This is a genomic window from Streptomyces europaeiscabiei (genome assembly GCF_036346855.1).
GTDB lineage: Bacteria > Actinomycetota > Actinomycetes > Streptomycetales > Streptomycetaceae > Streptomyces > Streptomyces europaeiscabiei.
Genome location: NZ_CP107841.1, coordinates 571,042 through 628,712 on the forward strand (window position 1 = coordinate 571,042; position 57,671 = coordinate 628,712).

General features: G+C 72.4%; 37 protein-coding genes and 2 pseudogenes (2 of these 39 only partly in view). 15 read left to right on the top strand and 24 right to left on the bottom strand.

The genetic code is table 11. The features are described 5' to 3' along the window. Nucleotides 1–644: the 3' portion of a methionyl-tRNA formyltransferase gene (locus OG858_RS02730; RefSeq protein WP_086747878.1), read on the top strand. Its footprint begins 304 nt before the window's first position; only the last 644 of its 948 coding nucleotides appear in the window; its start codon lies off the left edge, out of view; the stop codon is at nucleotides 642–644. 135 nt (nucleotides 645–779) lie between these two features. On the opposite strand, the gene OG858_RS02735 is transcribed toward OG858_RS02730, so the two are convergent. The 3 genes from OG858_RS02735 to OG858_RS02745 all read right to left on the bottom strand — a co-directional run bounded on the left by OG858_RS02735 (nucleotide 780) and on the right by OG858_RS02745 (nucleotide 4,569). Continuing rightward, complete coding sequence (locus OG858_RS02735) at nucleotides 780–1,592, bottom strand: ABC transporter ATP-binding protein (protein ID WP_086747882.1); 813 nt, start codon at nucleotides 1,590–1,592, stop codon at nucleotides 780–782. Between the two features lie 373 nt (nucleotides 1,593–1,965). Further along, nucleotides 1,966–3,075 carry a FecCD family ABC transporter permease gene (locus OG858_RS02740; RefSeq protein WP_086747879.1) on the bottom strand — a complete coding sequence of 370 codons (1,110 nt, stop codon included), beginning with the start codon at nucleotides 3,073–3,075 and terminating at the stop codon, nucleotides 1,966–1,968. A gap of 453 nt (nucleotides 3,076–3,528) precedes the next feature. Continuing rightward, nucleotides 3,529–4,569, bottom strand: coding sequence for a FecCD family ABC transporter permease (locus tag OG858_RS02745; protein ID WP_046703690.1), 1,041 nt, complete (start codon nucleotides 4,567–4,569; stop codon nucleotides 3,529–3,531). Nucleotides 4,570–4,766: 197 nt separating this feature from the next. On the opposite strand from OG858_RS02745, the gene OG858_RS02750 reads away from it, so the two are divergent. Both OG858_RS02750 and OG858_RS02755 read left to right on the top strand, forming a co-directional pair. Then, nucleotides 4,767–23,726 carry a non-ribosomal peptide synthetase gene (locus OG858_RS02750; RefSeq protein WP_328545171.1) on the top strand — a complete coding sequence of 6,320 codons (18,960 nt, stop codon included), beginning with the start codon at nucleotides 4,767–4,769 and terminating at the stop codon, nucleotides 23,724–23,726. A gap of 29 nt (nucleotides 23,727–23,755) precedes the next feature. Beyond that, nucleotides 23,756–23,965 carry an MbtH family protein gene (locus tag OG858_RS02755; protein ID WP_086749579.1) on the top strand — a complete coding sequence of 70 codons (210 nt, stop codon included), beginning with the start codon at nucleotides 23,756–23,758 and terminating at the stop codon, nucleotides 23,963–23,965. Between the two features lie 93 nt (nucleotides 23,966–24,058). Here the strand turns inward: OG858_RS02755 and OG858_RS02760 are convergent, their stop codons facing one another. The 3 genes from OG858_RS02760 to OG858_RS02770 are packed head-to-tail and all read right to left on the bottom strand — an operon-like array spanning nucleotide 24,059 to nucleotide 28,772. Continuing rightward, entirely contained in the window at nucleotides 24,059–25,126 is a 1,068-nt protein-coding gene (locus OG858_RS02760) for an iron-siderophore ABC transporter substrate-binding protein (RefSeq protein WP_086749580.1), read from the bottom strand. Further along, entirely contained in the window at nucleotides 25,126–26,994 is a 1,869-nt protein-coding gene (locus OG858_RS02765; RefSeq protein WP_086749588.1) for an ABC transporter ATP-binding protein, read from the bottom strand. Before OG858_RS02765 ends, OG858_RS02760 begins: the two co-directional genes overlap by 1 nt. A gap of 26 nt (nucleotides 26,995–27,020) precedes the next feature. Continuing rightward, nucleotides 27,021–28,772, bottom strand: coding sequence for an ABC transporter ATP-binding protein (locus tag OG858_RS02770; protein ID WP_319265272.1), 1,752 nt, complete (start codon nucleotides 28,770–28,772; stop codon nucleotides 27,021–27,023). A 227-nt stretch (nucleotides 28,773–28,999) separates the two neighbouring features. Here OG858_RS02770 and OG858_RS02775 point away from each other — a divergent pair, with 227 nt between their 5' ends. After that, nucleotides 29,000–30,562 (top strand): amidohydrolase, encoded by a 1,563-nt coding sequence (locus OG858_RS02775; protein ID WP_327723229.1) that lies wholly within the window; start codon nucleotides 29,000–29,002, stop codon nucleotides 30,560–30,562. Nucleotides 30,563–30,606: 44 nt separating this feature from the next. On the opposite strand, the pseudogene OG858_RS02780 reads toward OG858_RS02775, so the two are convergent. Then, a pseudogene (locus tag OG858_RS02780) lies at nucleotides 30,607–31,559 on the bottom strand (Dyp-type peroxidase). Between the two features lie 312 nt (nucleotides 31,560–31,871). Between OG858_RS02780 and OG858_RS02785 the strand changes: the two are divergent. Further along, complete coding sequence (locus tag OG858_RS02785; protein WP_086749583.1) at nucleotides 31,872–32,552, top strand: hypothetical protein; 681 nt, start codon at nucleotides 31,872–31,874, stop codon at nucleotides 32,550–32,552. Nucleotides 32,553–32,933: 381 nt separating this feature from the next. Here OG858_RS02785 and OG858_RS02790 read toward each other — a convergent pair whose 3' ends face one another. Continuing rightward, nucleotides 32,934–34,397 carry an MFS transporter gene (locus OG858_RS02790; RefSeq protein ID WP_086749584.1) on the bottom strand — a complete coding sequence of 488 codons (1,464 nt, stop codon included), beginning with the start codon at nucleotides 34,395–34,397 and terminating at the stop codon, nucleotides 32,934–32,936. Nucleotides 34,398–34,590: 193 nt separating this feature from the next. On the opposite strand from OG858_RS02790, the gene OG858_RS02795 reads away from it, so the two are divergent. Together OG858_RS02795 and OG858_RS02800 are read left to right on the top strand one after the other, a co-directional pair. After that, nucleotides 34,591–35,046: a MarR family winged helix-turn-helix transcriptional regulator gene (locus tag OG858_RS02795; protein WP_086749585.1), complete on the top strand. Its 456-nt coding sequence runs from the start codon at nucleotides 34,591–34,593 to the stop codon at nucleotides 35,044–35,046. A gap of 31 nt (nucleotides 35,047–35,077) precedes the next feature. Next, the gene (locus OG858_RS02800; RefSeq protein ID WP_086749586.1) at nucleotides 35,078–35,542 is read left to right on the top strand and encodes an RpiB/LacA/LacB family sugar-phosphate isomerase; all 465 of its coding nucleotides are present in this window, start codon (nucleotides 35,078–35,080) and stop codon (nucleotides 35,540–35,542) included. Here the strand turns inward: OG858_RS02800 and OG858_RS02805 are convergent. The 4 genes from OG858_RS02805 to OG858_RS02820 form a co-directional block, all read right to left on the bottom strand. Continuing rightward, nucleotides 35,514–36,518 carry a serine/threonine-protein kinase gene (locus OG858_RS02805; protein WP_086749587.1) on the bottom strand — a complete coding sequence of 335 codons (1,005 nt, stop codon included), beginning with the start codon at nucleotides 36,516–36,518 and terminating at the stop codon, nucleotides 35,514–35,516. The genes OG858_RS02800 and OG858_RS02805 overlap by 29 nt on opposite strands. Continuing rightward, nucleotides 36,511–37,170, bottom strand: a complete 660-nt coding sequence (locus tag OG858_RS02810) for an SH3 domain-containing protein (protein WP_319066187.1) — start codon at nucleotides 37,168–37,170, stop codon at nucleotides 36,511–36,513. Before OG858_RS02810 ends, OG858_RS02805 begins: the two co-directional genes overlap by 8 nt. Nucleotides 37,171–37,175: 5 nt before the next feature. Then, nucleotides 37,176–39,500 (bottom strand): FHA domain-containing protein, encoded by a 2,325-nt coding sequence (locus OG858_RS02815; RefSeq protein WP_328545170.1) that lies wholly within the window; start codon nucleotides 39,498–39,500, stop codon nucleotides 37,176–37,178. Between the two features lie 86 nt (nucleotides 39,501–39,586). Continuing rightward, nucleotides 39,587–39,997 carry a hypothetical protein gene (locus OG858_RS02820; protein ID WP_086752688.1) on the bottom strand — a complete coding sequence of 137 codons (411 nt, stop codon included), beginning with the start codon at nucleotides 39,995–39,997 and terminating at the stop codon, nucleotides 39,587–39,589. A 426-nt stretch (nucleotides 39,998–40,423) separates the two neighbouring features. Here OG858_RS02820 and OG858_RS02825 point away from each other — a divergent pair, with 426 nt between their 5' ends. Together OG858_RS02825 and OG858_RS02830 are read left to right on the top strand one after the other, a co-directional pair. Next, nucleotides 40,424–40,819 (top strand): nuclear transport factor 2 family protein, encoded by a 396-nt coding sequence (locus OG858_RS02825; RefSeq protein ID WP_319265292.1) that lies wholly within the window; start codon nucleotides 40,424–40,426, stop codon nucleotides 40,817–40,819. A 96-nt stretch (nucleotides 40,820–40,915) separates the two neighbouring features. Then, the gene (locus OG858_RS02830; protein WP_086752690.1) at nucleotides 40,916–41,194 is read left to right on the top strand and encodes a DUF1905 domain-containing protein; all 279 of its coding nucleotides are present in this window, start codon (nucleotides 40,916–40,918) and stop codon (nucleotides 41,192–41,194) included. A 28-nt stretch (nucleotides 41,195–41,222) separates the two neighbouring features. Here the strand turns inward: OG858_RS02830 and mgrA are convergent, their stop codons facing one another. Further along, complete coding sequence (mgrA, locus tag OG858_RS02835; RefSeq protein WP_328545169.1) at nucleotides 41,223–42,221, bottom strand: L-glyceraldehyde 3-phosphate reductase; 999 nt, start codon at nucleotides 42,219–42,221, stop codon at nucleotides 41,223–41,225. 128 nt (nucleotides 42,222–42,349) lie between these two features. Between mgrA and OG858_RS02840 the strand changes: the two genes are divergently transcribed. Next, nucleotides 42,350–43,255, top strand: coding sequence for a LysR family transcriptional regulator (locus tag OG858_RS02840; RefSeq protein ID WP_086752694.1), 906 nt, complete (start codon nucleotides 42,350–42,352; stop codon nucleotides 43,253–43,255). Here OG858_RS02840 and OG858_RS02845 read toward each other — a convergent pair. Further along, nucleotides 43,245–44,696, bottom strand: coding sequence for a helix-turn-helix domain-containing protein (locus OG858_RS02845; protein WP_328545168.1), 1,452 nt, complete (start codon nucleotides 44,694–44,696; stop codon nucleotides 43,245–43,247). The two genes, OG858_RS02840 and OG858_RS02845, sit on opposite strands and share 11 nt — an antisense overlap. 245 nt (nucleotides 44,697–44,941) lie before the next feature. On the opposite strand from OG858_RS02845, the gene OG858_RS02850 reads away from it, so the two are divergent. The 3 genes from OG858_RS02850 to OG858_RS02860 all read left to right on the top strand — a co-directional run bounded on the left by OG858_RS02850 (nucleotide 44,942) and on the right by OG858_RS02860 (nucleotide 46,801). Beyond that, on the top strand, nucleotides 44,942–45,562 hold the full coding sequence (locus OG858_RS02850) for a hypothetical protein (protein WP_086753764.1): 621 nt from the start codon (nucleotides 44,942–44,944) through the stop codon (nucleotides 45,560–45,562). 154 nt (nucleotides 45,563–45,716) lie between these two features. Next, nucleotides 45,717–46,181: a hypothetical protein gene (locus OG858_RS02855; protein ID WP_319265300.1), complete on the top strand. Its 465-nt coding sequence runs from the start codon at nucleotides 45,717–45,719 to the stop codon at nucleotides 46,179–46,181. Between the two features lie 98 nt (nucleotides 46,182–46,279). Then, nucleotides 46,280–46,801 (top strand): mycothiol transferase, encoded by a 522-nt coding sequence (locus tag OG858_RS02860; protein WP_328545167.1) that lies wholly within the window; start codon nucleotides 46,280–46,282, stop codon nucleotides 46,799–46,801. On the opposite strand, the gene OG858_RS02865 is transcribed toward OG858_RS02860, so the two are convergent. The 7 genes from OG858_RS02865 to OG858_RS02895 all read right to left on the bottom strand — a co-directional run bounded on the left by OG858_RS02865 (nucleotide 46,777) and on the right by OG858_RS02895 (nucleotide 53,561). Then, a complete protein-coding gene (locus tag OG858_RS02865) occupies nucleotides 46,777–47,853 on the bottom strand; it encodes an adenosine deaminase (protein ID WP_086753758.1) in 1,077 nt (358 codons plus the stop codon). The genes OG858_RS02860 and OG858_RS02865 overlap by 25 nt on opposite strands. Nucleotides 47,854–47,947: 94 nt before the next feature. Further along, nucleotides 47,948–48,343 (bottom strand): VOC family protein, encoded by a 396-nt coding sequence (locus tag OG858_RS02870; RefSeq protein WP_037692139.1) that lies wholly within the window; start codon nucleotides 48,341–48,343, stop codon nucleotides 47,948–47,950. A gap of 251 nt (nucleotides 48,344–48,594) precedes the next feature. Next, nucleotides 48,595–49,938: a hypothetical protein gene (locus tag OG858_RS02875; protein WP_319265310.1), complete on the bottom strand. Its 1,344-nt coding sequence runs from the start codon at nucleotides 49,936–49,938 to the stop codon at nucleotides 48,595–48,597. A 48-nt stretch (nucleotides 49,939–49,986) separates the two neighbouring features. Next, nucleotides 49,987–50,928, bottom strand: a complete 942-nt coding sequence (locus tag OG858_RS02880; RefSeq protein ID WP_179201449.1) for an aldo/keto reductase — start codon at nucleotides 50,926–50,928, stop codon at nucleotides 49,987–49,989. Nucleotides 50,929–51,319: 391 nt separating this feature from the next. After that, nucleotides 51,320–52,039 carry a response regulator transcription factor gene (locus OG858_RS02885; RefSeq protein WP_086753752.1) on the bottom strand — a complete coding sequence of 240 codons (720 nt, stop codon included), beginning with the start codon at nucleotides 52,037–52,039 and terminating at the stop codon, nucleotides 51,320–51,322. 52 nt (nucleotides 52,040–52,091) lie between these two features. Next, entirely contained in the window at nucleotides 52,092–52,595 is a 504-nt protein-coding gene (locus OG858_RS02890) for a MarR family winged helix-turn-helix transcriptional regulator (protein WP_328545166.1), read from the bottom strand. Nucleotides 52,596–52,679: 84 nt separating this feature from the next. Next, a complete protein-coding gene (locus OG858_RS02895; RefSeq protein WP_319265317.1) occupies nucleotides 52,680–53,561 on the bottom strand; it encodes a hypothetical protein in 882 nt (293 codons plus the stop codon). A 238-nt stretch (nucleotides 53,562–53,799) separates the two neighbouring features. Here OG858_RS02895 and OG858_RS02900 point away from each other — a divergent pair, with 238 nt between their 5' ends. Continuing rightward, nucleotides 53,800–54,843, top strand: coding sequence for an acyl-CoA dehydrogenase family protein (locus OG858_RS02900; protein WP_319320355.1), 1,044 nt, complete (start codon nucleotides 53,800–53,802; stop codon nucleotides 54,841–54,843). A 68-nt stretch (nucleotides 54,844–54,911) separates the two neighbouring features. Then, nucleotides 54,912–55,412 carry a GNAT family N-acetyltransferase gene (locus OG858_RS02905; RefSeq protein WP_319066181.1) on the top strand — a complete coding sequence of 167 codons (501 nt, stop codon included), beginning with the start codon at nucleotides 54,912–54,914 and terminating at the stop codon, nucleotides 55,410–55,412. A gap of 52 nt (nucleotides 55,413–55,464) precedes the next feature. Here OG858_RS02905 and OG858_RS02910 read toward each other — a convergent pair whose 3' ends face one another. From OG858_RS02910 to ssuE, 3 genes and pseudogenes are all read right to left on the bottom strand, one after another. Further along, nucleotides 55,465–56,616, bottom strand: a complete 1,152-nt coding sequence (locus OG858_RS02910; RefSeq protein ID WP_319265322.1) for an LLM class flavin-dependent oxidoreductase — start codon at nucleotides 56,614–56,616, stop codon at nucleotides 55,465–55,467. Between the two features lie 180 nt (nucleotides 56,617–56,796). Continuing rightward, nucleotides 56,797–57,173 (bottom strand): annotated as a pseudogene (locus OG858_RS02915) (acyl-CoA dehydrogenase family protein); the annotation flags it as partial. 4 nt (nucleotides 57,174–57,177) lie between these two features. After that, on the bottom strand, nucleotides 57,178–57,671 hold the 3' portion of the coding sequence (ssuE, locus tag OG858_RS02920; RefSeq protein ID WP_319265326.1) for an NADPH-dependent FMN reductase. It continues 61 nt past the right edge of the window; only the last 494 of its 555 coding nucleotides appear in the window; the start codon falls outside the window, past its right edge; its stop codon occupies nucleotides 57,178–57,180.

The following is a 57,671-nucleotide window of genomic DNA, read 5'->3' on the forward strand; positions in this document are numbered from 1 at the left end:
CGCTCAACATCCATGACTCGCTGCTCCCCACGTACGCGGGGTTCTCCCCGCTCATCTGGGCGCTCATCAACGGCGAGAAGGAGGTCGGTGTCACGGCCCACCGCATGGACGCCGAACTCGACATGGGTGACGTGCTGTTGCAGCGTTCGGTGCAGGTCGGGCCGCACGACACGGCGACGGACCTGTTCCACCGCACGGTCGACCTGATCGGCCCGCTCGTCACCGACTCGCTCGAACTCATAGCCTCGGGCAAGGCCGTGTGGACACCCCAGGACCGCTCGCGGTCGAGCTTCTTCCACAAGCGGTCCCCCGAGGACAGCCGGATCGACTGGACCTGGCCCGCCGAGGACCTGGAACGGTTCGTACGGGCCCAGTCCGACCCGTATCCCAACGCGTTCACCCACCACCGCGGCGAACGGATCCGGATCGTCTCGGCCGCCGTGTCCGAGGGACGTTACGGCGGCACGCCTGGGCGGATCTTCATCCGGGAGGGCGACGGGATCGTCATCGTGGCCGGCGCCGAGGCCCGTTCCGGACGACTGCCGGGGCTGGTGGTCAAGCGGGTTCGGACGGAGGACGGCACGGAGTACGCGGCGACGGACTACTTCCGCACGATGGGCGGTTACCTGACGGCCCGCCCGTGAACTCGCAGGGGTGACGGGGGCCCGTACAGGACCCTTCACGGGTGACTGCCCGCCTCTCGACCCCTCACGAGCCCGTTGCCGCCCCGGACCCGTGAGCCCGAGGGCACCGTCGGCCGCACGTCGGCCGGCGGTGCCCTACACGGGCACCGGGTCCGAGTCCGCGTCCGTTCCCTCGTGGTGGCGGCCCATCGGGATGACCATGGGGGTACTGCTGACAGGGTCCTCGCCGACGACGCAGCGCAGTCCGAAGACGTCCTCGACCATCGTGGCGGTGATGACGTCGGCGGGGGCGCCCTCGCCCGCGACACGCCCGTTCTTCATGGCGATGATGTGGTCGGCGTACCGACAGGCCTGGTTGAGGTCGTGCAGAACCATGACGACGGTGCGGCCCTGGTGCCGGTTGAGGTCGGTGACCAGGTCGAGGACGTCGATCTGGTGGGCGAGGTCGAGGTAGGTCGTCGGCTCGTCCAGCAGCATCACCGGGGTGCCCTGGGCGACGGCCATGGCGATCCAGGCGCGTTGCCGCTGTCCGCCGGAGAGTTCGTCGACGGGCCGGTGGGCGAGGTCGGTCATGGCGGTGGCCCGCAGCGCCTCGTGCACGGCCTCCTCGTCGCCCTGCGACCACTGCCGCCACCATGTCTGGTGCGGTGAACGCCCGCGCCCCACCAGGTCGATGACCGTCAGCCCCTCGGGGGCGACGGGGGTCTGCGGGAGGATCCCGAGTTGCTGGGCGAGGGTGCGGGTCGGGATGGAGTGCACCGAGCGGCCGTCGAGGTGGACGGCGCCGGCCTTGGGCGTCAGCAGCCGGGCCAGGGCACGCAACAGGGTGGACTTGCCGCAGGCGTTGGCGCCGACGATCGCGGTGACGCGGCCGGTCGGGATCACCAGATCGAGATCCTCTACGACGATCCGGTCGTCGTAGGCCAGGCGAAGACCCTCGGCGCGCAGCTCGGGGCCGTCGGCACGGGAGCCGGCGCGGGGATCCGGACGCGGATCGGGGCGGGAACCCGTGGGGGAATCGGTGGGAGTGCCGGCACGGGAATCGGCCGGGACCTCGGCACGGGAATCGGCCGGGTCGTCTTCATGGGCGCCGACCGGGACTTCGGTACGGGAATCGGCCGAGGCGCCCGCACGGGAGCCGGCCGAGGGCTCGTCAGGGGAGTCGGTGGGAACGTCGGCGCGGGACCCGGCCGCCGTGTCCGCACGGGAGTCGGGCGAGGCTTCGGCACGGGAATCGGACGGGGTGCCCGCACGGGAGTCGGACGAGGCTTCGGCACGGGCGTCGTCCTTCGTTACCGGTTCGAACTTCGATGACACGTCTTCAGCCTCCTGAACCGGCGCGGTTGGCGCGGATGAGCAGCCACAGCAGTACGGGTGCGCCGAGTACCCCGGTGACGATCCCGACCGGCAGTTCGGTGTCGGGAATGACCTTCCGGGCGGCGAGGTCGGACACGAGCACCATCACGGCACCGGTGAGCCCCGCCGCGACGGGTGGCGGGAACGGGGTGCCGGCCAGGCGCTGGGCGACCTGGGGTGCGGCGAGCGCCACGAAGGCGACGGGTCCGGCGGTCGCCGTGCCGAAGGCGACGAGCCCGACCGAGATGAGCAGGACGGCCACCCGGACGATGTGGACCCGGGTACCCAGGCCCTTGGCGACGTCGTCCCCGAGTTGCAGGACGCGGATCTGGCGGCCGAGCAGGATCGCCGGGGGCACGAGCACGGCCATGGTGATCGCGAGCGGGCCGATCTGTTCCCAGGTACGGCCGTTGAGGTTTCCGACGAGCCAGCCGAGGGCGGCCTGCGCCTGGAAGCGCTGGCCGCGGGCCAGGAGGTAGTCGGTGATGCTGGTGCAGATCCAGGCGATACCGATGCCGACGAGGACGATGCGGTAGCCGGTGGTGCCGCGTTTCCAGGCCAGGACGTACACCAGCAGCCCGGCGGTCAAGGCGCCCAGCAGACCCAGGGCCTGGGTGCTGAGGCCGCCGTCCCAGCCGAGGACGATCCCGGCGACGACCACCGCGCCGGCGCCCTGGGTGATGCCCATCATGTCGGGGCTGGCCAGCGGGTTGAGCGTCACGGTCTGCAGAAGGGCCCCGGAGATGCCGAACGCGATGCCGACGAGCAGCCCGGCCAGGGCGCGCGGCAGCCGCAGTTCGTGCACGATCAGTTCGGTGCCGGGGTCGCCCGTGCCCACCAGGGCCTTCAGCACATCGGTGAGCGGGAGGTCGATGTCCCCGACGGAGGTCTCCACGGCGAACGCCAGGAACGCGGCGGCCGCGAGCAGCAGGGAGACGGCCAGCAGGCGGGGGCGTACGACACCGGAGACGGGCGGCGCCGGGAACCGGAAGGGGAGGCGGTCGGCCGTGCGGCGCCTGGGGGTCGGATCCGCGGCGCCCTTCGAGGGCGGCACGGGCGCGAGGTCGGTCGTCATCGGCTCACAGCTCCACTGATTCGGTCGTCATGGACCGCCGGCGGCACGGTCTCGAAGGCCACGGACCGCCGATGCCGTGGCCCGGTGGCGACGGGGCCGCATTCCGGCGGCGCGGTGGCCACGGTGCCGCCGGTCCGTGGTTCACCGAATCCCGCCCGCGACCCACTCGGCTCTGCGGCCACGGGACCGCCGCTCCGCGGCTCGCCGGACAACAGCCGGAAACGCCACGGCTCGGCCGCCACGGGACCGCCGTTCGACGACTCACCGAACAACACCCGCGATCCCCGGGGCTCGGCGGCCACCGGCCCCCTGTTCCGAAGCTCGCCGGACAACACCCGCGACCCGCACAACTCGGCGGTCACGGGCAGGGTGACCCGCAGTTCGGCGGTCACCGGCCACGTCCCCCACGACTCACCGGCCATGGGCCCGCGCCTCCCCGGTCGAGAAGTCATCTCACAGCTCCGCGAGGCGTCGGCGGCGGACCAGCGCGATGAAGAAGGGGCCGCCGATGAAGGCCACGAGGATGCCCGCCTGGATCTCGGTCGGGCGGGCGATCAGCCGGCCTGCGATGTCGGCGGCCAGCAGGAGGCAGGGGGCGAGGACGGCCGACAGGGGCAGCAGCCAGCGGTGGTCCGGGCCGACGCCGGCCAGTTGGGCGAGGACGCGGGCGATGTGCGGGACGACCAGGCCGACGAAGACGACGGGCCCGATGACGGCGACCGCTCCCCCGGTGAGCAGGGTGACGGCGATGACACCCTGGACGCGGACCAGGCCGAGCTTGAGGCCGAGCGACTTCGCCACGTCGTCGCCGAGGGCGAGGCTGTTGAGGGCCGGGGCGCAGGCGAGGGCGAGGATCGCGCCGACGGCCAGGAACGGCAGGACACGCAGGAGAACCCCCTCGTCCTGGTTGGCGAGCGAGCCCGCGCTCCAGAAACGGTAGCGGTTGAGGGCGTCCGGGTCGGTGAGGGCGATGGCGCTGGTCAGCGAGAACAGCAGGGAGGTCACGGCGACGCCGGCCAGGGCGAGTTTGACCGGTGTGGAGCCGGACCGGCCGAGCCCGCCGAGGAGGTACACCAGGACGCTGGCGACGAACGCGCCGCCGAAGGCGAACCAGATGTAGCCGTACACCGATGCGATTCCGAGCACACCGACCGACAGGACGACCGCGAAGGCCGCGCCCGCGCTGACACCGAGGATGCCGGGGTCGGCGAGCGGATTGCGGGTCAGCGCCTGCATCAGCGCGCCCGAGAGGCCGAGGGCGGCGCCGGTGGCCAGGCCGAGGGCGGTGCGTGGCACACGCACGGACCAGATGACACTGTCGATACGGGAGTTGGGGGCGTCGCCGAGCAGGGTGTGCCACACCTGGTCGAGGGGGACGCCGAGCGCGCCGAACGCCATCGACAGGGCGCACAGTGTGAGCAGGGCCACGCCCGAGAGCGTCAGCAGCAGTGCCGCGCGGGGGCCTTTCGCCGCCCGGACCGTAGAGGTCCCCACGTCTTCAACTTTCTTTGATGAGGCTTGCCTTAACTGTAGGGCGAGCGCGGGTTGAACTGTAGGTCCTCCGTGGATCGCCGTCCCGCCCTCGGGGCAACTCCCACTATGAGCACCCTGTGAATTAGGTAACCCTTACCTTAGTATGTCGGCGACCCGGCTCAGAACCGGACCCCGACCTGGTGGGAAGGCTCACTGCTGTGTGCGGTACCGAGGAAGTCCTGGCCTATTGGCGGCGGCTGCTGACATCGCTGCCGCTCGAGATCTCACTGCCCGCCGATCGGCCCCACCCGCCGCAGCCGCTTCTCGAACGGGACACGCGCGCTCTGGCGGATGTTCCGGATGCCCCCGACGCCGTACGACTCGCGGCGTTCGTCGCCCTGCTGCACCGCTACACCGGGGCGACGGACCTGACCGTGGGCCATGACGGGCTCCCGCTGCGGGTGTCCGTCGAGCACGAGCCGACGTTCGCCGAGTTGGTGCGTCGGGTGACGCAGGCGCACGAGGAGGCGGAGACCAACCGGGTGCCGGTCGGGCTCCTGGTCGAGGAACTGCGGCCCCGGCCCACGCGCGGTGGCGGCCTGTTCTTCAACACGGCGTTCGCCACGGCCGCGCGGCCCGCCGGTGAGCTGCCCGCCCCGGTCGACGTGCTGCTCGAGGTGGGCGACGGCTCGGCACGGGCCTCGTACCACCCCGGCATCTTCGACGGTACGACGATCGAGCGGTTCCTCGGCCACTACCGCACGCTCCTCGCCGACGCGCTGGCCCGGCCCGGGACGCCGGTCGCCCGGCTGGATCTGATGAGCCCCGAGGAGTACCGCCAGGTCGTCCTCGACTGGAACGACACCGCGCACACGGTGCCGGCGGACACCTGGCCCGCGATGTTCGCCGAGCAGGTGCGGCAGCGGCCGGACTCCGTGGCACTGATCTTCGAGGACGAGGAACTCACCTACGCCGAGCTGGACGAGCGCGCGAACCGCCTGGCGCACGCGCTGATCGCGCGGGGTGCGGGCCCCGAGCGGATCATCGCCCTGGCGCTGCCGCGCTCCGCCGAGCTGATCGTCGCGGAGGTCGCCGTCCTGAAGTCGGGCGCCGCCTATCTGCCGATCGACCACGACTACCCGGCGGACCGGATCGCGTACATGCTGGGCGACGCGCGGCCCGTCTGCATGGTGACCACCGGGGAGACCGCGCGGGACCTCCCCGACCCGGTCGAGGGCATGACCCTCCTGGAGCTGGACTCGCCCGCCACGGCGGCCGAGTTGGCCGGGCGGCCGGCCCACGACCCCGCCGAGGCGGACCGCGGGGCGCCGCTCACCGTGCTGAACGCCGCCTATGTGATCTACACCTCGGGCTCGACGGGCCGGCCCAAGGGTGTGGCCCTCTCGCACGGCGGTGTGGCGAAGCTGGTGGCCACGCAGAGCGAGCGGTTCGGCATCGGCCCGCACAGCCGGGTGCTGCAGTTCGCCTCGCCGAGCTTCGACGTCGCCTTCTGGGACCTGTGCCTCGGGCTGCTGTCCGGCGGCCGGCTCGTCGTCGTCCCGGCGGAGCTGCGGGTGCCCGGCGCGCCGCTCGCCGACTACGCGAACGCGCACGGCATCACCTTCATGATCCTGCCGCCCGCGCTGCTCGCCGCCATGCCCGACGACGTCCACCTCCCGCCGACCGCCACGCTGTTGGCGGGCACCGAGCGTGTCTCCCCCGAGCTGGTGGGGCGGTACGCGCGCGGGCGGATGATGTTCAACGCGTACGGCCCGACCGAGGCCACCACCAACTCCACGCTCGGGCTGTGCGATCCGGACATCCCGGCCGGGGCGATCGTCCCGATCGGCGTGCCCGACCCGGGGACCCGGGCGTACGTCCTGGACGCGTTCCTGCGGCCCGTTCCGGCCGGGGTCACCGGTGAGTTGTACCTGGGCGGCGCCGGCCTGGCCCGGGGCTATCTCGGGCGGCCGGACCTGACCGCCGAGCGGTTCGTCGCCGACCCGTTCGGGGAGCCCGGCGAGCGGCTCTACCGCACCGGTGACCTGGTCCGCTGGCGGGCCGACGGACGGCTGGAGTTCCTCGGGCGCGCCGACGCGCAGGTGAAGATCCGCGGCTTCCGTATCGAGCCGGGCGAGATCGAGTCGGTGCTGCGCGGCCACCCGGCCGTCGACCAGGTCACCGTGGTCGTCCGCGAGGACCGGCCCGGCGACCGCCGCCTCGCCGCCTATGTCGTCCCCGCCCTCGACGCACCGCGCGACGCGGATCCGGACGCGCGGGTCGAGGAGTGGAAGGAGCTGCACGAACTCCTCTACGGGGCGGCCGGTTCCGAGGACTCCACCGATTCCGCCGACACCCACGACGGATCCGGTCTCCGCGAGAACTACGCCGGCTGGAACAGCATGTACGACGGGACACCGATCCCCGTCGAGGAGATGCGCGAGTGGCGCGCCGCGACGGTCGAGCGTATCCGCGAACTCGGCACGAACCGAAGGGTGCTGGAGATCGGTGTCGGCAGCGGCCTGATCCTGTCCCGGATCGCGCCCGACTGCGAGGCCTACTGGGGCACCGACCTCTCGGCGGCGGCCGTCGCGGCGCTGCGCGCCCAGGTCGACAGCGATCCGGACCTCGCCGCGAAGGTCGAGCTGCGGGCCCGGCCCGCCCACGACACCGACGGGCTGCCGGCCGGGTACTTCGACACGGTCGTCATCAACTCGGTTGCCCAGTACTTCCCCGGCGGGGAGTACCTCGTCGACGTCCTGCGCCAGGTGTCGGGGCTGCTGGCCCCCGGCGGCCGGATCTTCGTCGGCGACGTCCGCAACCTGCGGCTGCTGCGTACGCTGCGCGCGGCCGTGGAGACCCGGCGGGCGACCGGTGACGCGGGGGACGCAGAGGACAAGAGCACGCTGCGCACGGCCGTCGAGCAGTCGGTGCGCTGGGAGGGCGAACTCCTTCTCGACCCCGACTTCTTCGCCGGCCTCGACGGCTTCGACGCGGAGATCCGGATCAAGCGGGCCACACACCACAACGAGCTGAGCCGGTACCGCTACGACGTCGTGCTGCGCCCGGGGGCTCCGGCGGCCCCCCGGGAGCTGCCGGAGGCCGACTGGGCGGCGGTCGGCGGCCTCGGCGGACTGACGGAGCTGCTGGCCGGGCGGCCGGACGGGCTCCGCGTCACCGGTGTGCCCAACGCACGCCTCGCGGACGACCTGGCGGACCTGCGGCGGCTGGACGGCAGCAGCCGGGAGGCGTCCTCTGGAGCCGATCCGGAGGACGTGCACGCGCTGGCGGCGGAGCACGGCTACCGGGCGGCGCTCACCTGGAACGGGAACGCCGACGACGGGGCGTTCGACGCCGTGCTCGTCCTCGACGGGCCCTTCGGCCCGCTGTACCGGACGGCCGACGCCCATCCGCGCGCCAACCGGCCCGCGCCCTTCCGTGACGTCGGCGCGCTGATGCGGACGTTGCGCGGGCACGCCGCCGAGTGGCTGCCCGACTACATGGTCCCCTCGGCGTTCGTCCCGTTGCACGCCCTGCCGGTCACGCCCAGCGGCAAGATCGACGCGAGAGCGCTGCCCGCCCCGGACTACGCGAGCATGAGCTCCGGCCGCGCCCCGCGCACCACCCGCGAGAAACTGCTGTGCGCCTTGTACGCCGAGGTGCTCGGGCTCGACACCGTGACGGCCGAGGACGACTTCCTCGCGCTCGGCGGCGACAGCATCAGCGCCATCCAGCTCCTCATCCGGGCACGGGAGTCGGGCCTCAGGCTCACCACGCGTGAGGTGTTCCGGCACCGCACGGTCGAGGCGCTGGCGAAGGCCGCCGTCGAGCGGGTCGCCGAGCACACCGCCGACGTCCCGCTCGTGGAGGTGGACGAGGCCGAACTCGCCGAGATCCAGGGCACGCGCCCGCTGCCGGTCGAGGAACTGCTGCCGCTCACCCCGCTCCAGCAGGGCTTCTTCTTCCACTCCCTCACCGGCGGCGCCGACGGGGACACGTATGTCGTCCAGCAGGTCCTGGACCTCACCGGACCCGTCGACGGCTCGGTGCTGCGCCGGGCCGCGCAAGGCCTCCTGGACCGGCACGCGCCGCTGCGGGCCGCCTTCCGCCAGCGCCCCGACGGCACCCCGGTGCAGATCGTCACGCGGGACGCAGAGCTGCCGTGGCGGGAGGTCGACCTGTCGTCGCAGGACGGGGAGGTCCGGGAGTCGCTGGGCGACGCGGTGGCCGCCGACGAGCGCGCCCGGGGCTTCGACCTGGCCGCGCCGCCCCTGTTGCGCTGCGCCCTGGTCCGGCTCGGCGAGGAGCGCAGCCGACTGATACTGACGTTCCATCACATCGTGGCGGACGGCTGGTCGTTGCCGGTACTGCACCGCGAACTGATGGCGTACTACGGCACCGACGCGCCCTCGCTTCCCGAAGTCGCCCCCTATCGCGGCTTCCTGCGCCGCCTGGCCGAGCAGGACCGCGACGCGGCCCGCGACGCCTGGCTCGACGCGCTCGCCGGACTGGACGAGCCGACGCGGCTCGTCGGCACTCCGGCCGACGCGGCTCCCGTACGGCCCGACCATGTGCGGGTGGAGCTGTCCGAGCGGACCACCGCGCGGCTCGCCGAGCGGGCCCGTGAGCACGGGGTCACCCTCGGAACGGTGGTGCAGGGCGCCTGGGGTCTGCTCCTCGGCAGGCTGACCGGCCGGGACGACGTGGTGTTCGGGACCACGGTCTCCGGGCGCGACGGCGAGGTCGAGGGCATCGCCTCGATGGTGGGCCTGTTCATCAACACCCTGCCGACCCGCTTCCGTTGGACCCCGCGCGAATCCCTCGGGGCGCTGCTCGTCCGGCTCCAGGAGGAGCAGGCCCGGCTGCTGGACCACCAGCACCTGGGCCTCGCCGAGATCCAGCGCCTCACCGGGCACGCGGGCTCCGGCGAACTCTTCGACACGCTCGTGGTGTTCGAGAACTACCCCGCCGAGACCGACCTCCGGGACGCCTCGGGCACCGTACGGATCACCGGCGACTGCTTCCACGACGCCGTGCACTATCCCCTCGCCCTGGTCGTCAAGCCCGGCCGACGGCTCGACCTGCGGCTCAAGCACCACGCGGAACGCCTCGACGGCGACACCGTCCGTGCGCTCGGCGACCGCCTGGCCCGCGTCCTGGAGGCCATCGCCGAGACACCGGACCGCACGGCCGGCGCCGTCGAACTGCTCTCACCCGACGAGGCGCTGCGTGCCCGTCCCGCCGGGGAGGAACGCCTCGTACCGGCGACCACCCTGGCCGAAGGGTTCGCGGCGCAGGTCGCCCGGACGCCGGACGCGACGGCCGTCGTCTTCGAGGGCAAGCGGCTGAGCTACGCCGAACTGGACGCCTGCGCCGAGGCGTTGGCCGTACGGCTGCGCGGCCGGGGTGCCGGGCCGGGAACGTTCGTGGCGGTCGCCGTGCCGCGGTCGGCGGAGCTGATGGTGGCGCTGCTGGGCGTACTGAAGTCGGGTGCCGCCTATCTGCCGGTGGACCTGGACTACCCGGCTGACCGGGTGACCCACATGCTGGCCGACTCGGGCGCCACGACGGTGGTCACGCTGTCGTCGACGGCCGACCGGCTGCCGCAGCCCCAGCCGTCGGAGCGGAACGTTCCTGCTACGCCTTCGGTGCTGCTGCTGGACGCCCCGGACGACGAGCCGGCAGCAAGCCCCGTCACCCTCGTCGCCGCCCGCCCCGACGACGCCGCCTACCTCATCTACACCTCCGGCTCCACCGGCCTCCCCAAGGGCGTCGTCGTCACCCACCGCGCCGTCGTGAACCGGCTCGCGTGGACGCAGGGCGAGTACGGGCTCGGCGCGGACGACCGGGTGCTGCAGAAGACGCCGTCCAGCTTCGACGTGTCCGTGTGGGAGTTCTTCTGGCCGCTCCTCGAAGGCGCGACCGTGGTGCTCGCCCGCCCGGACGGCCACCGCGACCCCGCCTACCTGGCCGGGCTCGTACGCGAACAGGCCGTCACGACCATGCACTTCGTGCCGTCGATGCTGGAGGCCTTCCTCCAGCACGACGAGGTCACCGGCGACCCCACGTGGTCGGCTTCGCTGCGCCGCGTGCTGAGCAGCGGTGAGGCGCTCCCGGTCGCCGCCGCGAGCCGCTGGCACGCGCTGACGGGCGTGCCGCTGCACAACCTGTACGGCCCGACCGAGGCGGCCGTCGACGTCACGTACCACCCGTACGCCTCCGACAAGGACCGGGGCGCGTCCGTGCCCATCGGGCGTCCCGTGTGGAACACCGGCCTGCGGGTCCTGGACGCCTGTCTGCGGTCCGTCCCCGACGGTGTCCCCGGCGAGCTGTACCTGACCGGTGTCCAGCTCGCCCGCGGCTACCACGCCCGCCCGGCGCTGACCGCCGAGCGCTTCACCGCCGACCCGTACGGGCCTCCCGGCAGCCGCATGTACCGCACCGGTGACCTGGTCCGGCGCCGCGCGGACGGGGTCATCGAGTACCTGGGCCGTACGGACCGGCAGGTCAAGCTGCGCGGCAACCGGATCGAACTGGGCGAGATCGAGGCCGCGCTCGTACGCCTTCCGGAGGTCGCGCAGGCCGCCGTGACGGTACGGGACGACGCGCTCGTCGCCTATGTCGTGCCCAGCGGCGACGCCGACGTGACCGGCCTCCGCGAGACTCTGACCGATTCCCTCCCCTCGCCCATAGTTCCGAGTGCGTGGGTGGCCCTCGACGCACTTCCGCTCACCCCCAGCGGCAAGCTGGACCGGGCCGCGCTGCCCGCCCCGCAGGTCGTACGCGGCACCGTCACCCGTGCCCCGGGAACCCCCCGGGAGCAGCTGCTCGTCGAGATCTTCGCGGCCGTGCTGAAGCTCGCGGAGGTCGGGGTCGACGACGACTTCTTCCTTCTCGGCGGGGACAGCATCAGCTCGATCGCCGTCTCCAGCCGGGCCCGCCGCGCGGGTCTGGCGATCGGCCCGCGCGACGTGTTCGAGCACCGCACCCCGGCGGCGCTCGCCGCGACGGCCGCCATCGAGGAGACGGCCACCGGGGACGCTCCTGTCGCGTCCGCGTTCGCGCTGACCGAGGAGGAGCGGGAGCGGGTCGAGCGGCTCGCCCCGGGCCGGATCGAGGACGTGTGGCCCCTCGCCCCGCTCCAGGAGGGCCTGTTCTTCCACTCGAACTTCGACGACAGCTCCCTGGACGTCTACACCGTCCACGAGTCCTTCGACTTCGCCGAACGCGTCGACGCCGAGCGGCTGTCGGCGGCCATGCGCACCCTGCTGGCCCGCAACCCCAGCCTGCGGGCCGGGTTCACGAGTGAAGGGCTGCGCCAGCCGGTGCAGTTCATCGTGCGGGACGCGGAGATCCCGCTGACCGAGGTGGATCTCGCGGGGCTCCCCGCGGCCGAACAGGACCGGCGGATGCGGGAGTTGCTCGACGACTCGCGGTCCCGCCGCTTCGACCTCACCCACCCCCTGCTCTTCCGGATGCTGCTCGTCCGGCTCGGCGAGGAGCGCGGCGACCGGCTGATCATCGGCCGGCATCTGATCCTGTGGGACGGCTGGTCGGCCTGGCTGTTCCTGGACCAGCTGTTCGCGCTGTACGAGAGCGGAGGCGATCCGGCGGGCCTCGCCCGTCCCGGCTCGTACCGCGACTACCTGACCTGGCTGGAGCGGCAGGACGACACCGAGGCCACCCGTGCGTGGCGTGCCGCCCTGTCCGGTTTCGAGGAGCCCACGCTGCTGGTGCCGGCCGCCTCCGACCGGGGGCAGGAGCCGGTGATCCCGGAGCAGCTGGACGCCGTGCTCGACGCGGCGGTGGCCGAGCGGCTGCGCGACATCGCGCGGAGCCACGGTCTGACGCTCAACACGGTGCTCAACGCAGCCTGGGGTCTGGTCCTGGCCGGTGCGACGGGCCGCAGCGACATCGCGTTCGGTACGACGGTCGCCGGACGGCCCAGCGAGGTGCCCGACGTCGAGAACGTCATCGGCATGTTCCTCAACACCGTCCCCGCGCGCATCGCCTTCGACCCGCGTGAGCCGGTGCTCGCCCTGCTGCGCCGGATCCAGGGCGAGCGGCTTGAGGTCATGCCGTTCGAACACCTGGGCCTGGGTGTGCTCCAGGCCGAGTCGGGTCACCGACGGCTGTTCGACACCCTGTTCGTGCTGCGCAACGCCGACACCGACGAGCGGCTGGCCGAGCTGCGCGAACGGCACGGCGCGACGGCCGTGGCCAACGTGGACGCCACGCACTACCCGGCGAACCTGGTGGTCACACCCGGCGAGAAGGTCAGGGCGACGCTCGCCTACCGGCCCGACGTGCTGGACGGCGCCTACGCGCAGCGCCTGTTGGACCGTTTCGTGCTGCTGGTGGGCCGGCTGGTGGCCGACCCGCACGCGCCCGTCGGCTCGCTGGACTCCCTGCTGCCCGCCGAGGCCGCCGCGCTCGCCCGTGAGGAGGCCGAGCGGCGGCAGCCCGTGCCGCACGAGACGGTCGCGGACATGCTGGCCGCGCAGGCCGCCCGCACCCCGGACGCGACCGCCCTGGTCTTCGGCGCGCAGACCCTGACGTACGCCGAACTCGACGCGCGCTGCGACCGCATGGCCCGGCTGCTGATCGGACGGGGCGCCGGACCCGAGAAGGTGATCGCGCTCGGGCTGCCGCGCTCGATCGACATGGTGGTGGCGCTGTTCGCGGTGCTGCGGACGGGTTCGGCTTATCTGCCGCTGGAGCTGGACCACCCGGCCGACCGGCTGTCGCTGATGCTGGCGGACGCCCGCCCGCTGCTCCTGCTGTCCACGGAGCGCGTGTCGGACACGCTGACGGGCGACACGCCCCGCGTGCTGCTCGACGACCCGGCGGTGGCGGCCGAACTGGCGGCCCTCCCGGCCGATCCGGTGTCGGTGACCTTCAGCCTGGACCACCCGGCGTACGTCATCTACACCTCGGGGTCGACGGGTCGTCCCAAGGGTGTCGTCACGCCGTACGTCGGTCTGACGAACATGCAGCTCAACCACCAGAAGGAGATCTTCGCCCCGGCGATCGCGTCGGCGGGCGGGCGGCGGCTGCGGATCGCGCACACCGTGTCGTTCGCGTTCGACATGTCGTGGGAGGAGCTGCTGTGGCTGGTCGAAGGGCATGAGGTCCATGTCTGCGACGAGGAGCTGCGGCGGGACGCGACCGCGCTGGTGGCGTACTGCGAGGAACACCGCGTCGACGTCGTCAACGTGACCCCGACCTACGCCCACCTCCTGCTGGAGGAGGGCCTGTTGGAGGGGCACCGGCCGCCGCTGGTGCTGCTCGGCGGCGAGGCCGTCACCGAGACGGTGTGGAACACGCTGCGGGACACGGAGGGGACGTACGGCTACAACCTGTACGGCCCGACCGAGTACACGATCAACACGCTCGGCGGTGGTACGGAGGACAGCGCCACCCCGACCGTGGGCAAGCCCATCCGCGCCACCCGGGCCCGTATCCTCGACACCTGGCTGCGGCCGGTGCCGGACGGTGTGGCGGGTGAGCTTTTCATCGCGGGTGTGGGTCTGGCGCGCGGTTACCTCGACCGGCCGGGCCTGACCGCCGAGCGGTTCGTGGCCGACCCGTACGGGCAGCCGGGCGAGCGCATGTACCGCACCGGTGACCTCGTACGACGCCGCCAGGACGGCAACCTGGACTTCCTCGGCCGTACCGACGACCAGGTCAAGATCCGCGGCTACCGCGTGGAGCTGGGCGAGATCGAGACGGCTCTCGTCCAGCACCCCGAGGTGTCCCGGGCCGCCGTCGTCGCCCGGGACGACACCAACGCCCCCGGCACCAAGCGCCTCGTCGGCTACGTCGTCCCCGCCGAACCCGACGCCGAGGCACGCGAGTCGGCCGAGCGGGAGCAGATCGGCGAGTGGCAGGAGATCTACTCCGCCGAGTACACCGAGATCGGCACCGCCCTCTTCACCGAGGACTTCGCCGGCTGGGACAGCTCCTACGACGGCACCCCCATCCCCGTGGAGCACATGCGCGAGTGGCGTGAGGCCACCGTGGAGCGCATCCGCGAGCTGAGGCCCCGCCGCATCCTGGAGATCGGTGTCGGCTCGGGCCTGCTGCTGTCGAAGCTCGCCCCGGACGCCGAGGCGTACTGGGCGACCGACTTCGCCGCGCCCGTGATCCGCAAGCTCACCGAGGGCGTCAGGAGCGACCCCGAGCTGGCCGGCAAGGTCGAACTGCGCTGCCAGGCCGCCGAGGTGACCGACGGCCTGCCCACCGGCTACTTCGACACGGTCGTCATCAACTCCGTCATCCAGTACTTCCCGAGCCTGGACCACCTCCACCAGGTGATCCGCGGCGCGCTCGGCCTGCTCGCGCCCGGCGGCGCCCTGTTCCTCGGTGACGTCCGTGACCTGCGCCAGGCCCGGGTGTTCCAGGCCGGCATCCAGGCCGCCCGCGCCGACGCGGACACCGGGCCCGACAGCCTGCGCCGGGCCGTGGAGCGCGGCCTCGCCCTGGAGAAGGAACTCCTGGTCGACCCGGACTGGTTCACCACCCTCGGCGTCGGCGTCGACCTGCGCACCAAGGCGGGACGCCACCACAACGAGCTGACCCGCTACCGGTACGACGTGGTGCTGTACGAGGGGGCTCCGGCGCTCTCCCTGGACGGTGTCCCGGCCGTCGACTGGACCGGACGGGCAGCGCTCCTCGCCCGTCTCGACGGTACCGGGCCGCTCCGGGTGCGGGGTGTCCCGGACGCCCGTACGGTCGGCGACCTCGCCGGTCTGCGCGCCCTGGACACCGGCCGGCCGACGGCCGTCGCCGCCACGGGCGTGGAACCGGAGGACCTGCGGGAGACGGCCGAGGCACACGGCTACCGGCTCCTCACCACCTGGTCCGGCGGACCCGGGCTCTACGACGCCGTGTTCGTCCCCGGCGCCGAGGCCGAGCGCACGGCCGGCCTGTACCGGCCGCGCGCCGACCGCGACGAAGACGCCCCGTACGCGAACACCCCGGCCGCCGGACGCGGCCACACCTCGCTCATCAGACGGCTCCGCGACGACCTCGGACAGCGGCTGCCCGGCTACATGGTGCCCGCCGCCTTCGTCGTCCTGCCCGGACTGCCGATGAACGACAACGGCAAGCTCGACGTCCGCGCCCTGCCGGACGCCGAGCCCGCGGTCGCCCTGTCGGCCGGGCGCGGCCCGCGCACCCCCGTCGAGGAGGTGCTGTGCCGCCTCTTCGCCGAGGTGCTCGGCCTGCCCCGCACGGGCGCGGAGGACAACTTCTTCGACCTGGGCGGCCACTCGCTCCTCGCGACGCGGCTGATCAGCCGCGCCCGCACCGAACTGGGCGCCGAGCTGGCGATCCGCGACCTGTTCGAGGCGCCCACCCCCGAGGCACTGGCGCTGCGGGCGGCCACCGGGCAGCCGGCCCGCCCGGTCCTCGAGCCCGCCGTCGAACGGCCCGCCCGTATCCCGCTGTCGGCCGCCCAGCGCCGGCTGTGGCTCGTGGAGCGGATCACCGGTGACGGTGTCGCGTACAACTTCCCGCTCGTGTTCCGCCTTCGCGGCGCCCTGGACGTCAACGCCCTGCGTGCCGCCCTCCGTGATGTGACGGACCGTCATGAAGCGCTGCGGACTCGATTCTTGGAGGCGGACGGGGAGCCGTACCAGTGGATCGCGGCGCCGGGTGAGGCCGAGCCGGAGTTCCGCCTCGCCGAGGGCGCCGAGACCGGACTCGCGGAGTGGATCGAGGGGGCACAGCGCCGCCCGTTCGACCTGAGCACCGAACTCCCGGTCCGCGCCGAGGTGCTGCGGTCGGCCGCCGACGACCATGTGGTGGCCGTCGTGCTGCACCACATCACCACCGACGAGTGGTCCGACCGTCCCTTCCTCGCCGACCTGCACCGGGCGTACACGGCCCGCGCCGACGGACGGGCGCCCGAGTGGGCTCCGCTGCCGGTGCAGTACGCCGACTACACCCTCTGGCAGGAGCGCCTGCTCGGCGAGGTGGAGGACAGGCAACTCGCCTACTGGACGGGGACTCTGACCGGGCTCCCGGAGGAGATCCCGCTGCCCCTGGACCGGCCGGGGGCGGCCCGCGCCACCGGACGCGGGGCCGTCGTCCGCGCCACGCTCCCCGGCTCCACCGGGGACGCGCTGCGCGACCTCGCCGGCACCCACCAGGTCAGCATGTTCATGCTGTTCCAGGCCGCCACCGCCGCGCTGCTGCACCGGCTGGGCGCCGGGGACGACATCCCGCTCGGCGCGCCCATCGCGGGCCGCACCGACAGCGCGGTGGACGACCTGGTCGGCTTCTTCGTCAACACGCTCGTCCTGCGCACCGATCTGTCCGGCACTCCGTCCTTCGAGGATCTCCTCGGCCGGGTGCGGGAGGCGGCCCTCGCCGCGTTCGAGCACCAGGACGTGCCGTTCGACCGGGTCGTCGAGGCCGTCAACCCGGTCCGGACCGCCGACCGCAACCCGCTCTTCCAGGTGATGCTCGGCTACCACCACCGGCCCGACGGCGACCCGGAGCTGTTCGGGATGCCCACCCAGTGGTTCGACATGGACAACGGCATGGCGAAGTTCGACCTGGACTTCACCTTCGTCGACCACGGCCCCGGCCAGGACATGGCCCTCCTGCTGGAGTACGCCACCGACCTCACCGACGAGGAGACCGCCGCCGGGCTCGCCGAGCGGCTGCTCGACCTGCTGGAGCGGGTCGTCGCGGAGCCGGCCCGTCCGCTGCGGTCCCTCGCCGTCCTCACCCAAGAGGAGGAGACGGCGGTCTGGAACGACACCACCCGGCCCGTGGAGACCCGGTCCGTCCCGGAGATCCTCGACGACGTCGTCCGCTCCCGGCCCGACGCGCCCGCTCTCACCACGGGGGCGTCCCGGCTCACCTTCCGGGACCTGGGCGAGCGGGTGGACGCCGTGGCCCGGCACCTGCTCCGCCGTGGCGCGGGCGCCGAGCGCGTGGTCGGACTCGCCCTGCCCCGGCACCTGATGGTCCCGGCGCTCCTCGGCGTACTGAAGTCCGGCGCCGCCTATCTGCCGCTCGACCCCGAATACCCGGCCGACCGGCTGGAGTTCATGCTCCGCGACGCGGACCCGCTGTGCGTCCTCACCACGGCGGAGCTGGCGGCGAAGCTGCCGGAGGGATGCCCGGTCGTCCTGATCGACTCGATCGACGAGTCGGACCCCGTGGGCGACAAGGCACCGGCCGCCGCGCCTCCCGCGCCCACCGGCACCGCGTACGTCATCTTCACCTCAGGTTCCACCGGCACCCCCAAGGGAGTCGTGGGCACCCATCGCGGTCTGAGCAACTTCTTCGCGGCCCACCGCGACGACTTGATCGAACCCGCGGAACGGTCCCTCGACCGCGACCGGCTGCGGGCCGTGCACGCGGCCTCGTTCAGCTTCGACGGCTCCTGGGAGCCGTTGATCTGGCTGCTCGCCGGGCACGAACTGCACGTCACCGACGAGGCCGTGATGGCCGACCCGGCCGCGCTGCTCGCGTACCTGGGCCGGGAGGACATCGACTTCCTCGACGTCACCCCGACCTACCTCCGCGAGCTGATCCACCACGGCTTCCTGGAGCCCGGCGCCCACCTCCCCGGTGTGATCGCCGTGGGCGGCGAGGCGACCCCGGCCCCGCTGTGGGAGCGGCTGTGCGCCCTGCCCGGCACCCAGGTCCACGACCTGTACGGGCCCACCGAGAGCGCGGTCGACGCCTACGGCTGGCACAGCGACAGCGCAGGCCGCTGGGCCGCGCCGCTGGACAACATCCGCGCCCACGTCCTGGACGAGCTGTTGCGGCCCGTCCCCGTGGGCGTCACCGGTGAGCTGTACCTCGCGGGCGAGGGCCTGGCGCGGGGTTACCTCAACCGTCCGGGGCTGACCGCCGAGCGGTTCACGGCCGACCCCTTCGGCGCGCCCGGCACCCGCATGTACCGCACCGGCGACCTCGTCCGGCGCCGCCGCGACGGCTCCCTGGAGTTCCTCGGACGCGCCGACGGACAGGTCAAGCTGCGCGGCTTCCGCATCGAACCCGGCGAGATCGAGGCACTGCTCGCCGACCACGCCGACGTGGCCACGGCCGCCGTCGTGGTCCGCGAGGACACGCCCGGGGTGCGCAGGCTCGTCGCGTACGTCCTGCCGGCCGCCGGCCGCACCCCGGACCCGGCGGAGCTGCGCGGTCACACGGCCGGGACCCTGCCCGCACACATGGTGCCGACCGCCTTCGTCACCGTGGCGGCCCTGCCGCGCACGGTCGCGGGCAAGCTCGACGAGAAGGCGCTCCCCGCACCCGACCTCGCCGCGCTCACCTCCGGCCGCAGGCCCCGCACCCCGCGCGAGGATCTGCTGTGCGAGGCGTTCGCCGCCGTCCTCGGCGTGCCCGAAGTGGGCATCGACGACGACTTCTTCGCGCTGGGCGGCCACTCGCTGCTCGCGATGCGCCTCACCGCGCGCATCCGGGCCGCCCTCGGCACCGAGCTGTCGCTCCGCACGGTCTTCGACGCCCCGACGGTCGCCCGGCTCGCCCGGCACCTCGCCGACACCGCCGACGCGACGGGCACGACCCGCCCGGCCCTGACGGTCCGGCCGCGCCCGGAGCGGCTGCCGCTGTCCTCCGCCCAGCAGCGCCTGTGGGTGCTGTACCAGGTGGAGGGCCCCAGCGCGACGTACAACATCCCCTCGGCCTGGCGGCTGACGGGCGCGCTGGACGTCGAGGCACTACGGGCCGCCGTGCACGATGTCGTCGTACGGCACGAGACGCTGCGCACGGTCTTCCCCGACGACGAGGGCCGTGCCCATCAGCTGGTGCTGGCGCCCGACGAGGTCCGCGTCCCCTTCGAGCTGACCGACACCGACGACGACCTGCTGCCGGAACTGCTGGCGGAGGCCGGCGCGTACGGCTTCGAGCTGGACCGTGAACTCCCGTTGCGCGTGCAGGTGTTCCGCACCGGCGAGGAGGAGTGGACCGTCCTGCTGCTCCTGCACCACATCGCCGGGGACGAGTGGTCGGAGGGCCCGCTCCATCGGGATCTCGCGCTCGCCTACGCCGCCCGTACGGCCGGGCACGCCCCCGAGTGGGAGCCGCTGCCCGTCCAGTACGCCGACTACACGCTGTGGCAGCGCGACGTCCTCGGCGACGAGAAGGACGAGGACAGCCTCGCGGCCCGCCAGCTCGCGTACTGGAAGCAGGCACTGGCCGGGCTGCCCGAGGAACTGGCGCTGCCCGTGGACCGGGCCCGGCCGCTGGAGGCGACCTACCGGGGCGGCTCCGCCGACCTGTCCCTCGACGCCGGACTCGCCGCCGCGCTGCACGGGCTGGCCCGCGACAACGGGGTCAGTGTGTTCATGGTGCTCCAGGCGGCCGTGGCGACCCTTCTGTCCCGGCTCGGCGCGGGGCACGACATCCCGATCGGCAGCCCGATCTCCGGACGCACCGACGCCGGTCTGGACGAACTGGTCGGGTTCTTCCTCAACACGCTGGTGCTGCGTACCGACACCTCCGGGGACCCCACGTTCCGGGAGCTGCTCGGCCGTGTCAGGGAGGCCGACCTGGCCGCGTTCGACCACCAGGACGTGCCCTTCGAGCGGCTGGTGGAGGTGCTGAACCCGGCCCGGTCCCTCGCCCGTCACCCCCTGTTCCAGGTGATGGTCGTGTACCTGGCGTCGGGCGGCGAGGACACCGGGCTGCTGGGACTGGACGCCCGCCGGGACGACGTGGCGCAGACGACCGCCAAGTTCGACCTGTCCTTCGACTTCGTCGAACGCGGCGACGGTACCGGTGTGGACGGCGTCCTGGAGTACAGCGCCGATCTGTTCGACCACGACACGGCCCAGTCGTTCGCGGACCGGCTGCTGCGTGTCCTGCGTGCCGTGACCGCCGACCCGGACACGGCACTCGGCCGCGTCGACATACTCGGCGCGGACGAGCGGGCCCGCCTCCTCGACGGCTGGCACAGCGGGCCTGCCGCGGGGGCACCGACCACCACTCCCGCCCTCTTCGAGGAGCAGGTGCGTCGCCACGGTGACCTCCCCGCCGCCGCGTCCGACGGCGTCGAGCTGACGTTCGCCGAACTCAACGCGGACGCCAACCGGTTGGCCCGGCTGCTCGTCGAGGCCGGTGCCGGACCCGAGCGGTTCGTCGCCCTCGCGCTGCCCCGCACCGCGCACTTCCTCACGGCCGTCCTCGCGGTCCACAAGGCGGGCGCCGGCTATCTGCCGCTCGACCCGGACGCCCCGGTGGAGCGCACGGCCGACGTCCTCGCCGATGCCCGGCCGGTCCTGACCCTGACCACCCGCGACCTGGCCGCCACCCTGCCGACCGGCACCGAACCCCTGGTGCTGGACGACCGGGACACCCAGGAGCGGCTCGCGTCCCAGGACCCCGCCGACCTCACCGACGCCGACCGCGTCGCCCCGCTGACGCCCCGGCACCCGGCGTACGTCATCTACACCTCGGGCTCCACCGGCCGCCCCAAGGGCGTCGTGATCACCCACGCGACCCTCGGCAACCTCTTCCACAGCCACCGCGAGACGCTCTACGCCCCCGCGATCGACGCGGCCGGGCGGCGCCATCTGCGGGTGGGCCACGCCTGGTCGTTCTTCTTCGACGCGTCCTGGCAGCCGCAGTTGTGGCTGCTGGACGGGCACTGCGTCCATGTGCTGTCGGAAGAGGTCCGGCGTGACCCCGAACTGGTCACCGAGGCCGTGCTCCGGCACCGCTTCGACTTCCTGGAGGTCACCCCGTCGTTCTTCACGCAGATGGCCGACAGCGGTCTGCTGCGGGGCGGCGACTGCCCGCTCGCGGTCGTCGGCGTGGGCGGCGAGGCCGTCCCCGTCGCCCTGTGGAAGCGGCTGTCCGAGCTGCCCGGCACCGAGGCGTTCAACCTGTACGGGCCGACCGAGTCGACCGTGGACGCCCTCGTGGGACGCGTCCGCGACAGCGAACGGCCTCTCGTGGGACGGCCGGTGGCCGGCACCCGGGCGTACGTCCTCGACGACCGCCTCCAGCCGCTGCCGCCCGGCGTCCCCGGTGAGCTGTACCTCGCGGGCGGCGGTCTCGCCCGCGGCTACCTCGGCAGCCCCGGTCTGACGGCCGAGCGGTTCGTGGCCGACCCGTTCGGACCGGCCGGATCAAGGCTGTACCGCACGGGCGACCTGGCCCGCTGGACCGCCGACGGACGGATCGACTACCTCGGCCGCGCCGACGACCAGGTCAAGATCCGCGGCTTCCGCATCGAGCCCGCCGAGATCGAGGCGGCGCTCACCACCCACCCCGAGGTCGGCCAGGCCCAGGTGACCGTCCACCAGGACGGCCCGCGCAAGCTGCTCGTGGCCTACGTGGTGCCGGTCCCGGACACCGCGCCCGACCCGGCGCTGCTGCGCGCCCATGTCGCCGGCCGGCTCCCGGACCACATGGTCCCGGCGGCCGTCGTCGCCCTGGAGCGGTTCCCGCAGCTGGCCAACGGCAAGCTGGACCGGTCCGCCCTGCCCGCGCCCGACTTCTCCGCACTGTCCTCCGGGCGGGCACCCGCGACGCCCGTGGAGGAGCTGCTCTGCACGGTCTTCGCGGAGGTGCTGGGGCTCGAACGGGTCGGTGTGGACGACGACTTCTTCGCCCTCGGCGGTGACAGCATCGTCGCCATGCAGCTCGTGGGCCGGGCCCGCGCGGCGGGCCTGCGGATCAGCCCGAGGCTGGTGTTCCGGCACCGCACGGTGGCCGCGCTGGGTACGGTCGCCGAGGCGGCCGACACCGCCGTGCCACGCCCGGTGGACGACGGCACCGGCACCGTGCCGCTCACCCCGGTCATGCACTGGCTGCGTGAACTGGGCGGCCCCTTCGCCACCTACCACCAGGCGGCCCTGGTCCGCACCCCGGCGGCCCTGGACCTGCCCGGTCTGACCACCGTGCTCCAGGCGCTCGCCGACCGGCACGACCTGCTCCGCGCCACCCTGGTCAGGCCCTCCCACGAGGACACCGGGGACTGGTCGCTGCACGTGCCGCCCGTCGGCACGGTCGACGCGGCCGACTGGATCGAGCGGGTCGACGTGTCGGGCCTGGACGCGACCGCGCTGGGCGAGACCGTACGCGAACACACCACCGCGGCACGGGCGCTGCTCGACCCGGACGCGGGCGTCGTGCTCCGGGCGGTGTGGTTCGACGCGGGCGACGCTCCGGGCCGGCTGCTGCTGATGGGCCACCATCTCGTCGTGGACGGTGTGTCCTGGCGGGTGCTGCTGCCGGACCTCGAAGCGGCCTGGCGGGACGTCCGTGCCGGACGGCCGGTCGGGCTGATGCCCGTCGAGACCTCCTTCGCCCGCTGGTCCAGGCTGCTCACCGAGCTGGCCCAAACGCCGGAGCGGGAGGCGGAACTCCCCGTGTGGGAGGCGATTCTCGACGGCGGCGCGGAATCCCTGCCGCTCACCCGGGAACGGGACCCGGACCGCGACACCACCGCCACCCAGCGCGAGGTCGTGCTGCGGCTGCCCGCCGAGCACACCGGACCGCTGCTGTCGGCCGTGCCGGCCGCGTTCGGCGCCGCCGTCAACGACGTGCTGCTGGCCGGACTCGGCCTGGCCTTCGCCGACTGGCGGCGGCGGAACGGCGGTTCGGACACCTCGGTCCTCGTCGACCTCGAGGGCCACGGCCGCGAGGAGGAGCTGGGCGGCGACGGGATCGATCTCTCCCGTACGGTCGGCTGGTTCACGAGTGTCTTCCCCGTCCGGCTCGATCCGGGACCGGTCGACACGGACGAGGCCTTCGCGGGTGGTCACGCGGCGGAGGAAGCCGTACGACGGGTGCGCGAACATCTGGGCGCGCTGCCCGCGAACGGTGTCGGGTACGGGTTGCTGCGGCACCTCAACCCCCGTACCCGCGAGGTGCTGGCGGCCCACGAGCCGCCGCGCGTCGAGTTCAACTACCTGGGCCGGTTCGGTATCCCGGAGGAGACGGACTGGTCGTACGCGCCCGAGGAGGACGCGGCGGACATCGGGTCGGAGGACTCGATGCGGGAGGGTCACGCGCTGGAGATCAACGTGGTGACCGAGGACCGGGCGGACGGGCCGGTGCTGGCCGCGCACTGGTCTTATCTGGAAGGACTGCTGCCGCGCGACACGGTCCAGGATCTCGCCGAGACCTGGTTCCGGGCCCTGCAGGGGCTCGTCGCGTGGGCGGAGCGGAACCCGAAGTGAGCAAGACCGAAGTGAGAAAGAGGAATGGAATGAGCAACCCGTTCGAGGACCCCGAGGGCACCTACCTGGTGCTGGTCAACGACGAGAACCAGCACAGCCTGTGGCCGGACTTCGTGGACGTGCCGGCCGGCTGGCGGGTGGTCCACGGACCCGACTCTCGGCAGTCCTGCCTCGACCACGTCGAGACCCACTGGAGCGACATGCGGCCGCGGAGTCTGGCCGAGTCGATGGACGGCTGACAGCCGGGGACGGCTGACAGCCGGGGACACTCGGAGACACGCGAGAGGGGGGCCGGTCGGTGACCGGCCCCCCTCCTCGTACCCCCGACCGCGTCAGGACGCGGGCTGCTCCACCTTGGTGTCGGTCTTGCCGTCGACGGCCGCCGCCAGCTGCGGGGCCAGCCGCTCGACCACGTACGGCAGGCTGAGGACGGAGACGAAGGACGTGGCGTTGCCGTAGTCGCCGGTCTCGTTCACGAAGACCTCGCGGCCCTCCTTCACGACCCCCAGGTCCTTGTACGAGGCGTCCTTGTGCAGCTTCGCGGCGTCCTTGACCGGGTCGCCGACGATCCACACGATGGCGTCCTGGTCCAGCAGGTCGGTGCGCTCCTTGCTGATGTTCGCGCCGAACTGGTCGCCGATCGCCTTGTCCAGGTCCGTCGGCAGCGAGAAGCCGAGGCCGGTCAGCAGACGCGAGCGGGCGTCCTGGCTGCCGAAGACGAACATGCCCTCGTACGGGGTGGCCATGACGGCCGTGGAGCCCTTGAACGCCGGGTACTTGTCGGCGGCGGCCTTGATCTTCGCCTCGGTGCCGGCGACCGCCTCGGTGGCCTCCTCGGACTTGCCGAGCGCCTTGCCGATCGTCTCGGTCTGCTCCTGCCACGGCACGCCGTAGTCGTTGTACGCCTTGGGCTGGGCGACCACGGGCGCGAACTTGGACAGCGACTCGTACTGTTCCTTGGTGAGTCCGCCGTACACCGCGAGGATCAGATCGGGCTTGAGCGCGGCGATCTTCTCCACCTGCGGGCCGGTGCCCGTGTCCTTGAGGACGGTCGGCGCCGCGGCGGAGCCGAGCTTGTCCTCGGCCCAGGGGCCGATGGCGCCCTTGTAGGCGCCGAGCCATTCGGTGGTGCCGACGGGGACCTTGCCGAGGGCGAGGACCGCGTCCTGGTCGGTGAGACCGACGGTGACGATCCGCTCGGGTTCGGCCTTGATGGTCGTGCTGCCGTACTTGTGGTCGATGGAGACCGGGAAGGCGGACTCGCCGGAGGAGGTGCTCGCCTTGGCGCCGGTGTCCGACGTGTCGGAGTCCGAATCGCCGCCACCGCACGCGGTGGCGAGGAGCAGGGTGGCGGAGGCGAGCACGACGGCGAGCCGCGGCGCTCTGCGGGAGCGGAACATCAGAGGTCCTTCGGTTCGGGTTCCTGTGGAGCGATACGTGTGGGGGTCTCGGGGTCCGGCCGGGGGCCGGTGTCGCGGGCGTCCGACCAGGCCGACCAGAGGGCGGCGTAGGGGCCCCGCGCGGACTGGAGTTCGTCGTGGGTGCCGCTCTCGACCACACGGCCGGCTTCCATGACGACGACGCGGTCGGCGGTGGCCGCCTGGCTGAGGCGGTGGGCGACGATCAGCGCGGTCCGGCCGTCCACGGCACGGGCGACCGCTTTCTCCAGCGTGCGTGCCCCGGCGCTGCCCGCCTCGGCGGTGGCCTCGTCGAGGATCACCAGGGGCGGGTCGGCGAGGATCAGCCGGGCCAGCGCGAGGGCCTGGGTCCGCTCGCCGCTGAGCCGGTGGCCGCCGTCGCCGACGACCGTGGCGAGCCCGTCGGGCAGCGCCTCGGCCCAGCCGAGCGCCTCGACGCGGTCGAGCGCGGCGCGCAGTTCGTCGTCGGTGGCGTCGGGCCGGGCGAGCCGCAGGTCGTCGGCGAGGGGGCCCGCGAAGACATGGGTCTCCTGGGTGATCAGGGCGATCGTGCGGGAGGCGGCGGTGCCGAGTTCGGTGGGCGCGATCCCGCCCACCAGAACGCTGCCGGTGGTGGGCGGCTGGATGCCCGCCACGAGCTTGGCCAGGGTGGTCTTGCCGGCTCCGCTGGCTCCGACGAGGGCCACACGTTCGCCGTGCCGGATCGTCAGGTCGATGTCGTGGAGGACGGGGTGGCCGGGCCGGTAGGCGTGGCCGAGGCCCCGGACGGTGACGTCTGCGTCGCCGGTCCGCACGGTGTGCGCCGGCACCGGGGGCACGGGCTCGTCGGTGACGCCGACGAGCCGGGCGAGGCCCGCCGTGGCCGACTGGGCGTCGTCGAGGAGGGCGAGGGCCGCGTTGACGGGACCGAACAGGCCGTGGAAGTACAGGGCAGCGGCGGTCGCCGTACCGATGCTGGCCGAGCCGTCGCGGACCAGCCAGTAGCCGGTGACGAGGACGGCGGCGAGCCCGATGTACTCGGCGATGTGCAGCCGGCTGTAGAAGCCGAGGACGAGCCGTACGCCCCGCATGGTCAGCGCCACCACGGACCAGGACCGTTCGGTGACCCGCTCGGTGTGCTCCCGCCCCAGCCGGAACGCGCGCACGGTGGAGCTGCCGCCGATGGTGTCGAGCATCTGCTGCTGCTGGGCGCCCGCGGCCACCCGCTGCTCGGCGTAGAGCGGGATGGCCCGGGTGACGTACCAGCGTGCGGTGGCCGCCTGCACGGGGACCGCGAGCAGCGCGGCCAGCAGGAACCGCCAGTCGAGCAGGGCCATGGCCCCGAGGGTGAGGACGATGGTGAGGAGTGAATGCCCCAGCGCGGGCAGCGCGTTGCGCACGGCGTCGGCGATGAGGGAGACGTCGGCGGTGACCCGGGCGGTCAGGTCGCCGGCGCCGGCCTTCTCGACCCGCTCCAGCGGCAGTGCCAGGGCCCGTTCGACGAAGCGTTCGCGCAGCCGGGCCAGAGTCGTCTCGCCCAGCCGGGCGATCTGCGACAGCCCGAACCCCGCGGTCACGCCCTGGGCCACGGCGACGGCCACCAGCAGGGCCGCGGTGACCGCGATGGCGTCGGCGGACCCCCGGTCGGCGGCCAGGTCGACGATCCGGCCCAGCAGGGGCTGCACGAGCAGGCCGACGGCCGTGGAGGCGACCATCACCGTGAAGGCGGACAGCGCCAGCCGCCGCTGCGGGCGCAGCAGTTCGGCGACCGCGGCCCGGGTGCGGGCGGGCGTGGCGACGGGCAGCAGTTCGGGTCCGGTGCGGCCGCCGTCGCGGGGCGCGGCCTCGACGGCGTCGGATCGCTCGGTCATGTGCGAACCGCCGTCGGATCGCTCGGTCATGTCAGAACCGCCGTACGGTAGTCGGCGCACTCGTGGACGAGGCGCTCGTGGACGCCGGTCGCGGTGACCCGGCCGTCGCGGAGGAGGACGGCGCGGTCGGTGACGGCGAGCAGGGCCGGGCTGTTGGTCACCAGGAGCGTGGTGCGTCCGCCGCGGACGTCCCTGATCCCGGCGGCGATGCGTGTCTCGGTGACGGCGTCGACGGCGGTGGCCGGCTCGTGGACGACGAGTACCGGCGGGTCGGCTGCCAGGGCCCGGGCCAGCGCGACCCGCTGCCGCTGTCCGCCGGAGAGCGAACGGCCGCGTGCGGTGACGGCCGTGTCGACGCCGTCGGGCAGTGCCCGGGCGACCTCGTCCGTGCCGGAGGCGACCATCGCGGCGGTGACTCCGGCCGATGGGCCGGTGGCTCCCGCCGACGCGGCCGTCGCTCCGACCGGTGCGGTGGCGCCGACCGCCGCTGTGACGTTGTCCAGGACCGTGCCCTCGAACAGGTCCGCGTCGTGTTCGGCGACGAGGATCGCCGCGCGTACGTCGGCCAGGCCCAGCGCGGTCAGTTCCGTGCCGTCCAGTTCCACGGCGCCTTCGTCGGGGTCGACGCGGCGGCCGAGGCAGCGCAGCAGGGCGGAGGCGTCGGCGGGGTCGGTCGTGGCGACGCCGACGGTCTCGCCGGGGGCGATGTCGAGGTCGACGCCGCGCAGGGTGCCGTACGTGAGGGCGCGGAGCGTCAGCCGTCCCTCGACGCCGCCGCGCGGGACGGCGTCGGCGGACGGTGCCTCGGACACGTCACCGGGGGCGTCCAGGACCTCCGCGATACGGGCGGCGGAGGCGCGTCCCTGGGCCAGCTCGGCGTTGACCCAGGCGAACTCGCCGAGCGGGCCGACGAGGAACAGGGCGAGCCCGACGGAGGAGACGAGTTCCCCGAGGCCGATGTCGCCGCGTGCGGCGAGGCGTCCGCCGACGAGGGCGACCACGGCGATGAAGGTGCCGGTGAGGATGGTGACGACGCCGTTCTGCCAGGACTCTGCGCGGGCGGCACGCAGGGTCGCGGCGAGGGAGTCCTGGCTGACGCGCCGGTAGCGGGCGACGGCCGCCTGTTCGGCGCCGATGCCCTTGAGGACGCGCAGTCCGGCCACCAGGTCCGCGGCGACGCCGGAGGCCTGCGCGGCCCGTTCCTGTTCGGTCTCGCTGCGCCGTTCCAGGGGCTTGCTCAGCAGGTGTCCGAGCCACAGCAGCAGCGGGGTGCCCAGGAGGACGAGCAGGCCCAGCGCGAGGGAGACCCGCAGCAGCGCGACCGCGCCGACCACGAGACCCGCGGTGGCCGCGAAGGCGACGATGAGGGCCATGGCGACGGCGCCGACCCGTTTGGCGTCCTCGGTGGCGATGTTCGTCAGCTCGCCCGGCAGCCGTCCCTCCTCGGCGCCGCCCTCGGGAGCCAGGACGCGGCCGACGAGTTCGGTCCTGAGGTGGTGCGCGGCGGTGACGGCGGCGCGCTCACCCGCCCTCGCGCTGAAACGGAAGCTGAAGGAGAGTCCGACGTACACGGCGGCCAGGACGCCGAGCCACAGCAGCAGTCCGGGGACGTCGCCGTCCACGACTCCGCGCTCGATGGCCAGTCCGATGAGCACCGGCACGAGGGCCTCGCCCGTCTGGTGCCCCATCCCCAGAACCGCGCCCAGCACGACGTCCCGACGCTGTCCGCCGACCGCGCGCCACAGGACGTACCGTCCCGGTGGGTTCGCTTTTCTCACGCAACACTCCGGACGGGTTTCGCCAACACAGGAGACGTACAAGAAAACTTAGGTAAGGCTAACTACATTTGCCTTCCTGGACCAGCCCCGAAACCTCTTCGAGACCTGACCGACCTCCCCGAACGCAGGGACACTAGCCGACCGGTCCCTCAACTGGCAGACGCAATAAGCCACTTCACCAATACGAGACTCCACCGGGCAGCCGCCCCGACCGGAAGGACCTGTTCGTGCTCAGCACCAGGATCACCAACGCCCGCATCGTCACGATGGACCCGGACCGCCCGGCCGCCCGGGAACTCGGGATCTGGCGGGGGCGCGTCGTCGGCCTGGACGAGGACGTGGCGGGGCTTGCGGCGCGACGGACCCTGGACCTGGGCGGCGCCACCGTGCTCCCGGGCTTCATCGACGCCCATGTGCACCTGGCCTGGACGGGACTGAAGGCGAAGGCCCCCAGTGTCGCGCCGAGCCGACGCGCCGACGACGTGCTCCGCGTGGTGGCGGAGGCCGTGGCGCAGGCCCCCGCCGGCGGCTGGGTGGACTTCGGCGGTTACGACCAGCGCACCCTCGACCGCCCGCTCACGGCGGCGGATCTGGACGCCGTCAGCGCCGGACGCAAGGTGTACCTGGGCCATCTCTCCGGGCATGCCTGTCTGGTCAACTCGGCGGTGCTGAGCGGTCTGTCCGCCGAGGTCGCCCGGCCGGACGGTTTCCTCGCGGAGGGCGCCATGGGGGCCGCGCTGCAGTCCCGGCCGCCGCACTCGCTCACCGAACTGGCCTCGGCGATCGAGCACGCCGCCCGCGTCTGCCGGTCCGAGGGCATCACGGGGTGCGCCGAGGCGGGGGTGGGGGCCCGGCTCTTCGGGCACAGCCCCGTCGAGGGCGCCGCGTACCAGCTCGCCCACGAGTCGGGCCGACTGCCGGTGCGGGTACGGCTGATGGTGGCCGCCGACGCGCTGCGCCCGGTCGGCGCGGCCGCCGAGGACACCACGAGCCGGGCGATCGACCTCGGTCTGCGTACGGGCTTCGGGGAGGGCGCGCTCTCCCTGGGCGCGCTCAAGATCTTCACCGACGGCGGCATGATGGCCCGTACCGCGGCTCTCACCAGCCCCTACCTGGGCACCGACGGTTCCGGTCAGCTCATGCACGAGCCCGAGGTGCTGGAGAGCACGATCGTCGAGGGTCACCTCGCCGGCTGGCAGCTCGCCGTGCACGCGATCGGCGACCGGGCCCTCGACGTCGCCCTGGATGCGCTGGAGAAGGCCCAGAAGCTCGGCCCGCGCCCGCAGGCACGCCATCGCGTCGAGCACGCGGGTCTGGTCCGTCCCGACCAGCTCCCCCGGCTGGCCGCGCTCGGCGTCACCGTCGTCATCCAGCCGAGCTTCCTGCGTTACTACGGTGACGACTACGCCACGATCATGGGCGAGGACCGGGCCGGCTGGCTGTACCGGGGCCGGGGCTTCCTCGACCACGGCATCCGGGTCGCCGGCAGCTCGGACCGCCCGGTGGCGAACGGCGCCCCGCTGCGGGCGATCCAGTTCATGGTGGAGCGGGCCTCGGAGTCCGGCCGTCCCATCGGCGCCGCCGAGGCGATCACCGTCGAGGAGGCCCTGCGCGCGTACACCACCGAGGCAGCGCGCGCCTGCCACTGGGAGACCGACGCCGGCAGCCTCACCCCCGGCAGGCGGGCGGACCTCGTGGTGCTGGGCGACGATCCGCGCCGGGTCGACGTGTCGCGCATCGGGGAGATCGAGGTGGTGCGGACGTTCGTCGAGGGCGAGGACGAGTTCTGACGAGGCGAGAGACGGGGGCCGCCCGTCCGGCGGCGGTCACCAACTCACTTCGGTGGGCGGCGGGCCGGGATCGTGCGGAGGAAGTCCGCCGAGGGCACGAAGAACATGGTCCCGGTCACGGCCCGGGAGAAGTCCAGGATCGGGTCGTGGCCGGTCGGCGGTTCACCCATGAACATCTTCCGCAGCATGGCCTCGGGGACCTCGGGGTCGCGGGCGTAGGCGATGAAGTACGTCCCGAACTCGCCCTGTCCGGGCCTGCCGAAGGGCATGGCGGCGCGCAGGATGCGCTGCTCGGTGCCGTCCGGGCCGACGAGGGTGTTGACGTCGACGTGCGAACCCTCCACGTCCAGCTCCAGGTTGGTCAGCTTGGTCCGGCCGATGACCTTCTCCTGCGCCTCGACGGGGAGTTTCTCCCAGGCCTCCACGTCGTGCAGGTACTTCTGCACGAGCACATAGCTGCCACCGCGGAAGTCGGGGTCCTCGTCACCGACGAGCACCGCCTCGGCGGCGACGCGTCCGACCGGGTTCTCCGTGCCGTCGACGAAGCCGAGGAGGTTGCGCGAGTCGAAGTACGCGAAGGCCTGGACCTCGTCCTCCAGGCCGGCCGCGCCGCGCAGTTGCCGCATGATCTCGGCGGCCAGCGCGAAGCACAGGTCCACCCGCGTCGCCCGGATGTGGAAGAGCAGGTCGCCCGGCGTGGACACGGCGCGGTGCCGGGGTCCTTCCAGTTCCAGGAAGGGGTGCAGGGCGGCCGGCCGGGGGGGGAGCCGAAGAGCCGGTCCCAGGCCTGCGCACCGATCCCGGCCACGCAGCCGAGGGCGCCCTCGGGGGTGGAGAAGCCCACCGACCTCTCCAGCCCGGCGAGTCCGGCCAGCACCCCGCGGGCCGTCGACTCGCCGCCGGGGGCGACGGTGACCACCAGAAAGACCGCGGCTGATGTCAGCGGGCTCAGCATCGGCTGCGGCAGAACGTCCTCGGACACGACCGGCAGCGCCATGGCTCCCCTTTCACGCGCCACACGTGCGCACCACGCGTGGACCACATTCACTCAGGACGGCACGGGCGGTCCCGGCGCCGCCGACACCGCGACTCCGTCGTCGCGTGCCGCATGCCCCGGGCGCGTTCCGCCCTCCTCACCATGCCCGGTCGGGACGAGGACGATGCCCGCCGGTCCCCACTGCCCCGCAAACAATGATGAACGACACAACCTCGCAGGTCACAAAGGCGGTTACGGAAGTGCGGTCCTCGTTGTATACGCGGCGACCGTGACGCCCAATACTGTCCGCAGACGTCATCAGGGGGGCACTCGATGAAGTGGTTTCAGCGCGACCGGGCGAAACAACGGGCCGTTGTGGTGCCGCTGTCCGGGGTCGGCAAAAGCGACGAACCACCTCGGACGGCACCCCCGCTGCTCACCGCGGGCGACCCGGCGCTCCAGCGGATCGGCGGCGACGACGACAGGGTCACCCAGCTGACCACCGGGACGGGTCCGGTCATCCTCGACATCACGCACACGGGGACCGGGCACTTCGTCGTGGACGCCCTGGACGGGCGGCTGCACTCCCAGAGCCAACTCGTCTACACCGACGGCCCTTTCTCGTGCCGTGCCCTGGTGAACGCCGACGACCGGCCGGTCCGGGCCCTGCGGATACAGGCGGACGGACCGTGGACGGTCGACGTGAGCCCCGTGTCGAGCGCGCTCGCCTGCGAGGGTCACACCCGGCGTCCCGCCTCGGACGTGCTGCGCCACACGGGCGGCCCCGGGATCGCGACCCTCCGGTACGAGGGCGATCCGCGGGCCGACGACGGTGGCTACTTCCTCGTCGACACCTTCGAACCGGACGCCACCGGTTTCCTCGACGAGTTGGCCAACCACGTCGGCCCCTGGCACGGCGAAGCCCCCCTCACCGGCCCCTGCCTCATCTACGCCCGCTCGGACGGACCCTGGTCCATCACCGTCCGGTCCCTGGATCCCCCCGCCTCGCCGTAGGCACCGGCCCGGCCGGTGACCGAACCCCGACGACTCGGACGGATTACCAGCCGGGCGCCTCCGAGCAGCCGGGCGCCTCCGAGCAGCCGGCCGGAAGGCCGAGAGCCCGGCCGGCGCCCTCGGTGCCGACGGCACGGTCACGTCGGCGCGGGCGTTGCGGGCGACGGCGCTCGTCCGGTCCCCTGGCCGACCGGACACGGCCACGGCCACGGCCGTCGCGCTGTTCGCGGAGGCGACGGTCACCCCGCCCGGCCATCTCCGGTGGACAGCGGTCCGGCAACGGGCCTGCCGCAAAGCCGACGCCTCGTCCCGCCCCGCCCTGTCCACCCTCCCAGGCCGGAACTGCCGGCCATGAAGGCCGGCACAGTCTTCCACGTGCTGTTACGCGGCGGAGGCCGGTGCCTCCACCGTGTTCGGCTCCTGCTCCTCGGGGCCGGACTCGGAGGCGGCGACCCGGGCGGCGGGGATGAACACGGCGACCGCGGCGGCGACCAGCGCGGCGCCGCAGCCGATCATCAGGCCGGTTCGGAAGCCGTCCTCCGAGGGCAGGCTGAAGCCGCCGAGCGTGGTGGTCATCTGGGCGAGGACCACGCCGACCACGGCGGCGGCGGCGGAGGTTCCCAGAGCCCGCATCAGCGTGTTGAAGCTGTTGGCGGAGGCCGTCTCGGACAGCGGCACCGCGCTCATGATCAGCGCGGGCATGGCGCCGTAGGCGAGGCCGACGCCGGAGCTGACGACGAGGGAGACGATCAGCAGACCCCAGGTGGAGCCCATCAGCACGAGCGCGAGGCCGTAGCCGGTGCCGATCACCAGGGAGCCGGTGACCAGCGTGAACTTGGGACCGCGGGCATTGGTGAGCTTTCCGCCGAGCGGCGAGAGCACCATCATCATGAGCCCGGCCGGGGCCATCCACAGCGCCATGGCCAGCATCGACTGGCCCAGACCGTATCCGGTGGCCTCAGGCAACCTCAGGAGCTGCGGAGTGATCAGCGACTGCGCGTACATGCCGAAGCCGACGAGGACCGAGGCGACGTTGGTGAGCAGCACGCGCGGGTGGGCGGTGGTGCGCAGGTCGACCAGCGGCTCGCGGGTGCGCAGCTCCCAGAAGCCCCAGGACAGCAGGAGGGCGGCGGCACCTGCGAACAGGCCGAGCGTGGTCACGGACCCCCAGCCCCAGTCCGCGCCCTTGGACACGGCGAGCAGCAGGCACACCACACCGCCGCCGAGGGCGAAGGCGCCGACGAAGTCGAAGCGCTGCCCCCTGGCCCCGGCGGGGGTCTCGGGGACGAGGAACCAGATCATGGTGGTGACCGCGACGGCCAGGCCCGCGGCGCCCCAGAACAGCACCCGCCAGCTGGCGTACTGGGCGACCGCGGCGGCGACCGGCAGGCCGAGGCCGGCGCCGATCCCCAGGGATGCGCTGACCAGGGCGATCGAGCCGCTGAGCTTCTCCGGCGCGATGACGTCACGCAGCAGGCTGATGCCGAGCGGGACCACGCCCATGCCGATGCCCTGCAGCCCCCGGCCCACGATCATCGGTACGACGGTCGAGGACAGCGCGCACACCACCGAGCCGATGATCAGCGGGGCACAGCAGACCAGAAGCATGCGGCGCTTGCCGTACAGGTCGCCGAGGCGTCCGCCGACCGGGCCGAAGACCGCTCCCGTCAGCAGGGTCGCGGTGATCACCCAGGAGGCGTTGGCAGCGCTGGTGTCGAGGATCGTGGGCAGCTCGGTGAGCAGTGGTGTGACCAGTGTCTGCATGATCGCGGCGACGATGCCGGCGAGCGCCAGCGTCGCGATGACACCACCCGGTCGGGTGGCGGGCGGGGGGTTGGCCGTCAAGGGGTTCCTCCGTGCGATGTACCGGTGGCGGGGCATACGTCATGCACCTGGCATGCAGCATACCTGCACCGTGCATGGCACACGCCTCATGCACGATGCACATCACGGGTACGTCGCCTGACCCGGCGGGGGCTGCACGCCGGGATGGAAGGATCGCCCTGCCGGTATCCGCAACCAGGAGGTAGACGACCAAGTGGAAGAGCCGACGCGCCGGGTCGAGTACGAGAACATGCTGCTCGGGCGGTACCAGCATCTGAGCCAGAGCAAGGGGCGCCGCAAGGACTCCACGCTGGAGCGCAGCGCGTACATCCTCCTCAGCCGCATCCGTGTCGAGGGGCCGATGTCCATCAGCGAGCTGAGCGACGCCTTCGGCCTCGACGCCTCCACCCTGCGCCGGCAGACCGCCGCCACCCTGCGGGCCGGGCTGGTCGAGCACATCCTCGACCCGGAGGGCGGCGTGGCGCGCAAGTTCCGTATCACCGAGGAGGGCGAGCGCCGGCTGGACGAGGAGCGGGAGGGCAACGTCCGCAGCCTCGCCCTGGTGCTGGAAGGCTGGTCCGAGGACGACATCGCCGGGTTCGCCGACTACCTGGAGCGCTTCAACACGAGCATCGAGCGGCTGCACGGCACGACGTGGCCGCGCCCGTAGCCGGGGGCTGAGGGCCGGGTAGCCTCGGGGCATGCGGATCTCCGTCTCCTCGGACATGGACGAGCCCGTCGCCCGCTTCCTCCTCGCGGAGTTGCGCGGCCGGGGCCACGAAGTACTGACCCATGGCGCGCTGCGCACCGGGGACGACCCCCGGTGGGCGGTCTGCTCGGAGGCGGCGGCGCGCGAGGTCGCCTCCGGGGTGTCGGACCAGGCCGTCGTGTGCTGCTGGACGGGTACCGGCGCGTCGATCGCCGCGAACAAGGTGCCCGGGGTACGGGCCGCCCTGTGCACGGACGCGTACACGGCCGACGGCGCCCGCCGCTGGAACGACGCCAACGTCCTGGCGATCGGGCTGCGGCTGACCTCCGAGCCGCTGCTGAAGGAGATCCTCGACGCCTGGTTCGCCGCCGAGGCCGGCCAGGACGCCGACGACCGGGAGAACGTGGCCCACGTGGACCGGCTCGACGTCAGTCGGGGTACCGGCCGGGCCGGATGAAGACGGGCCCGGCCCATGCCGGTGGTTCCGGCGGGGCTTCGGGCGGTCCTGACGCCTTCGGCGCGACGGTCCGGGTCGGCGCGTGCCCCGGCGGGGAGCCGCGCGTGGTGTTGACGGCCCTGAGCGCCGCGACGAAGGACAGGCAGGAGTCGTACCGGTCGTCCGGGGACTTGGCCAGCGCCGTCGCCAGCACCCCGTCCACGGCCGGGGGCAGATCGGGGCGCCCGCCGGTCAGCGGAGGCGGCTCGTCGTACTGGTGGGCCCACAACAGGGCCATGTCGTCGTCCCGTTGGAAGGGCGGCCGGCCGGCGAGTGTCTCGTGGACGACACAGGCGAGGCTGTAGACGTCGCAGCGGCCGTCGACGGGCTTGCCCGAGATCTGCTCCGGCGCCACGTAGTCGAGCGTCCCCACGAACTGGCCGACGCTGGTGAACCCCGTCAGGGACAGTGACTTCTTTGTCAGGCCGAAGTCGGTGAGATAGACGTGCTCGGGGTGGTCGCTGTCGGTGCCCTGCGCGACCAGGATGTTGCCGGGCTTCACGTCCCGGTGCACCAGGCCGTGGTCGTGGGCCGCGTCGAGCGCTGAGGCGACCTGGGCGGCGATCCGGGTGGCGGTCGTGATCGGCAACGGGCCCTCCCGGTCCAGGAGATGCCGCAGATCGCTGCCGGCGACGTACCGCATGGCGATGTAGAGGACACCGTCCGTCTCACCCGCCTCGAAGACCGGCACGATGTGCGGATGGTCGATCGCGGCGGCCACCCGTGACTCGTGTGTGAAGCGGCGCCGGAACGTGTCGTTGCGGGCCAGTTCCGGGGCGAGCAGCTTCAGCGCGACCGTCCGTTCCAGGCGCAGGTCCAGCGCCTGGTAGACGACGGCCATACCGCCCCGGCCGATCTCGCGTTCGATGCGATAGCTCGCGATCTGCCGTCCGACCAGCTCGGAGGGGCGCCCCGCGTACGGCTGTGTCTCACTCATCGCGGGTCACCGGCGGGACCAGGCGTGTGGGTTCGTGATCGGCGGACCCGTGATCCGCCGGTCGTCGCTCGGCCGGCCCGTGATCCCCCGGTCCGTGTTCGGGTTCCCCCACGACACGGGTCGGCTCCGGGGCCGGGGCCGGGGAGCGCGGGGCGGCCGGGGTCTCCCGCGGCTTGTCCCCCACCGCGAACGTGCTCAGCCGTGCCCCGTCGCAGTACACCCACCGCTCATGCGCGGCGTCGAACAACCACAGCGACTCGCCGTCGACGACCACACCGATCCGCAGCCCCTTCGTACGCTCATGGAAGGACTCCCCGTCGCGATGCCCGGCGGCCAGCGCCTCCGCCTCGGTGCGGTAGCGCGTCAGGGCCTCCTCGACCCGGGCCAGCAGGGGGCGCGGGTCGGCCGTGCGGGTGGCGTCCGCGCCGGCGGCGGGCGGGTCCTGGGGTACGGCGACGAGGAGGCGGCCGTCGATCCAGGCGGACCAGCCGTTGGCGCACAGGACTCGGCCCCAGTCGCCGCGCCGCTCCAGGAGCTGGACGGGCAGCAGCGCGTCGAGGGCCACGGTGGGGTACGACGGGTCGGGGGCCTCCCAGGCGGGCAGTCCGCCCGGCGGGACGACATGGCTGGGGAGGAAGCCGGGGGTCGTCATCGCGGCTACTTCCGCATCACCGCGGGTTCGCGGCGGCGCAGCAGCCGGACGACGAGCCAGCCGCAGAGCAGCGACAGGACGACGAGCATCCCCATGTCGAGCAGCCACACTCCGGCCGAGTGCTCGAACAGCGGGTCCGTCGTGTCGGGGACGATCCGTTCGAGGTCGATCGTGCCGGCCATCGCGGCGAACGCCCACCGCGACGGCACCAGCCAGGCCAGTTGTTCGAGGACGATCGTGCCCTTCACGTCCAGCAGGGCGCCGCAGAACACGACCTGGACGATCGCGAGGAGCACCAGCAGCGGCATGGTGACCTCCTCCTTGCGGACCAGTGCGGAGACGACGAGGCCGAGCATCATCGCGGTGAACGCGAGGAACGCCACGGCGACCGTGATCTCGACCAGGGGTGGCATCAGCACCCCTTCGCCGTTCGGGGCGTTGAGGTCGACGCCGAGCAGGGCGACCAGGGTGAGGACGACCGCCTGGAGGACGGTGACGGTACCGAGGACGACGACCTTGGACATCAGGTACGCGGATCTGGACAGGCCCACGGCCCGTTCGCGCTGGTAGATGACGCGTTCCTTGACCAGTTCGCGCACGGCGTTCGCCGCGCCCGTCAGCACCCCGCCCACACACAGGATGAGCAGCGCGTTCATGGCGGTCTCCCGGTCCAGCGTGCTCCCCGCGAGCGCCCTCGCCATCGCGCCCATCACGAACGGCAGCGCGATCATGATGGCGAGGAAGGTACGGTCGGCGCCGAGCGCGGCCGCGTACCGGCGCACCAGCGTGCCCAGTTGGGCGCCCCAGCTCTGCGGCTTGGGCGGCGGTGCCACGGCGGCCGGCTCCGGGCCGGGCAGATACGGCTGCCCCATGGAGGCGGTGACGTACTGGCGCTGGAAGGGCGAGTCGCGGTACTCCCCCGCCCAGTCCCGCTCCTGATCCCGTTCGAAGGCCTCGAAAGCCTCCGGCCACTGCTCGAAGCCGAAGAAGGCGAGGGTGTCGTCCGGCGGGCCGTAGTAGGCGACCTTGCCGCCGGGCGCGAGGACGAGGAGGCGGTCGCAGACATCGAGGCTGAGGACGCTGTGGGTGACGACGATGACCGTGCGGCCGTCGTCGGCGAGGCCACGCAGCATGTGCATCACCGAGCGGTCCATGCCCGGGTCGAGGCCGGAGGTCGGTTCGTCCAGGAACAGCAGAGAGGGCTTCGTCAGCAGCTCCAGGGCTACGCTGACCCGCTTGCGCTGGCCGCCGGAGAGGCTGTGGATGGGCTGCCCGGCGCGCTGTTCGAGGCCCAGTTCGCGGATCACCTCGTCGACCCGGGCCTGCCGCTCGGCCTTCGCGGTGTCCTGCGGGAAGCGGAGTTCGGCGGCGTAGGAGAGGGCCCTGCGGACGGTCAGCTGGGCATGCAGGATGTCGTCCTGCGGGACCAGGCCGATGCGCTGGCGGAGTTCGGCATAGTCGCGGTACAGGTCGCGGCCGTCGTAGAGGACCGTGCCGCTGTCGGCGGGGCGCTGCCCGGTCAGGGCGTTCAGGAGGGTGGACTTGCCGGCACCGCTCGGGCCGACGACGGCGAGAAGGCATTTCTCGCCGACCGGAAACGAGACCTTGTCGAGAAGCGTCTTCCGGCCTCGGTCGACGGCGACGGTGAGTTCCTGGACATCGAGGGAGACCTCGCCGGTGTCGACGTACTCCTGGAGTTCGTCGCCGACCAGGCAGAACGCGGAGTGCCCGATGCCCACGATGTCACCGGCAGTGACCAAGGCCTGGTCGACCGGCGTGCCGTTGAGGAAGGTGCCGTTGTGACTGCCGAGGTCGACGATCTCGTACGTGCCCCCCGACCGTGCGCGCAGCTCCGCGTGCCTGCGGGAGACGACGAGGTCGTCGATGACCAGGTCGTTGTCGGCGGCGCGGCCGATGCGGACGGTCCGCTCGGGCAGCGGGCGGACGCTCGTGGGCTGCCGGAAGGTGCCGGTGGAGGCGGGGCGGAGGATGCCGGAGGGGCGCTCGGGGGTGAAGCCGGTGAGCACTGCCCGGGGGCCGTCGGGAAGGCTCCCGAAGTGGATGACCGTGCCGGGGCCGACGTCCCACTCGTGGACGCGGTGGCCGTCGGCGTACGTGCCGTTGGTGCTGTTCTCGTCCTCGATCGTCCAGTGGCCGGTCTCGGCCCGCAGCACCGCGTGGTGCCACGAGACCCGGTCGTCGTCGAGGACGATCTCGCTGAGCGGGTCGCGCCCCACGTGATACGCGTGGCTCGGGGTCATCACCGTGGAGCCCGACTCGGTTTCCAGCACGAGTTCGGGCGCGGTCGGTGCGATGGACCGCTCTGCCATGGAGGAAATTCTACCGATTGGTACCGATATGCGCCTGACCGTCTCGGCGAGGGCCTGCGAACCACTGCTCTCGCGCCCCCTCGGGGTCAGGCGGCGGGAGCGGCGATCCGCTGGGCGACGCGCTGCATGCGCATGGCGTCCACGGACTCCGCGAGCAGCTCGTACTCCGTGGTGTCGTCGTTGGTGGCGATCCGGACCAGGTTCCCGGCGGCCAACTCGTCGGCCACCAGCCCCTGTTGGGCGTCGTCGGTGGACCAGGCACGCAGCAGGCTCGGCACGTCCGGTACGGTGTCGGCGACCGGAACGACCGCGTTCGACGGGAAGTTGGGGTTCTCGGGTCGCGGGTCGAGGCGCTCGGCGATCCATAACGCGCGGTCGCGCATCCACCACAGCGCCAGCGCCAACGTGGGGGCACGATAGGTCCCGAGAGGCACGCCGACGCGCCGGCCGTCGCACCATCCGTACGCGGTGACATGGCACAGGAATTCGTCGTGCACGCTTCGCTCCCCCGATCGCACCGCCGACCCGCCCGGCCCCACTCGCCGCGCGGACTTGCTCTCGCCTCACAGATTTGCCGGTCATGCACATCCGGCGATCCGAGCGTCACGCACAGTGACATGACGATCGCGCACGGGTGCGCGTTCGTTCATGGCTCAATCGCCCTGTCAGTCGAGTATCGACACTCCTGACGCTCTGCCACCATGCCAATTCAGCCAGTCTCCTGGCATATGCGAGAGCGCGATTGGCCGAAACGATGCGCAGGGCCCTCCGACCGGGCCTTCCTCGGTATGACCTCCGAGGTAATCGACGCCCTCCGGGACGTCCGGGCATCGTGTGCGGTGCCGGATCACGAGGAGGCCGCGGACGGCTCCGGACCCGGTCCCCGTCCCATACGTACGTCCTCGATGGAGGGTTCAACGATCATGCCCGCGATTCAAGACCGCCGAGACCGGTACGAGACCGCCGTCGCCCGCTACTTCGAGGCCTGGAACGCGGGCGGTGAGGAGGAACTGGCCGGGGCGGTCGCCGCCGCCTGGGCCGCCGACGGCGGTTACACCGATCCACTGGCCGACGTGCGCGGGCACGGGGAGATCGCCGCCCTGATCACCGCGGCCCGGAAACAGTTCCCCGGCCTCTCCTTCCACCTGGTCACGGCCGTGGACGGACATCACGACACCGCCCGCTTCGGCTGGGAGCTGGTGGACGAGGCGGGCGGCGGTGCGCCGGTCGCCGGGTTCGACGTGATCACGCTCGACGGCGAGGGCCGTATCCGGAGCGTGTACGGCTTCCTGGACCGGGTGCCGTCGCCGGCGGCCTGACCGGGGCGTCCGGCCGCCCCGCCGTTCGGCGATGAGTTCTTCCGCCTCCGGTGGTCTCTTGTTCGTGGGGGACCATCGGAAGCGGAGGACGACATCATGAGCACGCTCGACGAGCAGTTCACGGCGGAGCTGCGCAAGAGCCCCGCCGAAGGCGGCTGGACCTACCTCGTGTGGCCCGGGTCCGCCGCCTTCTTCGGCACCCGTGGCCTGGTCAAGGTCCGCGGCACCATCGACGGCCACCCCTTCCGCAGCTCCTTCATGGCCCTGGGCGACGGCACCCACAAACTGCCCGTCAAGGCGGATGTGCGCAAGGCGATCGGCAAGGAGGCGGGCGAGTCGGTGACCGTACGGCTGGAGGAGCGCATCGAGGGCTAGACGGTGGACCGGCCGGGGAGGCCGGCCGTCAGCTCTTGCCCTCGATGATCGCGTCGATGCGGGCCAGTTCGTCCGCCTCGAAGTCGAGGTTGGCGATGGCGCCGACGCTGTCCTCGATCTGCCGGGCGCTGCTCGCGCCGACGAGGGCGGAGGTGACCCGGCCGCCGCGCAGCGTCCAGGCCAGGGCGAGCTGGGCCAGGGTCTGGCCGCGGGACTTGGCGACCTCGTCCAGCGCGCGCAGCCTGCCCACCAGGTCCTCGGTGACGGCGTCGGACTTCAGGAACGGGCTGTCGCTCGCCGCGCGGGAGCCTTCCGGGATGCCGTCGAGGTAGCGGGAGGTCAGCAGGCCCTGCTCCAGCGGGGAGAAGACGATGGAGCCGACCTGCAGCTCGTCGAGGGCGTCGAGCAGACCCTCGCTCTCGGGACGCCTGTCGAGCATCGAGTAGCGCGGCTGGTGGATGAGGAGCGGGGTGCCCAGCTCGCCCAGGATGCGGGCGGCCTCACGGGTCTGCTCGGCGGAGTAGTTGGAGACGCCGACGTACAGCGCCTTGCCCTGCCGGACCGCCGAGTGCAGCGCGCCCATCGTCTCCTCCAGCGGAGTCTCAGGGTCGGGGCGGTGCGAGTAGAAGATGTCGACGTAGTCCAGGCCCATGCGCTTCAGGCTCTGGTCCAGCGAGGAGAGCACGTACTTGCGGGAGCCCCACTCGCCGTACGGGCCGGGCCACATCAGATAGCCCGCCTTGGTGGAGATGGCCAGCTCGTCCCGGTACGGGGCGAAGTCGGCCTTCAGGGCCTCGCCGAGAGCGGACTCGGCGGAGCCGGGCGGCGGGCCGTAGTTGTTGGCCAGGTCGAAGTGGGTGACGCCCAGGTCGAAGGCGCGGCGCAGGATCGCGCGCTGCGTCTCGACGGACCGGTCGGGGCCGAAGTTGTGCCACAGGCCGAGCGAGAGCGCGGGAAGTTTCAGACCGCTGCGTCCGGTGCGCCGGTAGGGCATGTCCGCGTAGCGGTCGGGGTGTGCGGTGTACAACGCGACTCCAGAGGGGTTGGCACGGTGGGACCGAAAGTCCCCGAGAACCGGTGTCCACTCTTTCGCGACCTGGGGGCATTGGTCCAACAGAAGAATCCGATGGGATTCAGCGCCTACGCTTCTCAGTCATGGAACTCCGCCATCTCCAGCACTTCGTCGCGGTCGCCGAGGAGGAGCACTTCACCCGGGCCGCCGAACGGTTGCTGGTCTCCCAGTCGGGTCTGTCCGCCTCCGTACGGGCCCTGGAGCGCGAGTTGCGGACGCCGCTGTTCGTGCGGACGACCCGCAGGGTGACGCTCACACCGGCCGGGCGGGCGCTGCTGACCGAGGCGGAGCGGATCCTGGCGCAGGTGCGGTCCGCCCGTGAGGCGGTGGCCGCGGTGCAGGGTGTGCTGCGCGGCATGCTCGCGCTCGGATCGGAACAGTGCGTGGCCGGGCTGCATGTGGCGGGGCTGCTCGCCGCGTTCCGGCGCCTCCATCCGGATGTGGAGATCTGTCTGCGGCAGGCCGGCTCGGGCGCGCTCGCGGAGGAGGTCGCGAGCGGGCGGCTCGATCTGGCGTTCGCCGTGCGGACGGCTCAGGAGGACACCGACCAGCTGCGTGTCGTACCGCTGTCCAGCGAACCGATGACCGTCCTGTGCCACCCCAGCCACCGCCTCGCGGCCGCCGGCGCCGCCGTGACCCCGGAGGAACTGGGCGGCGAGGTCTTCGTCGACTTCCACCCGGACTGGGGCCCGCGCCGCACCACCGACGCGGTCTTCGCCGCCGCGGGCGTCCGCCGGGCCGTCGCCCTGGAGGTCAACGACGTACACAGCCTCCTCGAACTCGTCGACGAGAACCTCGGCATCGCCGTCGTCCCGCGCCATTACCGGCACAAGCGCGACTCCCTCACCGCCCTCGCCGTCAAGGGCACCGGCGAGACGGTGTACGAGACGGTCGCCCTGCTGCCGCCCCCGCAGGCGACGAGTCCGGCGGCGCGCGCCCTGATGGAACTCCTCGATGCCTCGGTCGAGTGTCGTGAGGTCAATCCGTGAGGGGCGCCCACTGGTGCTGCCCGGTGTCGTACGTGTAGCGCGGCAGTCCCTTGATCCCGGTCGTGCGGAACGGGCGGCCGTTGTCGTCGATCCGGACCGTGCCGGTTCGGCCCTCGGAGGACCACTCCAGCTCCAGGTACCAGAGGCAGTCACAGGTCTCGGTCTGCGCGCTGACCGTCAGGACCTCCGAGTCCTCGGCCGACACACTGTACGGAAAACGCACGGCGGGGAGCGGTACGTCCAGGTCGGCGCCGTCGACCGGGCGGGCGATCGGCCGGTTCTTGTCCAGGTCGACGTCGAAGTACCGGGGGCTGACACGTCCTCCGCAGCCCTGGTCCATCGCGTAGGCGTTGCCCTCGGCGGGAGCCGTGCGTCCGACGACGCGCACCCGCAACGCCGTCAGGACGACGGCCGCGGACGTCCGCCCCTGCACCGTGATCTCCACGATCGTGTTCCGCCCGTGCACGGCCTGCTGCGTCGCGGCCCAGGCGCCCGCGTCCTGCGGCGCCGGCGGCGGGGGCACCTTCTTCGGCGGCTTGGCGATGACGTAGTCGTGGCCACAGCCCAGCTTCCACAGCTGGGAGTTCGCCGTCCAGGTGAGGGGCACCCCGGTGGCCGGGGGCCGCCGCTCCTCGGTGTCGTCGTTCTTCGTGGGGGTGCTTCCGGGCTTCGTGGGCGTGGGTGAGGGAGTGCCCGGAGGGCTCTTCGTGGTGTCCGGCGAGGGGGACGGGCTCGTGGGTGCGATCGACGGGCGCTGGGCTCCTGCCATCGTGCGGGAGGGTGCCGGGTCGCCGCCCTGTGCGCCGTCCGCCGGGGGACGGCCGGACGGCAGGGCGGCGAGGGTGCCCAGGATGGCGAGGAGCACCGCGGTGACCGCCGCACCGACGAGGGCGCGCCGACGGCGGTTCCAGGGGCGCCGGGGCGGGAGCGGGGCCGAGAGGACGTCCGGTCGGGTCGGTTTCGTGAGGGGCGGCTCCTGGGCCGACGACCGGCCTGGCTCGGCGGGATCGGCGGGATCGGCCGGCCCGACGGAATCGACCAGCCCGGTGGGCTCGACCGGTTCGCAGGGACCCGCCGACCCGGCAGGTTGGACCGACAGGACAGGTTCGGCCGGCTGGGCCGATTCCGTCGGCGTCGACGAACCGGACCCCGCATCACCGGACCCTGCCCCAGGCGTACGTGCCCGCTGCCGTGCCGCCACCGCCAACAGCCACAGCCGGTGGAGTTCCAGCCGCTCCTCCCCCGTCGCCCCGCAGAGCGCGGCGAAGCGCTCGACGGGCGCGAAGTCGAGGGGGACGGTGTCCCCCGCGCAGTACCGGTGCAGCGTGGAGGTGTTCATGTTGAGACGCCGGGCCAGCTGCCCGTAGCTGCGGTCCGTGCGTTCCTTGATACGCGTGAGCGACGCCGCGAATTCCTGGACGTCGTCCCGGGCTGCCGACACTGTTCCCCCGTGTCCTCCTGTCCCGGGACGGCATCCCAGGCGCTTCATATATGTGCACGTCAGAAGGGCTGGGATGGTTCCATGGTCGCGGATCTGGCGTCGGGCGTTGCGCCCACCCCCGGCGACGGCTGATGCTCTTGGTGTCGCACCGACCAGGGCCGGACTGACCATCCGGCGTCGGTGGCGCAGATGCACCACGCACTCATCCACGTACCCGATCGGGTACTCGTTCACGGGGGACACCCATGCCCAAGCGCACCCGAGCAAACGTGCTCACCGCACTCGTCGTCGCCGGTCTCACCGCGGGCTCCGCACTCGCCGCCGGCGCCGTACCGGCGGCCGCCGCGAAGGCGAGCAGCGCACCGAAGTTCCTGTCGGCGTCCCAGCTCCCGCCGCACCCCACGTCCTCCTGGACGGCGGGCAGGATCGAGGACGGCGTCCCGGAGGTGTTCCAGTACTGCCTGGGCGACGCGCTCCTGGCCTACGACGCCCGGCACCGCTCCTTCCGCACCGACCTGGAGACCGGCGCCAACCAGCTCATCGTCGTCGCCGGCAGCAACAGCAAGGCCAAGGCTCTCGCCACCCGGCTGAACAAGGACTTCCGGGACTGCGTGAGCGAGTCCTCCGACCCGGACGTCAAGGCCGAGTACCGGGACTTCGGGACGCTGCCCGTCGAGGAGGGCGCCCGCGTCCACGGTGTGGCCACCGTCGCGTCCTGGGGGGCCATGGACATCCGGCTCCTGTCGGTGGGCCGGGACGGCCGGACCGTCACCGTCGTGGACTGGGGACAGATGGGCGGCTTCAAGGACGCGCCGGTCAAGGCCTTCAAGAAGACGACGACCACCGCCGTCAACAAGCTCCACTGACCGCGGACCACCGCGAGAAGCCGGGGCCGCCCGCCCGCACAGGCCGAGGGGGGCCGGGCGGGCGGCCCCGCACCACTGAGACCACGACACCAGTTACAGCTACAGCTACAGCTACAGCTACAGCACGACCATGACCAGAAAACGGGGAACACACATGACCGGCACGCGCACCACCCGTCGTACCGCTCTGGCAGCGGGCCTCGCCCTGGCCCTAGGCCTCGGTGTGACGGCCACCGCGTCCGCGGGCGCCCCGCGCACCGTCACCGGCAAGCCGACCGACCCGATCACCCGCATCGCCGACTTCTACGGCGCCTACATCGACGCCCAGAGCGACCCGGACGGCGGCGGCAAACTCACCGAGGAACTGCGGAAGTACTACCTGACGCCCGCCCTGCGGAAGGAACTCAAGGCCTGGGAGGCCAAGAACCACGCGGACGGTGTTCTGCGCGCCCAGAACGTGCCCGTCCAGTGGAAGGTCACCGACAACGGCACCGCGAACTACACCGAGGCCGGCATCACCTTCACCTGGGGCGACGGCAGGACCAGCAAGCTGGTCGTGGACATGACCCGCGACCTCAAGATCTTCCACATCGGCACGAAGGGCGCCGCCGGAAGCTGACGGACTCCTCGCGGTGCGCGTCGAGGGGGTGGTCCGTCGAAGGGGTCGTCCGTCGAAGGGGCGGTGCGGGCGCGGCCCCGATGCCCGATGGTGGACGTATGGATGCGAAGGACGTTCTCATCGACGCGTACGGCCGGATCAAGGAGGGGGTCCACGCCGCCGTGGACGGACTGTCCCCGGCGGAACTCCGCGCCCGGCCCGCCTCCGACGCCAACTCCGTCGCCTGGCTGGTGTGGCATCTCACCCGGATCCAGGACGACCATGTGGCCGATGCCTCCGGGCTCGACCAGGTCTGGCTGTCCCAGGGCTGGGAGAGGCGTTTCGGGCTGGCTCTGGCCGCCCGGGACACGGGCTACGGGCACACCACGGCGCAGGTGGCCGAGGTGCGGGTCGACTCGGGGGACCTGCTCACCGGCTACTTCGACGCCGTGCACGAACGGACACTCGCGTTCGTGCACGGCCTCGGCGCCGACGGCCTCGACCGGATCGTGGACGAGCGGTGGACGCCGGCCGTCACCCTCGGCGTACGCCTGGTCAGTGTCCTGGCCGACGATCTTCAGCATGTCGGCCAGGCAGCGTACGTACGGGGACTGGTTCAGCGCGCGGCGGCCGAGGCGTAGCCCGGCAGAACGACGTCCTGGATGAGGGCGTTGCGCTCGTCGAACGGGATGAAGGCGCTCTTGAGGGCGTTGACGGTGACCGTGCGCAGGTCGTCGAGGGTCCAGCCGGCCTCGTCGACGAGCAGGGTCATCTCACGGGTCATCGTGGTGCCCGAGACCAGACGGTTGTCGGTGTTGAGGGTGACGCGGAAGCCGAGGTCCCTCAGCTCCGTGATCGGGTGCTCGGCGATGGAGGTGGCCGCGCCGGTCTGCAGGTTGGAGGTGGGGCACATCTCCAGGGCGACCCGGCGGTCGCGGGCCCAGGAGGCGAGGCGGCCGAGCTTGCCGTCGACGATGTCCTCGGTGATGCGGACGCCGTGGCCGATGCGCTGGGCGCCGCAGACCTGCAGGGCCTGGTGGATGCTGGGCAGACCGTGGGCCTCGCCGGCGTGGATGGTGAACGGGACGCTCTCGCGGCGCAGGTGCTCGAAGGCGGCCAGGTGGTCGGCGGGCGGGAAGCCGTCCTCGGCGCCCGCGATGTCGAAGCCGACGACGCCGGCGTCCCGGAAGGCGACCGCCAGGTCGGCGGCCTCGCGGACCCGGTCGAACATGCGCATCCCGCACAGGATCGTGCCGACCCGGACCGGGGTGCCCTGGGCCGCAGCCTTGGCCGTACCGGCGGCCAAGCCCTCCTGCACGGTCTCGACGACCTCGCTCATCGTGAGCCCACCCCGCGTGTTCAGCTCGGGGGCGTAGCGCACCTCGCCGTAGACGACACCGTCGGCGGCCAGGTCGAGCACGTACTCCTCAGCGGTGCGCAGGAGACCCTCACGGGTCTGCAGCACGGCGAGGGTGTGCTCGAAGGTGGCTATGTAGCGCACCAGGTCACCGGAGTTGGCGGCCTCGTAGAACCAGGCGGCGAGGGCCTCCGGATCGGTCTCCGGGAGGGTGTGACCGGCCTCCGCCGCGAGCTCCACGAGCGTGGCGGGGCGCAGACCGCCGTCGAGGTGGTCGTGCAGGACGGCCTTGGGGAGGCGGCGGATGGTGTCGGCGTCGATACGGGGCGCGGTCATGGCGTTCGTTCCTCGTGGTGCGGTGGTGGGGCTGGAGCGGGTGACCGAGTAACTCGGTCGGCGGCGGGCGCCCGAGCGGCGCAGGGCTGCCCGGTCAGTCGGTGGCGGGCTGGAGGAGATCCCAGCGGTTGCCGTACAGGTCCTCGAAGACGGCGACCGAGCCGTACGGCTCGTGGCGCGGCTCCTCCAGGAACCTGACGCCCGCGGCGAGCATCCGGGCGTGGTCGCGGGCGAAGTCGTCGGTGTGCAGGAAGAAGCCCACTCGTCCGCCGGTCTGGTCTCCGACCCGGCCGCGCTGGGCCTCGTTCTTGGCCCTCGCGAGCAGCAGTCCGCCGCTCTGCCCGTCGCTTCCCGGTTCGACGACGACCCAGCGGCTGCCGTCGGGCCTCGGTTCGTCCTCGACGAGCCGGAAGCCGAGCGCTTCCGTGTAGAAGCGGATCGCCTCGTCGTAGTCGTGGACCACGAGGGTGACCAGGGCCATGCGTCTCATCGGGGCCTCTCGGGTGGGGCGCGAACGGCGCGGAGATCGGACGAAGCCCGCACGGGGATCGAGTGGTGATCGTCCGAGAGCCGCTCGGGGTTCCCGGGAGGTTATACGTAACACGCACCGGACGGCAAATAGTATTTTCTCCGTACGGCGCTCGGGAGGTCGTGCCCAGGGCGGGCGGGGTGCCCCACGGCACGACTGAGGCCCCCTGCCGCGCAGGGGACCTCGGGAATCGGGCGGGCCGGAGCCCCGGGTCACTCGCCCGGCGACGCCTTGCGGAGAGCGGCGATGCAGGTGTTGAGGGCCTGCTGGAGGTCCTCAAGCCGCTGGAGCATGTCGTCCTCGTAGATGGCGTCGAGGTCGACGGCGTCGTCGAGCGTCAGCTCCTCGAAGACCTTCGTCGCCTTCTGGAGACTGCTGTAGAACTTCGTCCGGCGCTCCTGGACCCTCAGCTCCGGGTCCGCCTCGACGGTCTGGACGACGAGTTCCTTGACGGTGTCGTACGCCTCCGTCGCCCACTCGCCGGTGTCCTCGTCGTCGTCCAGCTCGTCGATGAGGGACAGATGCCGCTCGGCCTCGGCGCGCAGCTCCGCGGTGGCGTCGATCACCTGTCCGGCCGGGGTCTTGACCTGTCCGTTCTCCACGATCTGCCGGACGTACCCGATACGGCTCGCGGCCTGGGTCTCGTTCGCGACGGCCTTCTTCAGTTCGTCGGTGCGGGCGATGTCACGGGCCAGTTCCGTCTGCAGGGAGGGGTCCTCCTTGAGACGGTCGAGGAGCGCGGTGCGGGCCGCCTGCGCGGTGGACGGGTCGGCGAGGATCGCGGCGCGCAGCGCGGTCGGGTTCTCGGCGACCTCCAGCGCCTTGGTCGGGCGGATGCCCTCGGCCTCGGCCGCCGCCGTGATCGCGGTGCCGCGGTCGGAGGTCGCGCCGGACCGGGAGCTGTAGTACGTCAGCCAGACGTCCGAGTCCGGGAGGTCGATCTCCTCGCCGGGGGCCAGCGCCTCGAAGTGCGGGACCATGCCGTCGTCGGCCGCCTTGTCCCACGCCTTGTAGTACCGCATGACCCGCTCCGGCGAGCACCCGGCCAGTTCGGCGAACCGCTTCGCCGACACCTTCGACGTCTCGCCCGCCGTCTCCCCTCCGGGCCGCACGCTCCGCGCCACCTTCAGCGCGAACGCCCAGCCCCCGGTGCGCGCGTACACCCCGAAGTCCCGGGCGTCGCGGGCGACCTGCTCGTCCACGGCGTCGACGGGGGTGTCATCGCCGGACGCCTGCGCGGGGGCCTCGTCATCGGGCGTCTGTGCGAGGATCTCGTCACCGGATGCCTGCGCGGGGATCTCGCCGGTGGACGGCAGAGCGGCGGCCGCCTCGTCGGACGACTGCGTGGCGGCTTCCTCGTCGGACGACCGCGCGGGAGTCTCACCTCCGGACGACCGCGCCGGCACCTCACCGGCGGGCGCGTCCGTGGGGGTCTCGTCCCCGGCCGTGCCCGGCTCGACCCAGAACCCCTCGTCCCGCGACGGAACTTCCCCGGCCGCGGGCGTCTCGTCGGCGGGCGGTACGGCCGATGCGGAGTGGGCGGTGGCTACGCTCACGAGTGACTCTCCCGGGTGGTGACGGACGGCAGGGGCGGAACAGGCAGCCTATATGAACCTGTTGGTGCTGCTTTGCCCCGACGCCTCGCCCCGGTGTACGGCGTCCAGCCGGGCCACCTCGTCCGCCGTGAGCCGGAGGGCGCCTGCGGCGATGTTCTCGGCCAGGTGGTCCGGATCTCCCGTGCCGGGGATGGCGAGGACGTGCGGTCCCTGGTGGAGGGTCCAGGCGAGGCGGATCTGCGCGGGGGTGGCGTCGTGGGCGCGGGCCACGGCGAGCAGTTCGTCGTCGTGCTCGGTGCTCGCGCCGCCCTCGGGACCGGCGTCACCGGCGATCGCGTAGAACGGGACGAACGCGATGCCCTGTTCGCCGCAGACGCGCAGCACCTCGTCGGCGGCGGGGTCGGGGGTGTGCAGGCCGAACCGGTTCTGGACGCAGACCACCGGCGCGATCGCCCGGGCCTCCGCGAGGTGGCGGGGTTCGACGCCGGAGACGCCGAGATGGCGGATGAGCCCGGCCTCCCTCAGCTCGGCCAGCGCGCCGAAGTGCTCGGTGATGGATTCCTGGCGCATCCGGCGCAGATTGACGACGTCGAGGTGGTCGCGGCCCAACTGCCGCAGGTTCTCCTCGACATGGCCGCGCAGCTGGTCGGGGCGGGCGGCCGTGCCCCACTCCCCCGAGTACTCGCGGTGCGGCCCGACCTTGGTGACGACGACCAGGTCGTCCGGGTACGGCCCGCCCAGCGCGCTGTTGATCAGTTCGTTGGCGGAGCGCAGGGACGAGAAGTAGAAGGCGGCCGTGTCGATGTGGTTGACGCCCAGCTCGACCGCGCGCCGCAGCACGGCGATCGGCCCCTCACGCTCCCTCGGCGTCCCGAGGTGGAAGGCGGCGCTGCCCGTCAGCCGCATCGCGCCGAAGCCGACACGGTTGACGGGCAGGTCACCGAGCGTCCAGGTGCCCGCGGCACTCGCGGTGATCGTCGACGAGGTCACCGCCGCAGTCTCGCACGCGCCGGGCACCGCACCCGCCGGGTTGCTACGGACAGACCTACGTCACGGACGGAGGTACGTGTCGAGCGTCTCCATCGCCGACGCCGGGTTGCCCAGGTCGTAGTGGTGGCGCAGATGTTGGGCCTCTTGCGAGCCGCGGGCCGACGGAACCGCCGGGCACGGTCGTGGCGCGAGGGCTCGGCAGGTCGATGCCCTTCATCGGAGCGAAGGGGGGCCACGGGGCAGGAACCTCGCGCGCACGCGCCGGCGGAGCCGGCCACGGCGTGGGCGCGGCCGTGGTGGGGGTGTGGGGAACACTCAACCGCGTTGGTCTGTACCAGTCAAGGGTGTAGACCAGTCGATCGCATGACACGAGGTCAGGCGCTGCATCGGGTCAGCCCTGGGGGCAGCCGAGCCAGTAGCCGAAGCCGCGCCGGGTGTGGATCAGTGCGGGCTCCTCGCGGTCGATCTTGCGCCGGAGCCGGGCCACGAGTTTCTCGATCGCGCCATGGGCGCGGTACTCGCCCCAGACGTGCCGGCCGATCTGCTCCTTGGACAGCACCCGCTCCGCGTTCGCGAGCAGATGGCGCAGCAGCCGGTACTCGGCGGGTGTGAGACGGAGCGGCCTGGAACCGCGCCGCGCCTCGCAGGCGGCGTCGTCCAGGACCAGGTCGCCGTAGCAGGGCATCCCGTCGAACCGTTCGGAACCACCCCGGCCGCGCAGCAACGCGCGGGCCCGGTCCAGGACTTCGGCGATACGTACGGGTTTGACGACGTAGTCCTCGTCGCCGAGACGGAGGTCGGGGACCAGGTCGGGGAGAGAGTCGCAGGTGGCGAGGAACAGCAGCAGGGGCCGGTCCGCCGGTGCGCCGCGTCGGCCCCGCGCGAAGCGCCCCAGGTCCGGCAGCGCGGCGTCCCAGACGACCAGGTCGTACCGGTTCCGGGCGATCCGCACCATCCCTTCGGCGCCGGTGTCCGCCGCGGCGACCCGGTATCCGGCCAACTCCATTGCAGTGGTGAGGAGTTCGGTGACGCCGGGGTCGTCCACGACGACCAGGACGTGCTGCGCGTCGCCACTCGGCGACGACGGCTTCTCGGTGAGCAGAGTGCGCATGACAAGACCGTTCGCGTGGGGCTTGCACGGAGGGGGATCGCGCCGCGTGCCGTCAGGCGGCGGGCCGGGGGTCGACGGCCGTCTCGGCATGCTCGACGAAGTCGTCGGCCAGCCGGCCGAAGAGGGTGGCCAGTCGCCGCCGATCCTCGGTCGACCACTCGCCCAGTGCCGCCCCGATGTTCCGGCGGCCGGCCTCCCTGACGCGCTCGAAGGCCGCGAGCCCGGTGTCGGTGATGCGGACGCGCTGCGCCCGGCGGTCCTCCGGGTCCGGGATGCGCATCACGTAGTCCGCGCTCTCCAACTGCCTCAGCTGCCGGGTGACATGGGACGCCTCCACGGACAGCCGGACCGCGAGCACTCCGGGGCGCACCGGCTCGCTCTCCGCGATGTGCCGGAGGATCGACACGGAGGCGCGGTCCAGGGACAGTCCGCTCTCGGACATCAGACGCTCGTGCCGGCGGGCCCGGCCGGCCAGATACGCGATACGGGTGAGAAGCCGCTCGATCTCGGTCACGTCCGTGAGGGCGGCCGCTTCGGTGGGGCGCGGTGTGGACATACGGAAACCGTAGCAGACATTTGCCTAAGTCAAGCAATGTCTTGTGGTCATGTGGCACCGCCGCACAGGAGTTGGGCCCTCGTCTCAGCCCAGCTTCAGCTGGTCCGTGCCGTGCCCGATGTGCGCGACGACCAGCCCGGCGCCGGACACCTCCGCGTACTCGGCAGTGTGGTGACGGAAGACGCCGCCCGCCTCGGGCCCCTTGCGGGCCTCGACCGTCCAGCGCAGCTCGTGGAAGAAGAACCAGTCGTCGAAGTGCTGCTTGACGACCTCGATCTCCCGGACCTCGTAGTGGGCGTAGAACGCCTGGAGGTGGACCTTCAGTTCGTCCTTGGTATGCAGTTCGGCCAGGGTACCGACGCCCGCCGCGTAGTCCCGCACGCCCGTCTGGACCTCGGGGTGGGCCCGCTCCACGATCGCGTCCACATCGCCCTTGCGGTAGGCGTCGAGGAGTGCGTCGTGCACCTGGGCCACGGCGAACCTGCTGGCCAGGGCCCCGTCGGCCGGGTCGCCCGGCAGCGGTTCGTGTTGCGTACGGCCCCAGAAGAGTTCGCCGGTGATGCCCTCGGAACCCATCGTCGGGAACAGCACGATGATGGGGCGTTCGCTCTCGGCGCCGGTGTTCTTGTCGCGCCCCCGGCCCGAGCCGCTCACGAAGGTGTACCAGGAGGTGTTGATCTCCGCCACGGGCCGGATCCCGACCACGGCGGCGAACCGGTGCATGTTGCGGTAACTGCTCTCGATGGCCTCGTACGTGTCGACGATCCGCTGTGTCGGGATCTCCTTGCCCTCTTCGAGGGTGGGGACGACGGTGTACGCGTAGGGCCCGCTCGGCGCCAGCGTCGCCAGGATGTCCTCGACGACGTCGACGTACTCGGCCTTGACGTGCTTCCACGCGACCGCCGAGGTCTGCACCTCGAGGTCCGACGTGACGAGGAGTTCCTCGACCTTGGCCCGGTCTTTCATGGTCTTTCTCCTTACGGGGCCGAGCGGCCCCGGTGGGGGGAGCGAACCGTCGCTCATGGAGCCGCCGGGGCTCGGCCCCGGCGATCACATGCAAGCGCAACGGCCTGACCGGTTGCGGCCGTCTACCTGACATCGGGCCGACGTGGCGCAGGTCACACGGTCCACGCCGCCCGAGAAGATGTGATCCTCCGGCCCGGAAGATGTGATCTTTGGGGTCGGAGCCGGGGAGAATCACCCCATGACCACGTCACCGCACCCCCTCGTCGTCCAGGCGCGCCGGCTCGCCGCCGAGGTGCTCGCGCCGCAGGCGGAGCGCGTCGACCAGGAGGGGGTGCCCGCGAGCAGTATCGAGGCCATCAAGCGGTCGGGACTGCTCGGGGTGAGCGCGCCGGTGGCGTACGGCGGGTCGGGGGCACCCAACTCCGTGGCACGGGACACTGCCGAGATCCTGGCGGGGGCCTGTTGCTCCACGTGGTTCGTACAGACCCAGCACTACACGCCCGTGCTGACCCTGGTGAAGAGCGAGCTCCCCGCCCGTGAAGGCCTGCTGGGGAAGCTCGCCACCGGCGAACTGTTGTCCGGCGTCGCGTACGCGCATCTGCGCAGATATCCGCAGGTGCCGGTGCGGGCCGTGCCGAAGCGTGGTGGCTGGCGGTTCCACGGCACGGTTCCCTGGTACACGGGATGGGGGCTCAACGATGTGATGCTGCTGGCCGGGGTGACGGACGCGGACGAGGTGGTGTTCGCCTTCACCGAGGCCAGGCAGCAGTCCGGACTGAAGGCCTCCGCGCCCATGCGGCTCGCGGCGCTCACGGCCGCCCGTACGGTCTCGCTCGACCTCGACGGGCTGTGGATCCCCGAGGAGGCTGTGGCCCTGCACGCCCCGTACGAGTCCTGGGCCGCGAGCGACCGCCCCAAACCCACGAACGCCTCGCCCGCGGTGTTCGGGGTCGCCGAGTCGGCCCTCGGCCTGCTGGACCAGGACGCCCCCACGACGAAGGGGCTGCGGTTGCGGCTGGACAAGGTACGGCGGCAGGCCTACGCCCTCGCCGACCATCCGGCGCCCCACGAGCACATGGAGGAGCGGCTCGCCCTGAAGACGAAGGCGTTCGACCTGATGCGCACGGCGACGACCGCCGCGGTCGTCTCCGGCGGCGGACGCGCCCTCGACCTGGACAGCCGGGCGCAGCGTCTGGCCCGCGAGGCGCTCTTCCTGCTGGTGCAGGGCCAGACCGCCGAGGTACGCCGGGCCCACCTCGGCTCGCTGTCGGCCGCGTACTGATCCCGGCCGACGGGCATGCGGCGGGGGGCCCACGCGAAGCCCGGCCGGTGTCGTGTGATGCTGGCTTCATGACAGACCAGCGCGAGATCTCCATCGTCCGGTGGACGGGTCGGACCTCTTCCGCCGTGGGCGGGCCGACCTCGTTGCTTGCCGCCTACCACCTGCGGACCGAGGCCGAGAAGGGCGAGCCCGTCGCCGATGCGGAGGGGCTGCCGGACCGCTACCGGGCGGAGATCTCCGACCCGGCGGCCGCGTTCGCCGACGATGCCGTGCTGGTGGCCCTGAGCGGGGACACCGCGGTGGGCTGTGTGGTGGTGACCGCTCCCACCGACGGACGGTCGGAGATCAAGCGACTCTGGACGGACCCGGCGTTCCGGGGCCGGGGCATCGCCTCCGGCCTGCTCGACGCCGCGCTCGCACATGCCGCGGAGCGCGGCGTGAGCACGGTGCGCCTGTCGGTGTGGAACTGGCGGACCGGGGCCGTCGCCCTGTACGAGCGGCTCGGTTTCGAGATCACCGAGTCGTGGGACGCGCGGGATCGCCTGGTGTGCATGGAGCGCGCTGTGTGAGCGTCACCCTGCCCGAGGGGGCAGGCGCGGCTCCGCTGTCGCTCTCTTCGGCTCACGCCTTCCGGCTCGCGAACGGCACCTGTGCCGTCACGGTCGCCGGCCGGGCGAAGGGATGCTGCCACAACCCCTGGGCGGCGAGGCGCGGGAGGACGCCCTCGCCGAACCAGTACGCCTCCTCCAGGTGCGGGTAACCGGAGAGGACGAACTCGTCGATACCGAGGGCGTGGTACTCCTTGATGCGCTCGGCGACCTCGTCGTGGCTGCCGACCAGGGCGGTTCCCGCGCCCCCGCGCACCAGGCCGATGCCGGCCCAGAGGTTGGGGTGGATCTCCAGGCTGTCGTGGTTGCCGCCGTGCAGGGCGAGCATGCGCCGCTGGCCCTCCGACTCGCTGCGGGCGAGTCCGGCCTGCACGGACCGTACGGTCTCGGGGTCGAAGCCGTCGAGCAGTCGGTTGGCCTCCGCCCAGGCCTGCTCGGCGGTGTCGCGGGTGATGACGTGCAGCCGGATGCCGAAGCGGAGGGTGCGGCCCTCCTTCGCCGCCAGCCCCTTTATCCAGTCGATCTTCTCGGCGACCTTGGCCGGTGGTTCGCCCCAGGTGAGGTAGACGTCGACGTGCCGGGCGGCGATCTGCCCGGCGATCGGCGAGGAGCCGCCGAAGTACACCTCGGGCACGGGGTCGGGCAGCCGGGCCAGCCTCGCGTCCTCGACCCGGAGGTGTTCGCCGTCGAGGTCGACGGTCTTGCCCTCCCACAACTCCCGTACGACCCGCAGGAACTCGCCGGTCCGGCGATATCGGTCGGCCTTGTCGAGGAAGTCGCCGTAGGCGCGCTGCTCGTGGCTCTCACCACCGGTCACGACATTGAGAAGGAGCCGTCCGCCGGTGTGCCGCTGGAAGGTGGAGGCCATCTGGGCGGCGAGCGTGGGCGAGACGGAGCCGGGGCGGAAGGCGACCAGGAACTTCAGGCGTTCGGTGGTCTGGCTGACCATCGCGGTGGTCAGCCAGGCGTCCTCGCACCAGGCACCGGTGGGAGTGAGGGCGCCGACGAAGCCGAGGTCCTCGGCGGCGCGGGCGATCTGGCTCAGATAGGCGACCGTCGGCGGCCGGTCCCGGCCGGACTCGGTGGCGGGGGTGCCGTGGCCGCCGCCGACGACATGGCGGCTGTCGCCGTTGGTGGGCAGGAACCAGTGGAAGGTGAGGGACACGTGGGGTCTCCGATCAGGGATGTCCGCGGCGGCAGGTCATCGGGGACGACCTTCGGAGCAGGCCGTGGCGTGGGGTCCGGTGCCGTTGAGGACATGGCGGCCGATGTGCTGGATCTTCCAGCGGGCTGGGGCGTGCGATCCAGGAGGGGCGGCACGCAGCGCCTCGTTGAGGGGCCCGCCGAAGAAGAACTCCCGCTGCCGGGCGGTGCCTTGCCGGCGGATCACATGGACGTGGGCGAAGTGGCTCTGCGGGATCCGGGCGAGGCTCGCGTCGGCTGAGGCCGGCAGCCGGAAGACCCCCGCCCGGATCTCCTGCGTCACGTCCGCTCCCCCGTGCTCGGCGGACACGGTGACGGCCGGCAGCCCGGAGGCGGAGAGCCGGTCCGACTCCCGGCGCGCGACAGCCGCCGGTCGGCGTCCCGCTCCGAGGCCCCGGCACGGAACTCCGCGGCGAGCGCGGCGGCGACGGCCAGGGCCTCGGCGTCGTCGGCGACCACCCTGGCGGTCGGCGGATCGGAGAGGGAGGCGGCCGGGGCTTCGGTGAGGACGTCGGTCATGGCGTCAGCTCGCGGCGGCCAGCACCGGCACGGGGCCGAGGGCGTTGAGGAACTGGTCGACGACCTGGCCGAGGGCGTCGGCCGTGGCCGGGGCGACCGTGACCCTGCCGTCCTCTCCGACGGTGATGTCCTTGTCGAGGGTGAACCACCCGGGGACGATGTGCCGGGCGCCCATGGAGCTGAGCACCGGCCGCAGCGCGTAGTCGATGGCGAGGACGTGGGCGGTGGTGCCGCCGGTGGCCAGGGGCAGCACGGTCTTGCCGGTGAGGGCGTACTGCGGGAGCAGGTCGAGCAGGGCCTTGAGGACTCCGGAGTAGGCGGCCTTGTAGACGGGGGTGCCGATGACGATGCCGTCGGCCCGCTCGAAGAGTTCGGTCGCCTCGACGATCGCAGGGTGCTTGAAGTCCGCGCCGAGCAGGGCCTCGGCGGGGATGGTGCGGATGTCCAGCGGCACGACCTCGTGACCCTGGGCGGCCAGGCGGGCGTCGAGATGGCGTA

Excerpts from the sequence above, each read along its gene's own strand:
- OG858_RS02850 (WP_086753764.1), top strand. The coding sequence starts at position 44,942 with ATGCCCAAGCGCACCCGAGCAAACGTGCTCACCGCACTCGTCGTCGCC.
- OG858_RS02840 (WP_086752694.1), top strand. The coding sequence starts at position 42,350 with ATGGAACTCCGCCATCTCCAGCACTTCGTCGCGGTCGCCGAGGAGGAG.
- OG858_RS02785 (WP_086749583.1), top strand. The coding sequence starts at position 31,872 with ATGAAGTGGTTTCAGCGCGACCGGGCGAAACAACGGGCCGTTGTGGTG.
- OG858_RS02755 (WP_086749579.1), top strand. The coding sequence starts at position 23,756 with ATGAGCAACCCGTTCGAGGACCCCGAGGGCACCTACCTGGTGCTGGTC.
- OG858_RS02885 (WP_086753752.1), bottom strand. The coding sequence starts at position 52,039 with ATGCGCACTCTGCTCACCGAGAAGCCGTCGTCGCCGAGTGGCGACGCG.
- OG858_RS02900 (WP_319320355.1), top strand. The coding sequence starts at position 53,800 with ATGACCACGTCACCGCACCCCCTCGTCGTCCAGGCGCGCCGGCTCGCC.
- OG858_RS02805 (WP_086749587.1), bottom strand. The coding sequence starts at position 36,518 with ATGAGTGAGACACAGCCGTACGCGGGGCGCCCCTCCGAGCTGGTCGGA.
- OG858_RS02870 (WP_037692139.1), bottom strand. The coding sequence starts at position 48,343 with ATGAGACGCATGGCCCTGGTCACCCTCGTGGTCCACGACTACGACGAG.
- OG858_RS02855 (WP_319265300.1), top strand. The coding sequence starts at position 45,717 with ATGACCGGCACGCGCACCACCCGTCGTACCGCTCTGGCAGCGGGCCTC.
- OG858_RS02810 (WP_319066187.1), bottom strand. The coding sequence starts at position 37,170 with ATGACGACCCCCGGCTTCCTCCCCAGCCATGTCGTCCCGCCGGGCGGA.
- OG858_RS02765 (WP_086749588.1), bottom strand. The coding sequence starts at position 26,994 with ATGACCGAGCGATCCGACGCCGTCGAGGCCGCGCCCCGCGACGGCGGC.
- OG858_RS02860 (WP_328545167.1), top strand. The coding sequence starts at position 46,280 with ATGGATGCGAAGGACGTTCTCATCGACGCGTACGGCCGGATCAAGGAG.
- OG858_RS02830 (WP_086752690.1), top strand. The coding sequence starts at position 40,916 with ATGAGCACGCTCGACGAGCAGTTCACGGCGGAGCTGCGCAAGAGCCCC.
- OG858_RS02815 (WP_328545170.1), bottom strand. The coding sequence starts at position 39,500 with ATGGCAGAGCGGTCCATCGCACCGACCGCGCCCGAACTCGTGCTGGAA.
- OG858_RS02905 (WP_319066181.1), top strand. The coding sequence starts at position 54,912 with ATGACAGACCAGCGCGAGATCTCCATCGTCCGGTGGACGGGTCGGACC.
- OG858_RS02760 (WP_086749580.1), bottom strand. The coding sequence starts at position 25,126 with ATGTTCCGCTCCCGCAGAGCGCCGCGGCTCGCCGTCGTGCTCGCCTCC.
- OG858_RS02825 (WP_319265292.1), top strand. The coding sequence starts at position 40,424 with ATGCCCGCGATTCAAGACCGCCGAGACCGGTACGAGACCGCCGTCGCC.
- OG858_RS02800 (WP_086749586.1), top strand. The coding sequence starts at position 35,078 with ATGCGGATCTCCGTCTCCTCGGACATGGACGAGCCCGTCGCCCGCTTC.
- OG858_RS02865 (WP_086753758.1), bottom strand. The coding sequence starts at position 47,853 with ATGACCGCGCCCCGTATCGACGCCGACACCATCCGCCGCCTCCCCAAG.
- OG858_RS02890 (WP_328545166.1), bottom strand. The coding sequence starts at position 52,595 with ATGTCCACACCGCGCCCCACCGAAGCGGCCGCCCTCACGGACGTGACC.
- OG858_RS02895 (WP_319265317.1), bottom strand. The coding sequence starts at position 53,561 with ATGAAAGACCGGGCCAAGGTCGAGGAACTCCTCGTCACGTCGGACCTC.
- OG858_RS02740 (WP_086747879.1), bottom strand. The coding sequence starts at position 3,075 with ATGACGACCGACCTCGCGCCCGTGCCGCCCTCGAAGGGCGCCGCGGAT.